This window comes from Rhodococcus sp. ARC_M5 (genome assembly GCF_022810405.1).
Classification (GTDB): Bacteria; Actinomycetota; Actinomycetes; order Mycobacteriales; family Mycobacteriaceae; genus Rhodococcoides; species Rhodococcoides navarretei.
Genome location: NZ_JALGQE010000003.1, coordinates 1 through 56,074 on the forward strand (window position 1 = coordinate 1; position 56,074 = coordinate 56,074).

Genomic DNA, 56,074 nt, shown 5'->3' on the forward strand with positions numbered 1-56,074 from the left:
ACCACAACGCACGCTCGGAAATGCTCCGCAAAGCCGTCACCGGGACCCGCCAACCGCTACAGTGATCACCGCTACCGGGTGAGCACTTTCACTGAGCGAGGTTGAGCATTTTCGCTGAGCGCCGTCAATAGTCGGACCACCGCGTTCAAGAGCCACGGTGTGATTGATTCAGTCGATCTCGCAGCCCTCGACCGGTTGGTGGTTGTGGGTGCATTGGGCAGCGTGCTCAGCAGGCGTGAGGTAGCCCAGTGATGAGTGCCGGTGTCGATGATTGTGGTCGTCTTTGAAGTCCTCGATCACCACCCTCGCTTCGAGCAGACTCGTCCAGTGATTGCGGTTCAGGCACTCCTTCCGTAGCCGGTTGTTGAACGATTCGATGTGTCCGTTGTTCCACGGCGTCCCCGGCGGAATGTAGGAAATACCGACACGATCTCGGCAGAACTGTTGCAGCACATGGGAAATGAATTTTGGACCGTTGTCCTTTCGCAGCACCAACGGCGGCCCACCCCACAGTGCAAACGTCTTGTCGAGCTCGTCGGTCAGCCGCTGTGCGGTGATCGAACGCTCCACAATGTTCAACAGGGACTGCCGGGTGTGTTCGTCGATCATCGACGCGATCTTGATCGCCTTCCCGTCGACGGTCGAATCGAACTGAAAGTCCATAGCCCACACCACTTTCGGTGCATCGGCTTCGATCTGCGGGCACGAGCTGATGCCGGTGCGTTTGCGTGGATGGTAGATCCGAACCTGCAGACCCTCCTCCTTCCAGAGCCGGTGCACCTTCTTCTTGTTCACCGACATACCCTCGTCGTGTCTCAGATGCGCCCAGGCGCGACGGAAGCCGTGCAGCGGATGTGAGCCTGCGTATGTCCGCAACGCGGCCCTCAGGGCCGCGTCGGGGTCCGCGGGTGTGTCGGCTATCGGTGTTCGTGCGTAGGTGGAGCGGGCAAGCCCAACAGCTTTGCACGCCAGTCGTTTCGACAGACTCATGGTGTTCACGAGCATGTCGACGGCGCGGCGCTTGGCGGCTGGGCTCAGAATTTTCCCTTCGCTACCTCCCGCAGCGCATCCTTCTCCAGCTCGGCCTCGGCGAGCAGGCGTTTGAGCTTGCCGTTCTGCTCGCGCAGCTCTCTGAGTTCCTTCGCGGCATCGGTGTCCATCCCGCCGTACTGACGCCGCCAGTTGTACAACGTCGCCGCCGACACCTCGAGCTCCGCCGCGATCTCCTCCTGCGTCTTGCCCGCCGCAGTGAGTTCGTCGGCACGGCGCAGTTTGCGCACGATGTCCTCGGCAGAGTTGCGTTTCCGTCCAGCCATGTTCTCCATCGTCCTATCCGCCCAGCTCATGGGTAACAAGACTCTAAAACGATATGGCCCCGTTCAATGGGGACACGCCAACTCCGCTCTGCATCAAGGTCAGATCACTCAGGCGAAGGAGCAGTTCGAGGAGTACTTGAAGGTAGCGTCTGTCTGGCATCCCGCATGGCGTCTGAGGCACGGAATCGCAAGCTTCTTACTTTCAAGTGGGATGGAGAACGGAGTTCGCGACGCAAAGAAAGCCGAACGTGTTCTGCGTGATCGCTCCGCCATCGAGAGCTTTTCCGGCTCAGTCAAGCGGTGTCTCGCTGCTGCGAAGTGCGATGTGCTACACGGCGGGCCTTGGGGCGAGATCGGCCAACATGAGGTAGACGCTGGTCGTCCAGACAAAGCCGCTGCGCCCCTGTTGATTGCAGCATTTGCAGACCAACGCTCCGCCTCCTGGGTCCTCGCTCTTGCAGCCGCCCTAGCGGCCAATCTGGAGGAGATGTCAGATGCAATTGCCACGCTAGCCCTCTTCGATTTTGGTGAGGAGTTTCACCGTGAGCTTCGCGCGCACTTTGCCGGCAGTGCTGATCGGCTGTCGGTGGCTGCCTTCGTCGAAGATATTGATGAAAAGACTGGCCGGCAGAGACGACGGTAGGGCAGAATCTGTGGACAGCAAGTCGCCACACGAAGTCACTGAAATTGCAAGGGGCCCAGCACCTGAAGAATGTCACCACTCAGCGGCCCCGGTTTCACTTGTGGCGACTCAAGGACGGAGTCTTCGCTGAGGTCCTGGTGGAACCACCGCGGGCGCAGAGAGAAGTCCGGACGGGACGAGGAAAGCTTTAAGTCTCGACCCTGTGGGAGGGTCTCAGGACGTGAGCTTGGCTTGGTAGCGATCGAGCAGCGACGGAACGCCGGCGGTCGGGGGTGCCCACGAGTTCGGAACCGGACAATCGACGGCGACACGGCGGGCCGCAGCCACGAAGTCGCGGGTCAGAGGCGAGTCGACGTCCGAACGCCACCCGATGGACAACGGTGTGGGGGGTATACCCGTAACCGGAACGAATGCCAAACCTGGCCTCGCATAGAACCTTTGAGTCGACGCTTGTGAGAACGCCACGCCCTTGCTGGAGAGGATGGCTTCGAAACACTCGTCGACAGTGGAGACTTCGGCACCGAGACGAACGGTCTCACCGTCTCTCGAGCTGACGGCGAGCCAGAAGTCCCTCCATGATTCCGGGCTGCGCCTCGCGACGAACGGTTGCCCCGCCACTTCTTCGACACTGGTCGAATCTTGCTGCGCCAGAGGCGAAGTGGATGCTACGACAAGCACTCTCGGCTCCACGAACAGTGTCTCGAGCGCAAGCCAGTCCTGCACGACGACCGGCGGCCTGACGAACGCGACATCGACCGACCCGTCGCCGAGCCCGACGTAGGGGTCGGTGAAGTCGAACGACTGCATCTCGACCGCGACGTCGGGGTGGAGAGCACGGAAAGCCGACAAGATGTCCGGCGTCAGTTCCGCGGCAGCGTTCGCCTGGAATCCGACGATCAGGTTGTTGCGCCCACTACGGCCCACCTGACGTGTCAACGACGCGACACGCTCGGCATCGGCGAGAAGCTGCCTGCTCCCGTCGAGGAGCTTGTCCCCGGCAGGGGTCAACGAGACATGACGGGAATCGCGGATGAACAGTGCGGTTCCCAAGGAGTGTTCGAGTTTGCGAATCTGCACGCTGAGCGAGGGCTGTGCGATATGCAGCCGCGCTGCTGCCTTGCCGAAATGAAGCTCTTCCGCGACGGCCACGAAATACGACAACGGCCTGAGCTCCAACGGAAGATTCACGTCCCCGATGCTATTCCCGCAGCTAGACCAGCACCAGTAGTTGTTTCCTATCGATCGGGCGACCGATTGGTATTGGACGAACCCGCAGGTCCAGCGTGTGATGGGTCACATGACAACAGCAACCGACACCACCACCCAGACCCCGGAACAGTGGGCCGACGCGTTCACCCAAGCATCCGACGCAGACGCCGAGATCTCCGCGCACGGCACGTACTTCACTTGCTCGTACCTCCTCGACATGGACACCCACTCCTTCGTCATCGAGATGTCGAACGGCAAAGTCCACGCAATCGCCGTCGACCCAGGCCCGCTCGACCGGCCCTATCAGTTCGCCATCCGCGCCGGCGTCGAGACGTGGCAGGGCTTTGGAGTTCCCGTTCCGGCACCGATGTTTCACGGCATCTGGGCGGCGTCGTTCCAGCGCGACATGAGGCTCGAGGGAGATGTCCTCGTCCTGATGCAGAACCTGCGCTGCGTTACCCGCCAGATCGAACTGCTGCGCGCCGTCGGCGTTCCGGTCTAGTCCCCGACTCACACACGACTCACCGAAGGAACAGAACATGAGCAAGATTTCACCTGTGACCGGCCATTACGTCGATGTCGACGTCGACGGTCTTCTGTACAAGGTCTTCTACCTAGAGAACGGCACCGGCCAACCGTTGGTATGCCAGCACACCGCCGGGTGCCACAACCACCAGTGGCGTGGACTGCTCGAAGACGAGGACATCACGCAGAATTACCGCGTGATCGCGTACGACCTGCCCCGCCACGGCAAGTCCGATCCGCCGGAGAACACAGAGTGGTGGAAAGAGGAGTACAAGCTCTCGGCCGACCATTACGCCAACTTCATCGTGGCCCTGGTCGATGCACTCGAACTGGAGAATCCGATCTTCATGGGTTCGTCGTTCGGTGGCAACATCGCCTTGCAGCTGGCGCTTCGCCATCCGGAACGCTTCGCCGGAGTCATCCCGGTCGAGGGAGCCGACTACTCACCGGGCTTCTACCTCGACTGGTGGCAGCACCCCCACGCGAACGCTGCGCAGGTGTGCGCAAGTGGCACATGGGATCTCATGGCACCACAGTCGCCGGAAGCCGACCGGTGGAAGACCTGGTTCTACTACACGCAGGGATCCGAGGCGTTCAAGGGCGACTTGCACTTCTACTCCGTGGACCACGACCTGCGCGACAAGCTCGACCAGATCGACGGCGACCGTTGCCCGGTCGTCATGCTGACCGGCGACTACGACTACCTCACCACCCCTGAGGACAGTGCCCGCACAGCTGCGCAGATCAAGAATGCGAAGTTCATCGAGATGAAGGACATCGGGCACTTCCCGATGAGCGAGAACCACCCGGTGTTCCGGACGTACCTCATCGAGGCGCTCGAGGTTCTGCAGAAATCCGCGTCCACCTCGGTCTCCGTCTGATCTGACCCTGCACGCCCTCGATGCTCGCCGGCCTCCGACACGGGGCCGGCGAGCATTCTTTTCGGCCCTCGAAAGGGAGATCCCGATGTCCGTCACACACTTTCCGTTCTGGGTTGCCGGCGAAGCGACTATCAGCGGTGTCGCTACCGAGATCCGCAATCCGTTCGACGGTCGCATCGTGGGGACGGTGTTCGAAGCGGCGTCGGAACACGTCGACGCCGCGATCGAGGCGTCCGCCGCGGTGGCGGACGAGTTCGCGGGAACGCCGGCCCACGTTCGGTCGGATGCGCTCGTACATGTCTCGACGCGTCTGCACGAGCGTCGGGAGGAAATCGCTCGGCTCATCTCTGCCGAATCCGGCAAACCGATCAAGTGGGCGCGAGTCGAAGTCGCTCGCGCGGTGTCGACATTTCGGTGGGCGGCCGAGGAAGCACGACGATGGAGCGGGCATCTTCAGCGACTCGACACCGACGCTGGATCGGACGGCCGCTTGGCGCTGATTCAGCGCGTCCCACGCGGTCCCATCCTCGGAATTGCACCGTTCAACTTTCCGCTCAATCTGGTGGCCCACAAGGTGGCACCGGCCCTGGCGGTCGGCGCGCCGATCATCGTCAAACCTGCGCCGGCCACCCCGCTGACAAGTTTGGTGCTCGGCGGAATGCTCGCCGAGACATCGCTTCCGGCGGGTGCGTGGTCAGTGCTGACCGTCTCCAACGACAAGGCATCGGACATGGTCGTGGACCCTCGGCTACCGGTTGTCTCGTTCACCGGATCGGTCCCGGTGGGTTGGTCGATCCGAGAACTCGTTCCGCGCAAGCACGTCACGCTCGAACTCGGAGGTAACGCCGCGGTGGTGGTCTGCGCAGACTGGGCCGACGAGGAAAAACAGGAGTACGCAGCCGAGAGGATCGCACGATTCTCGATGTACCAAGCGGGTCAGTCGTGCATCGCGGTGCAGCGGGTCTTCGTCCACGACAGTCTCTACGACGCCATGCGCCGCCGCATTCTGGCTCACGTCGCGTCGCTGTCGACCGGTTCACCCGACGACGACGAGACCGACGTCGGCCCCCTGATCGACGACCGCGCAGCCGTACGCGTGGAGGAGTGGATCGAGGAAGCCGTCGAGGGGGGAGCCACCGTTCTGGCCGGCGGCGGACGCACGGGCGCAGTCGTCGAACCGACGGTCATCGAGGATGCACCGCCAGGGGCCAAGGTTGTGGACCACGAGGTCTTCGGGCCCGTTGTCGTACTCTGCAAAGTCGCCTCGGATGCGGAGGCATTCGAACAGGTCAATGAATCCCGATTCGGATTGCAGGCGGGCATCTTCACGTCGAACCTGCAGACGGCGTTCACGGCGTCACGCGTCCTGGACGTCGGCGGGGTCATCGTCGGTGACGTGCCGAGCTTCCGCGCCGATCAGATGCCGTACGGCGGAGTCAAAGATTCTGGGATGGGCAAAGAAGGGGTGCATTCGGCGATGGAGGACCTGACGCAGGAGAAGGTGCTCGTTCTGACCGGTATCGAGATTCCCTGAGATTCGGCACGACCCACCCAACTCCGAATGCCTGTTCCGACGGCAAATTCACAGTGCGCCGGCTTTCCCGGCTCTTCCCAGATGACGGTGTAGGTCGGCCGGGCGCGTCGGTCCGCAGATAGACGTCGAGGTCTCCCGACGATGGAGGTTCCTACGCCATCCATCCGAAAGACCTCGACGTGTCCGACGCTACCCCGCCGGCCGGCTTCGGCCGCCCTGACCTGACCGCCTTCGCGGCTCATCCCAATCGACCCTGATCGGGTCTGCTGACCCCCTCGACGAGAACGCAGCGACATCACAGCCACCCAACCCCGACCGCCCGGGAAGCCGGGGCACGTCACATGGCCTGTGCTGCGGGCGTGTCGAGTGGGTCGTCCAGGGGCGACGCAGGAGAGTCGACGCGACGTGCTGAGAGGTGGTTCCAACCGAGCGCTAGGACACCGGCTACAGGCATGGCGATAGGTCAGGAACGGCGTCGCTCCCTGCGCAGGAGGGAGCGCAGAGTCTCGGCGTTCGCATAGCCGACCCGTAGCGCGATCTCGGCGGAGGTGAGGTCCGTGGTTGCTGAGAGGTGCCGCGCTCGTTCGATGCGAAGCCGTTGGACGAAGCCGAGCGGAGTGAGGTTGAGCGCCGCACGGACTCGTCGTTCGAGGGTGCGCCGGCTGGTGCCGAGCGACTGCGCGACGAAGGCGACGTTGAACGGTTCGTCCAGGCGGGCGCGCACGAAGCGTTCGAACTCGACGACGATCGGGTCCTCGTGCCGGAGATGTTCGTAGGCGACGAAGGCCGCCTGCGACGGACGCTCGTCGATGATGAGGAGCTTGGCGACATGTTGGGCCAGGTCGGGGCTGATCGATCGCACGAGTGAGAGCGCGAGGTCGATGTGGGCGAACGCGGCGCCGGCGGTGACGAGGTTCCCGTCGACCACGACCATGGTGTCGAGATCGAGGGCGACGGTCGGATAGCGCTTCAGGAACTCCGGCCCCAGGAACCAGCTGGTCGTCGCCCGCCGATGATGCATCCGTCCAGTCTCGGCGACGGCGAACACGCCGGTGCACGCCGCGGCGATCCGGGTGGTCGCGTCGTCGAGGCGCCCGAGTGAGGCGATGACCGAACGTGCATCTCGGCTCTGGAGGGCGTCGTTGGTAGCGGCGGCCGTGAGGGTTCCAAGCGCAGGGACGACGACCACGTCGAACTCTCCGGACTCCGACAGCGGGTGGTCTACCGACAGGGTCATCGATGCCGTCGTGGTCACTCGCCGTTTCGGTCCGAGGATGGCGAGTTCGATCGGGTCGATCCGCGGGTCGACATCGCCGCGGGCTCCGTCGGCCACCCGCACGATGTCGATGACCGACGCGACAGCCGAACCGAAGCAGCCGTCGATCGCGATCAGTCCGATACGCATGGCGCGAACAATAGCAATACTGTCGTATACGCCACTCCCCACCGGCCCTCGCTCGTCATAAGCTGAACTCGCCCCACGAAGAACCCCGACTTCAAGGAGAACCCCTCATGTCCACACCCGCATCACTTCCGTATGCCTTCGTCGCCAAGATCGTCGCGGCCGATGGACAGCACGACGCGCTCGCCGATCTGCTCGCCGGCGCTGTCGCACTCGCCAACGAAGAAGTAGGAACGATTGTCTGGTTCGCGGCTAGGACCCACGCCGACACCTTCTGGATCTTCGATGCATTCCCCGACGAGGCCGCTCGCGACGCCCACGCCAACGGCGCCATCGTCGCAGCCCTGATGGCCAACCAGCACCTCCTCGGCGCAGCACCCGAGATCCTGGCGGCCGACGTCCTCGCGTCCAAGCTCCCGTAGTCCGCCAACGCACGAGACGATCGCGCCCCGCCGAGCCGTCGGACCCGACCGCCTCGACACCCGCACCACGTTGACGATCCCCGACGGGCCGATCACGAGGAGGCCAGGCAACACCAGGCGCAAGCCTGGAGCGGCACTGTTTCACCGGTGGTCATCGAGAGAGCCAGCGCGGCTCCATGGCAGCGCAACTGTGTCAACTTGCCCTCCGTCCCGCGAGGCGCCGTGGGCGGGGTCGTGGTTGCGATCCGTTGCCGTGACGGGAGACGCGTTGCGCGTCGCAGCGATGACGGGTCGTTGGCGTTCCGGGGCGTTGCGTTCGTGCGCGCCGCGCGTGCGGCATGGAGCATCTCGCTGCGCACACAACGATCGTTGCGCCGACGCACCGTTGACACCTCGCACGTCCAGGTCGCGACACAACGCCACGCTGCGTTGCCGAGCGGAGCGAGGCCTTTCGGCACACGGACAGGATGCCGGCCGCGAGCGCTCAGCCGGCGAGGGGTCCGTCGCAGAGGAGAGCGACGTCGGTGTCGGGCAGAGCCGTGAGGCCAGCGCATCGCGCGACCACCAGAACCGAACCGACGACCTAATCACGTCGGCTCTGCGTCTATCGCTTGATGCGCCCACTGGGTGAACGAGCCGCTGACCTGCACAAACGCCGAGCGTGGGGGACGCTGCCATCCGGTGGTGACCGACGACGACCGACCAGTACCGACCGTTTTACCGGAGTTTCACCGGAGCTCGCGGCGGCGTCGAAGCCGAGCAAGCTCCATTCTTTAGCTCACCGCTTTCCCGTCGGGGCCGCGAGTCAACCGTTCGCCCTCACGCCAGGCAAGACCGAAACCAACCACAACGGGACTGCGCGAACGACCGGGTGTTTGTCGGTCCAAAGAATACTGATGTTCGTTCGAGCCAGTGGGCCGAGGTGTCGGATGTGTTGTACAACGTCGGTTTACAACTACCGTATTTGGGTGGAGTTGGGTCTCGGTGTCACGAGCGTGTCACATGTTGGTACCTACGAGAGTGGATTCGGATGGTCCCGCTTGGACGGTCGATGCAGGTCAGCAGCTCCATGGTGGTTCCATGCGGACGTATCTGGTTGTCTCGCAACATACTTGTAAGCGAGCGGTCAACGGTTCAATCCCGTTAGGAGGCTCCACCGCTCCGATTCCGTCCCTGGGATCGGAGTTCTTGTGTCTGTGCGGGCCGGTGTGGAGGGTTCGCGGGCGCATACGCCCCTCGTGGGAATTCACGGTGCCTGCAGGCGGTGCGGATTCCGACGAGGGGCGTGGATGGCCGGCTACGCCTGCCGGTTCGGTCAGGGCGTACGCGTGGTTGCCAGTCGTCGCTGAGCAATGGCGACCACCGCCACGACCGCCACTCCGACGGCGAACAACCCCAAGGCAGCGGGCCATTCGTTGCCGACGGCCAGCAGTTCTCTGTTCTCGCCCTGCCACGGCCACAGTGCACGCAACGACCCCAACAGCAGGCCGGCAGCGGCGACCATCGCCAGATCGTGGTAGTTCGCCAGCAACCACTCGAGCACTCGAACGAAGCTGACCAACCCCGCCAGAGCGCCCAGGGCGAACACGGCCAGGTACGTCAGGTTCCGCTCGTCGACGGCTGTCAGCGTCGGCGCATACAGGCCGATGACCAGCAGAAAGAACGACCCCGATACGCCTGGCAGCACGAGCGCACAGATTGCGATCATCGCGGCGAAGAACACCAGAATCAGCGACGGATTCGACGCCTCGGCCCCGGGTAACGATGTGAGAACGACGACCCCGACCGCAAGAACGACGAACAGAGCCACGGCAGACAGTCGGGACCGGGTGGTGGGGAAAGCGCCACGAGTGATCTCCATGAACGGGATCGCCACCGACATCGCGATCATGCCCATGAACAGTGCCTTGGAGTAGACGGGCTGATCCGTGACGAAATTCGCCATGATCCCCGCCACCGAGAACACCATCAGCAGCATGCCGACGCCGACCGTGACGAGCAGCCACCAATCGACCTGACGGACTTCGGCGCGCACGTCGGACCGCGTCACCACGGCCTTGGGGATGTCCGTCAGATGCTTCGCCGACGCGATGGCCCTGGTGTAGATGCCGGTGACCAGGGCAACCGTGCCGCCGGAGACCCCGGGAACCGTTTCCGCTAGGCCGATCAGACCGCCGCGTACGACGTTGGCTGCCAATTCCGTCGCCGGCGGCCGTCCCCTGGCAACGTCATCGAGTCCGGGTCGCTGATCCAGCCCGTGTCTACTCTGCTCGTTGTACCCATCGGCGGAGGGCGTCTGCCCGTTCGTCGTCATGCCCGAATCGTCCCAAACGCTCCTGTGCCGCCAGACACCGGCTCGGCAAGCTCGAACACGACCCCCATACGGCGGAGACCGTCCACCGTGCCCCTGCCCTCACCATCGCTGCGGATCAGCTCCTCACATTCGTAAATACGACGCCGATCGGAGTCAGGTATCCGAAACGGAGGAGCTGATTCGAGGCGGTGGACCGGATCGGGGCACCGTAGTATCAGCGAGTATCGACGCGATCACGTCCATGCCAGGCGAGAGCGGTTGTCCCAGTAGCTCTCTGGGTTTTCTGCCATGTCCGGATCGCTGGCTGCGATCAGCTCGCGGTCGATCGAAAGCGCGGCTACATTCTGCTTCAGTTGCCCCGCGGTGGCAGCGCCGGAGAGCACGACATCGGCCCATGGTTGCGCGAGTGCAATTGCCAGTGCGAGGGCATCACGGCCCACCCCGGCTGCGTCCGCGACCCGCGCAAGCTCCGAATCCTCCGCCACGAGTCGGCCATTGGCCATTGCTTCTTTGACGACGACGAACCAACCGGCCTCGTGGGCTCGCGCCAGGGACGGGCCGACGGACGGTTCGAGAGGGTTCCAGGTCGACTGCACGGAGCTGAACAGTCCGAGCTCGAGCGCTGCGTCCACCACGTCGGCTTGGTGCGGCCCGCTGGTGCTGACACCTATTCGGGTGCCACCCTCGGCTATGACCCGTAGTTCGTCGAGCAGTGCCGTGTCGGTGAGGGCAGGGCTGTCCGGGGTGACGCTGTGGATCAGGTAGTGATCTGGCGCGTCGCCGAGGTCGTGCAGGGTCTGCGGCCACTGTTCGGCCAAACGTGCCACCGAGTGTTCTTTGACCTCGTGAACTTCGGCTTTGCGCCGAAAATCGGCGACGTAGGCGTATCCCCATTTTGAGCCGACCGTGAGGTTCTCGCGCCGATTCGGGTGTCGAGACAGCCAGCTGCCGAGGAACCGCTCGGCCAACCCGTAGGAGCGCGCAACGTCGAAGTGTCGAACTCCGCTGTCCCACGCGGTGTCCAGCACTGCGTGGCACAGCTGCTCCAAGGCTGCCGGATCGAATCGCCCGTCCACAGCATCCGAGTGCCCGATCGTCAGGTACTCGGGTCGCCCGAGTGCGGCAAGGCCGAGGCCGAGTTGTGTCATGTCGTCATTACCTTCGTTGCGTCAGGGTCGGAATGCGCGCACGCTCCTCGAGTATGCCTGTCGTCGAGTGCTGGTTCGGAAGCTCACTGTTGTAGGGCATCATGAGTTGATGAGCGATCTCGAGTACCTTGCCACTTTGCTTGCCGGACTGGATGCTGAGATCGCGCGACTCTCAGCTGCCGAATCGGGCTCGGACGAGCATTCGTCTGCCGTCGATGACGCGGCCGCTGCCGTCCTGCGGCTGCGCTCGAAGGTCAAGGCCGGTTACTCGGGCAAGAAGGCCTACTACATCGCGGTGTCGACCGATCCGAACGGAATCAGGGTCGAAGGGATTGCAGCGTTGCAGGGCAAGCGGGCCCACGAATTGGTGCGAGACGGTGGTTGGATGCATGCGGATTCCAGCACGGTGCTCGATCTTCTCGACGACGATCAGATCAGTCGGTACCGGGCCATCGCGGGACGCGGCGTGGCGCAGACGTTTCGGGACTCCCGTGAATATCTCTCAGCGGCAACAGGTCTGGCCGAACAGTAGCTCACAACTGGAGTCGTGGATCGGATTCACCGACCAGTGCACGCCGCATCCACCCATAGACTCTCTCGTCGTTGAGCAGGGTGAAGTGGTGCGCGCTGTTGATTGCCAGACCGTCGTCCGGGCGAAGTCCTATGTTGCGCAGTGTGTTCCGTCCGCCGGCGCTATCAGTTCGTACCAACCCGTCGCCCACGAAGATCCCGACCGGGTGTCGCGGGTTTCCGGTGACGATCGCGGAGGCGTGATGATGCCGCACCCCCTCCGGAACCGAGATATCCGCGGCAACTCCGACGTCGAATCCGTCGGCGTAGCTGGCGTGTCCCTCGTCTTCGGTGATCGATCCGTGGATCAGATCGCGGACTCCGGCGCTTCGACGCGCCAATAGGTGTGCGAACGGCCGGGTCTCGGGTGTGAGTGCCAGCGCTGCTGTGGCGACGTGAACGCCGTGCGCGAGTGGCGCACCCAGATGTGGTGTCCCCAGGGTGAATACGTCCGTCAACAGGTCCACCCATCGATGGCCGCTCTCGGCGGCGTGATGAGCGGCGCTGCGTGAGACCAGTCCTCCCATGGAGTGCCCGACCAGGGTGATGCGGTGAACCCGGACGGGCCACGCCGGCACGAGTTGTTCCAGCAGTTCCGACAGGTCGGCGCCGTTCGTGGCGATACGACGTCCGGTGTTGTAGCGCAGGAAGATCGAGGTGGTGTCGGCTTCGGAATCCAGCCGCTCCCCGTAGGTGGGCCGCCCGCCGAGCCGCCATGCCGATTCGGTCTCCACGAGCCCGTGCAGGAACACCACGAGGTGTGCTCCCGCGTCGGGAAAAGCAGTGGCCAGAGCGCGGTACTTCGGAATTACCGGGCGTCCGTCGACGCGGATCGACATCGGGTAGGCGAGGACCCGGGAGGTTCGCTCCATGTCGTCGCCGATGAGGCCGTGCAAGATCGCGATGGTCTGTGCGCCGAGGGTGGTGTGCGACGGCGACGGGCGGGGGTCGTCCTCGGACGCGTCGTCGCCGCCCGTGATGGCACCGACTGCCTTGGCTGCGCCGGTGCAGGCGGCCTCGATGCTCGCGTAGGTGCCTGCGGAAATGGCGTCGTGCATCAGCTGTGTCGGTCGTGCGGCGGGACCGACGCCGAGACGTACGGCAGCGAACGTCCGACGTGCAATTGCCGAGTGGACGGCGCGAACACCACCTGCGGCCGACGCCAGCTCGCGAAGGGTGAGCTCGCCGAGTTCACCCAGTTCCTGCGTGCGCTGAGATTTCTTCCCCACCGAATCCAGTGTACGTGTGTCCACTGAAACGGTCGAGCTGCGAATCAGCGGCGGCCGACCACCGGGTTCAGCTCGGAAGCCGCAAGGCCCCCAGGCTCGACGCCGGGGAGGAATTCGCGCCACGTGCCGCTGATCAGCGTCGGCGACTCCACGACTCGAGCCCCGTCGGCGAAGTAGGTGTTGGCCAGGGCTCGACGCGGCTGCGTCGTCAGGTTCGGCCCCGCCGTGTGGAAGCACAGCGCGGAGTGGAAGGACACGTCGCCCACGGCGAACGGCGTCGACTCGACTGCGACGTCGCGCTCGACGAAGCGCTTCGTGACGGCCTCGTCGTACGACGTGCCGACCTTGTCGAACTCCAAATCCGCAACCTCGTCCAGCACCTTGCGGCCGCGAGCGAACGACAGCGGACCCATTCGTCCGGGGATCGCCGACATCGGCATCCACGCAGTGACCGCCTGGGTGGTCTGTAGCGGGAAATGTTCGGCGTCGTGGTGCCAGGGAGTGCGTCCGCAACCGGGCTCCTTGGACAGCGCGTTGTCGTGATAGAGCCGAACGGCCGGTTCGTCGAGCAACGCCGCGGCCACGCCGCCAATTCGCGGTGACAGCGCCACGGCGCGCATTAAGTCGTCATGGAGCCACATCTGTTCCAGCGCGGTGAATCTGCCGGCCACGTTCTCGCCGTGCTCGGCTCGCAGCAGCTCCTCGAGGCGCTCGGCGAGCCGACGCACAACGGCCGGGGAGAACACGGCGGGCAGCCGCACGAAGGCGTGACGAGCGAATGCGTCGACGGCAGCAGGGTCGAGGTCGTACGGCTCGGCAAGCTCACGCTCGACCTGCGCGTCCGTCGCCGCCTCGACGTCGGGTAGGCCGGGACCGTCGACCAGCTCGGTCGGCATCGTGTCATTGGCGGCCAGCGTGACGTACCAATCCCACCAGTCCTGATCGTCACCTGCCCAATCCTGATCGATACCGCCGTCGCGATTCTGTTCGGGGAGCCGTTCGTTCGTCAGAGCCACAGCAGCGCCGCCTCATGAGAGAAGGTGTAGGAACCGGATGCGTCCCGGCAGGAGGCAAGGTAGTCGCCCAGCACCGGTGCCGCTTCCATCTCTTCCAGCGACACCGAGTCGTCGAAGGCGCAGCGTTGCAGAAAGCCCTCTGCGACAACGCGATCGGAAGTGCCGGTCGTGTACGTGACGCGTTGGTCGCGCACGTCTGCACCGGCTCGGATCAGCGCGTCACGCACCTGTTCGGCCGTCGTGTACGGCGTGGCCTCGCGTACGCCGGCGCGAAAAGCGTCGTAGAACGCGATGTAATGCGAGGCCGCCGTGGCCTGCGCGATCAGTCCGAGACCGCCGGGAGCCAGTGCGGACACGAACCTTTCGGCTGCGGCGTCCAGCTCGGCAGGCGGCAAGGCGTACAGCGCGTGCGTGGCCCAGACGACGTCGTAGCCGGTGTGATCGTCGGGTAGGTCCTGCAGAGTCATCACCAAGTCGTGGCGGGCCACAAACGGTGCCCCGAGCGCCCCGCGTGCCTCTGCCACCGAGAACTCGGACGGGTCGAGCAGGTCGTAGGCCAGCTCCGGTACGGCGGACAGGTCCGTGTAGCGACGCAGCGCGGTGGGAAACTTGCCGCTGCCGCAGGCCACGTCGAGCAATGACCAGTTCTCGTGCGCCCGTCCGGCGAGCAGTGCGGGCCAGTCGGCGGCCAGGGCCAGCTGGTGGTAGTCCTCGGTGGCCAGGGCGTAGAACGCCTCCATACCCGTGCGGCCGGCCTCGCTCCAATGCTCGAGACTGCGTTCGGCTGTGTCTCCGTTGCTCACGGCACTCCTCTCGGGAAGCCAACCGCAACGCACTCGTGGGCGCGTCGTGGTTCACTCGGTGTGGTGTCCAACATAGCTCCGACTTCGTCGACCGACACTGCGGCAGTGCTCCTCGACGGCGTACGCGCGGTGCGGCGTGGCGCTGCGGCCCTCGCCGGCCTCGAGCCCGATGCCTACGCCCGAGGGCACGCCGCTTTCGAGTGTCTCTCCGACCAGCGCCGCCTGATCGCCGAACACCTCGCGGGCCGGCTGACCGGAATGGGGGATGGCCCGATCTCGGTGCTGTCGGTGGGCTGCGGTGACGGTTCGCTGGACGCGCGGCTGGCGGCGGGGCTGGTGCAGGGGGTACCCGGCCGACCGGTTCGGTACGTCGGCGTCGACCCCTGGGTGGGAAGTGCGGAGCGCTTCGCCGCCACCATGTCCGCGCTGGGAGCGGACGAGCTCAGCTCCGACGCGTATGTCGCCCCGTTCGACGACTCCTCGCTGGACGAAACCTTCGATGTCGTGATGTTCGTGCACTCGATGTATTACGTCCCGGACCTGGGCACGACGCTGCGTGTCGCGCTCGGCCTGTTGCGACCAGGCGGCCAGCTGTGGGTGGCCATAGCGCCGACGGCCGCACTCAACGCGTTGGTGGTCGCCCTCGCCCCGCCGCTGGAGGGCCACCGGCAGTGGTTCAGCGCCGATGTCGAGAAGGCCTTCGTCGACGCCGGGATTTTCCTCGACGACGTGATTGCACTCGACGCGCAGATCGACCTCGCCTCCGCGAGTGACGAGGTGTTGGACTTTGCGGTGCAGGCCAGGCTGACCCCGGATTTGCGCGGGCCGGTGCGGGCCTACCTGGATGCGGTCTCGGTGCCGGGCACCGACGGCAGACCTCGGGTGCCGCATCCGGTCGACGTGTTCGTCGCGACCCGTCGCTGATCTGTCCCTCGAAGGATCGACGCCGCCGAGTTGTGGCCCGCCGCGGATCCGGTGAACGGTGCCGGCGTGCGCTCACCCGCTCGGAAAAGCCCCGGCCCGTCCGAGTAGTGCGGGCACCTCTTTGCCCAGTGCATTCCCGAGCCACGAGGCGGCCTCGACCAGAACCTGTTGACGCACACCGGTGTCGACCCCGGATCGATCGAGTGCGTAGATCAGGTCCTCGGACGCTATGTTGCCCGTCGCTGCGGGGGCGAACGGGCATCCCCCGAAGCCGCCGATGCTGGCGTCCAACGCCTGCGCGCCCGTATCCAGTGCCGTCAATGCGTTGGCGTACCCCGTGTTTCGAGTGTTGTGGAAATGCCAGCGCTGCGGGATTCCCGGTGCTCGTGTACGTGCGGTGTCGGCCAACACGCGCACCTGTGCCGGCACACCGACGCCGATAGTGTCCGCCAGAGCGATCTCCGACGGTCGGTCGTCGGCCAACTGCGCAAGGATCTCGCCCACGAACCGAGGATCCACTTCGCCACTGAACGGGCAACCGAACGCTGCCGCGATGGTGACGGTGGTGGCCAGGCCTGCGGACCCTGCATCTCGAATGACATCGCGTGCAGTCGACACTGCCTCTGCGACAGAGCAATTCTGATTTCGCCGGCTGAACTCCTCGGATGCGACGACCACGACGTTGACCTCGTCGACGCGTGCTTCTATCGCTCTGTCGAGACCGCGGCGATTGAGCACGAGGCCGATGTAGGACACGTCGTCGCGTCGCTCGATCCCGGCCATCACGTCCTCGGCACCTGCCATCTGTGGCACCCGTTTCGGGTTGACGAAGCTGACCGCTTCGATTCGCTTGGCTCCCGCTGCAACGCTGCGGGCGATCAACTCGATCTTCTGATCCACCGACAGCGCAGTCTTCTCGTTCTGCAATCCATCACGCGGGCCCACTTCGACAAGGTGCACGGAAGTCATGGACCGATCTTCCACCTGAACGGTATTGCATGCAATACCTCGATTTTGCCGGTTTCAATTTTCTGGAAGCGCTGACAACTCAGCGCCACAGCCCTAAGTTGTGAACAATCACCCATCATCGAATGGAGGCCTGCATGGTCAGGGCCGTGGATCGCGTGTATTCCCACATCCGCGACGGCATCATCGCGGGAACCTATGCGCCCGGCGCACGGCTGGGTGAGGTCGATATCGCCGAACTGGCCGAGACCAGTCGGACACCCGTCCGGGAGGCTCTGAGGCAACTCGAGATGGAAGGGCTCGTGGAGGTCGTTCCCCACCGGGGCGCACGTGTCTACACCTGGACGGCAGACGATCTCGAGGAGATCTACGACCTGCGCATGACGCTGGAAGCGATGGCCGCGGCTCGGGCGGCGCGCCGCATCGGCGACAAGGACATCGACAGGTTGAGCGAATTGTGCGACCTGATGGAGTCGGCCGCGGCCAACGGGCAGCAACTCGACCTGATGGCGCAGCTGAACGACGAGTTCCACGCCATCGTGCGTACTGCCGCCGCCAGTACTCGCTTGCTGACGATGCTCGGCGCAGTCATCCAGTTCCCCCTCGTGATGCGTACCTTCCACCGCTATGCACCGGCCGACGTCGCTCGTAGTCACGCGCACCATCGCGATCTGGTGGCAGCACTGACCAGCGGTGACGAAATCTGGGCCGATTCGGTGATGCGTGCTCACGTCCGTGCCGCGAAACACGTTCTGCTCCAATCCCTCACACCCGACGAAGTCAAGGAGTCCGAATGAGCGAAGCCACCCCGGGGCCGTTGTCAGACCTGCGAGTAGTCGAGATGGGTCAATTGTTGGCCGGGCCGTTCTGCGGACAGCTTCTCGCCGATTTCGGAGCCGAGGTGATCAAGCTGGAGCCGCCGGGCAAGGGAGACCCGATGCGGCAATGGGGCCGGGAAAAACCCCACGGCAAGTCGCTGTGGTGGCCGGTGGTGGCGCGAAACAAGAAGTCGGTGACGTGCAATCTTCGCACCGAAGAAGGACAAGCGCTGGCGCGCAACATCATCGGCAAGTCCGATATCGTCGTCGAGAATTTCCGCCCCGGCACCCTCGAGCGATGGGGGCTCGGGTACGAGGATCTGCGCACGCTGGACCCACGCCTGATCATGGCCAGGGTCACCGGATACGGCCAGGACGGGCCCTACTCTCCCCGAGCCGGGTTCGGTTCGATCGGTGAGGCAATGGGCGGAATCCGTTACGTGACCGGCAATCCCGATCTGCCACCGTCTCGGGCCGGAATCTCGCTCGGTGACTCCCTGGCTGCGGTGTTCGCGACGATCGGCGTCCTCACTGCCGTTCACCATCGGGAGCGAACGGGGCGTGGGCAACTGGTGGATTCGGCGATCTACGAGGCCGTGCTCGCGATGATGGAATCACTGCTCCCCGAATACGAGATCGGTGGTTACCAGCGCGAGCGCACCGGGTCGGTGCTGCCGAACATTGCGCCGAGCAACGTCTATCCCACGAAGGGCGGGGAGATGATTCTGGTTGCCGCGAACCAGGATTCGGTATATGCCCGCCTGGTCACCGCTATGGGCCGGGCCGATCTCGTATCCGATCCTCGTTATGTCGACCACGCGTCACGTGGGGTCAACATGGAAGAACTCGACGCCATCATCGGAGCGTGGACCGCAGAGCTCGGAACCGACGAGGTCCTCGACATTCTTCACGCTGCAGGCGTCCCCGCCGGCCGCATCTACACCGCTCGCGACATGTTCGACGATCCGCATTTCGCGGCTCGTGAGGCCATCGTGCGGCTGGCCCACCCCGATTTCGGCGAGATCCCGATGGCGGGGGTCGTGCCCAAGCTCAGCGACAGTCCCGGTGCCGTCCGGCATGCAGGACCCGAACTCGGCGAACACAACTCGGACATCTACGGGTCGCTTCTCGGTCTCACCGAGGCCGAACGGGCTGCGCTCGTCGACCGCGGCATCATCTGAGCTCGGCCGCATCGCCCTCACTCATCGCACCGCACACCACGGGAGATCATCATGCGCTATCGACTCGGCGTCGACGTCGGCGGAACATTCACCGATGTCCTACTTCTCGAAGAAACGACCGGCACCACCTTCAGAGCCAAGACTCCGTCGACACCCGCCGATCAGTCCGTCGGGGTGCTGAACGGCATCGACAAAGTATGTTCGGAGGCCGGGATCGAACCGTCGGAGATCGATCAGGTCCTGCACGGAACCACGGTCGCGACCAACGCCATCCTTCAGGGCCGCGGTGCGCGCGTCGGACTCGTGACCACGGACGGGTTCCGGCAGGTCCTACAGATCGCCAGATCGTACGTTCCGGGCGGTCTGGCGGGGTGGATCATCTGGCCAAAGCCCGAACCGCTTGCAGCGCTGGAGAACACCGTCGAGGTCGTGGGTCGACTGTCGGCGGACGGCAGCGAGGTGACGGCGCTCGACGAGAACCAGGCGCGGACTCAATTGCGTCGACTGGCCGGTGCCGGCATCGAAGCTCTCACGATCTCACTCATCAACTCGTATGCGAACGACACCCACGAGAAGCAGATTGCCGAGTGGGCTGCCGACGAGCTACCGGGCATTCCTATCTCCATCTCCAGCCAGGTACTGCCCGAGATGCGCGAATACGAGCGAACTCTGACCACGGTCGCCAACAGCTACGTGCAACCGGAGGTATCGCGATACGTCCGTAACCTGGACAACTCGTTGCAGGACAGGGGGATCAAGGCTCCACTGTCCATCCTCCGGAGTGACGGGGGACTGGTGCAGTCGGCAAAGGCATCGGAGGCACCGGTGTCGTTGCTGTTGTCCGGCCCGGCCGGTGGTGTCACCGGTGCCGTCTGGTTTGCCGAACAAGCCGGATTCTCCGACTTCCTCACCTTCGACATGGGCGGGACGTCGACCGACGTCGCCCTCGTACTCGGTGGTCAACCACGTATCGGCCGTGAGACCAAGGTCGGCGACCTTGCCGTCCGCGCCACGAGCGTGGACGTGCGCACGGTCGGAGCCGGTGGCGGCTCCATCGCGCACGTGCCCGAGTTGACGCGCGCACTGCGGGTCGGGCCGCAATCGGCCGGTGCCGACCCCGGACCGGCCGCGTACGGGAAGGGCGGAACCGACCCGACGGTGACCGACGCGAACGTCGTACTCGGTTATCTCCCTGCCTCGTTGGCGGGTGGGGAGGTCGATCTCGACGCCGAGGCGAGCCGTACCGCCGTGGCGACGATCGCCGACGCCATCGGCCTGGGAAGTCCAGAGGAAGCCGCATCAGGGATCGTCGACATCGTCAACGAGAACATGTTCGGCGCCCTGCGGTTGGTCAGCGTGCAACAGGGCTACGACCCTCGCGATTTCGCGCTCGTCTCGTTCGGCGGTGCCGGGCCCCTGCATGCCAACGCTCTGGGTCGACTCACCGGTTCGTGGCCGGTGATCGTGCCACCGTCGCCCGGGGTTCTCTGCGCGTACGGCGACGCCACGACGTGTCTTCGGGACGAGGCCGCGCGCACCATGGTTCGCGCCTTCTCCGACATCGACGACGGCGAGTTGCGTAGCGCCCTTGCCGAATTGGCCGAGTCGGCGTCGGAAAGGCTCTCTGCCGAGGGGGTGCAGGCAGACCAGCAGACCGCCAAATATCAAGTGGACCTGCGCTATCAGGGCCAGGGCTTCGAGATTCCCGTCGATATCGACGCGGCCGCCCTCGATTCGGGTGAGCTGTTGTCCACCCTCGGCTCTGCTTTCGATGCCGAACACCAGCGACTGTTCTCGTTCCTGCTGAAGAACGAACGGGAGGTCATCAATCTTCGGGTCACGGTCAGTGGTCCACGTCCCGAGGTGGCGTTCCAGCCGTTGGCGGAGGGCACCGACGATCCGTCCGCGGCGCTGATCACCACGAACGACGTGTGGATGGACGGGCAGCACACGAAGGCCGGCATCTACGACCGCTCGAAACTGTTGGCCGGCAACGTCGTCACGGGCCCCGCGGTGATCACCGAGATGGACTCCACCACGCTGGTGCTGTCCGGTCACGCAGCGACGGTCCACCGGAGTGCTTGCCTTCTCATCGCGCCTGTCGACACCGACGATACCCACCGCACCACGCGACTCCAGGAGAACTGATGGCCACCATCATCGAGACCTCGAAGACTCCGTTCACCACCGTTCCGGTCGACCCGATCACGCTCGACATCATCGAGAACGCCCTGCGAAACGCACGGGCGGAGATGGATGAGGTGCTGTTCAGAACGGCGTTGTCACCGGGTATTCGTGAACAGCACGACGAATTTCCGCTCATCGCGGATCCGAGCGGCAAGATGGTGGTCGGGCAGTTCGGTCTGTCCGTCCCCGATTTCCTCGACAACTTCTCTGGCACCGTCGGCGAGGGCGACATCCTGCTCACCTCCGATCCGTACGCCTGTGGTGCCGCGATCAGCCACGCCAACGACTGGCTCATCGTCCTCCCGATCTTCCACAGTGGACGCGTCGTCGGCTGGTCGTCGATGTTCGGGCACATGGCCGACGTCGGGGGTAAGACGCCGTCGTCCATGCCGACCGACGCGCACACCATCTTCGAGGAGGGCGTCATCATTCCGCCCTTCAAGCTCTACAGCGCAGGCGAATTGAACGAGACCGCCCTGGACATCATTCTCAACCAGGTGCGCAAACCGGACTGGAATCGGGCAGACCTCAACGGACTCGTCGCGGCGTGCACCACCGCATCGCGTCGCATCGTGGAGCTCTGCGACCGGTTCGGTGTGGACGTGTACCTGTCGGCGCTCGACGCGTTGCTCGACCGGAACTATCAGGCCATGAAGGTGCTGCTCGCGATGCTGTTCGTCGACGGCGAGACCATCGAGTTCAGCGACTTCATCTGCGATGACGGATGTGGCTACGGCCCTTACGAACTGACGATCGAGCTGACTCGACACGGCGAGAAGATCCACCTCGACTTCAGCAAGGCCGCGCCCCAGGCCGTCGGGCCGATCAACTACTTCATCAACGAGAACCTCGTGCGCATGTTCTTCGGTATCTACGTCATCACCGTGGCCGATCCGCAAATTCTCTGGAACGACGGCTTCTATCCGTTGATCGACGTGACCATTCCCGAGGACTCGTTCTGGAAGCCGCGCTATCCGGCCGCACTCAACGGCCGCAATCACGGAATCGGCCGCGTCTTCGACCTTTTCGGTGGGCTGCTGGGCAAGAACAATCCCGAAATTCTCAACGCCGCGGGTTTCTCGTCCTCGCCGCACTTCATGTACTCCGGTCACTACGACGGGGGTGCGCGAGACGGGGAATGGTTCCAGCTGTACTCCATCGGATTCGGCGGCATCCCCGGTCGTCCGATGGGAGACGGACCCGACGGGCACTCGCTGTGGCCGTCGTTCGTCAACATCCCCTGCGAGTACCTCGAGTCCTACTACCCGCTGCGCATCGAGCGGTGGGAGACCGTCACCGATACAGGTGGTGCCGGACTGCACCGCGGCGGCAACGGCGTCGACGTGGCCTACTACTTCGAGGAACCGGGCACCATTGCCATCCACGACGACCGGTGGCTCACATATCCGTGGGGAGTCAACGGCGGCAAACCCGGTGCGAGAGGGAAGAAGTGGATCGTTCGGGCATCGGGTGAGGTCGAGGTACTGGCCAGCAAGATCCACGAGGTGCCGGTGGGACGAGGCGATGTACTGCACTTCGTCACGTGGGGCGGCGGCGGTTGGGGTGACCCGCTGACCCGAGATCCCGAACTGGTCGGTCTCGAAGTTCGGCGGGGTCTGGTCAGTACCGAGGGTGCTCGGATCGGGTACGGGATCGTCTGCGATGACGGCGGTGTCGTCGATTCGTCCGCCTCCGCGACTGTTCGCAGCGAGATGTCGGCCGCGCGCGGGGAGATCGAGGTGTTCGACAAGGGACCGTCGATCGACGTGATTCTCGAGCGGTGCGAGGCCGAAACCGGCCTTCCCGCGCCCCGTCCGCCGGTGAACGTCAGAAAGGCCGTGCGAGCGTGAGTGACACCCTCGGGTCGTACCGGGAATCGGGATTCGCGGGTGAGCTGGGCCCGGGCCGTAGCCCCGCGGTTCTGGTGGTCGACATCGTCGCGGCCTACCTGGTGGACGGCTCGCCCCTGCGTGCTCCGGTGGATGCGGCGGTAGCAGCTGCGGCACAACTGGTTTCGACCGCCAGGTCCGCCGGTGTTCCGGTCGTGTTCACCCGGGTCAGCTATCAGCCCGGTGGACGTGACGGCGGCCTGTTCATGTCCAAGATCCCGGCGTTGAAGATCTTCGAGGAAGGCTCGGAGCTCGGCGATTTTCCGGCGGAACCCCGTCCGCTCGCGGGCGAAACCGTGGTGACCAAGCAGTACGCGAGTGCATTCTTCGGCACCTCACTTGCTGCCACACTCACAGCGAGCGGTATCGACACGCTGTACATCTGTGGGCTGACCACCAGCGGCTGCATCCGTGCGAGTGCCACCGACGCACTGCAGCACGGCTTCCGGCCACTCGTGGTCGCCGATGCGTGCGGCGACCGCGAACCCGGAATGCACGAGTCGAACTTGCTGGATCTGCAGGCCAAATATGCGGACGTCCTCGACCTGGAGCGGGCCCTCGATGATTTCGGCGCATCGTCTGGTCGACGGGCGAGTCAGCGATGAAAGTCGATCAGCTCGTCGGACTCGTCGACCGCCGTCGATCCGCTCGTTGGCAGGAAAGGCCAGTCGGTCAGTAGACGAAGTGCATCGCCTTAGCTGATAGTTGTCCCATGGACACGCTGAACCCCGATGTACCCGACGACGTCTTCGCGGACGTGCTGAAGCAGATCTCGCAATTCGTTCGGTCACGGGTGGTTCCGCGTGAACTCGAGATCATGAACACCGATTCGATCCCCGAGGATCTGCGGACGCAGGCTGCGGAGATGGGGCTGTTCGGCTACGCGCTTCCGCAGGAGTGGGGCGGTCTGGGCCTGAACCTGATCCAGGACGTCGAGTTCGCGATGGAGCTCGGCTACACCTCGCTGGCGTTGCGATCGATGTTCGGCACCAACAACGGGATCGCCGGGCAGGTGCTGGTCGGATTCGGAACCGAGGAGCAGAAGGCGACGTGGCTGCCAGGCATGGCAGCCGGCGATATCGTCGCCTCCTTCGCGCTGACCGAGGACGGGGCCGGATCCAATCCGGCGGGCTTGAAGACCACTGCGAAGGTCGAGGGCACCGGGTGGATCATCAACGGCAGCAAGCGATACATCACCAATGCGCCGATCGCGAACATGTTCGTCGTCTTCGCCAAGCTGGATCCGAAACCGGAGAGCGGCAACGGTATCGCGGTGTTCCTGGTTCCCGCTGACACGGCGGGAATCGAGGTCGGTGCCAAGGACGCGAAGATGGGGCAGCAGGGCTCCGGCACAGCCGATGTGAACTTCACCGACGTGCGTGTCGAGGCCGACGCGTTGGTGGGCGGTACCGGCGATATCGGGTACAAGGCGGCGATGACGTCACTGGCACGCGGGCGAGTACACATCGCCGCGCTTGCCGTCGGCCAGGCGCAGCGCGCATTGGACGAATCGGTGTCGTACGCAGCAGCGTCGACTCAAGGCGGCGAGCCGATCGGAAACTTCCAGCTGGTGCAGGCCATGATCGCCGATCAGCAGGTCGGTGTGATGGCGGGCCGGGCGATGGTTCGTGAGGCGGCTCGGGCATGGGTGCAGAACACCGATCGGCGCATCGCTCCGTCTGCCGTGAAGCTGTTCTGCACCGAGATGGTCGGAAAAGTCGCCGATCTGGCCGTCCAGATCCACGGCGGTGCGGGATACATGCGGGAGGTGCCGGTCGAACGCATCTACCGTGATGTGCGGCTGCTCCGGCTGTACGAGGGCACCAGCGAGATCCAGCGATTGATTGTGGGTGGCGGCCTCGTACGGGCCGAACAGAAGCGCACCTCGTGAACGCACCGGGTGAAGACTTCCAGGGCCGGTCCTTTCGACTCCGTCGCTCCGACCACGTCGGATTCTCCGTCGGTTCCCTCGATGACGCCCTCAGGTTCTGGATCGACGGTCTCGGAGCGTCCCTCGAACGCACGGGTGATGAGTGGAGAGTTTCTCGGAGAGGTCACCGGAGCACACGGGGCCGCAGTCCGGATGGCGGTGGTCTCCGTTGCGGATCAGACGGTCGAGCTGCTGGAATACCGCAACGTGCAGGGAGAACGAGGGTCGTCTCGACCCTACGATCCGGGTTTCGCCCATCTCGCTTTCGAGGTCGACAACATCGATGGGGTCATCACGCGTATCGCGGAGTTCGGATGGACGGCGCAGGGAACTCCACAACCGATTGCCGGCGGCACCAAGGTGGGCACCCGAGTCATGTACGCAGTGGGCCCGGACGGTGAGACCATCGAATTCATGGAGCCGCCGCAGGGATGAGGTACCAGGGATGGTTGGGCCGAACCCCGCCGAATGGGCAGTATTCCCCTGATCGTCGGTAGCACGCAGACGTTGGTGCCTAACGTGGACGGTGACGACGAAAGGACCAGCGCATGCCGCAATTCCCCGGTCTCTCCCACGTGGCCGTGACCGTATCCGATCTTGCCGCCAGCACCGAGTGGTACGCACGACTGTTCGACGCGCCGCCCGTTCTCGACGAGGACGAAGAATCCGGCAACTATCACCACACCGTGTTTGCGCTCGACGGCGGCATGCTCTTCGGATTGCACACCCACGGCGAGGCTCAGGTCTCAGGTGCCTTCGACGAGAAGAGACCGGGTGTGGACCACATCGCGTTCGGTTGCACACAGGACGATCTGGCGTCATGGGTGTCGACGCTCGACCGACTCGGCATCGTTCACAGCGGAATCAAGCACGCGCACTACGGGTCTGGAATCTCGTTCCGTGATCCCGACGACATCGCCCTCGAATTCTTCGCTGCGCCTGCCTGATCGCGCTGCCCTTCACATCGTCAGGTACCGCAGAAGGTCTGAAACCCAGCGCTGAAGCGCTCGGGCGCAGGAGTGGCATACGTCGACCATTCGTCGCGTCGCCCGAACGGTGACGTGACGACCTCGAGCAAGCGCTCGAAGGGCCCGAGATCGCCGTTCGTCGCGGCCTGGAGAGCGGCCTCGACCAGGTGGTTGCGCGGGATGTATGCCGGGTTGACGCGGTCCATGGCGTCGGCGACCGAGGAGAACTCCTCTCCGCGAACAGCGACCGCAGCACGCCAACGCGCGAGCCAACTGCCGGATGCATCGGGTGGGACGAGTGAATCGAACGGTGCCGAGTTCCCTCGTAGGTTCTCGGCGAGAGCGCGGAAGGTGAGGGTCCAGTCGGCGCGGTGGTCCGTGAGCAACCGGTGCAGGTCGTCGACGAGCTCCGCGTCCACGCCGTCGTCTCCCAGGCCGAGTTTGGCCGCCATCGCGGCGGAGTAGTGCTGTCGGTAGCGATCCCCGTACGTGTCCAGGACCGCGGTCAGGGCGGAGATGGCGTCGTTCGGCTCCGAATTGACCAGTGGCAGTAGTGTTTCGCCGAACCGCGCCAAGTTCCAGCCGAGAACGGCGGGTTGGTTGCCGTAGGCGTAACGTCCGCCGTGGTCGATGGAGCTGAACACCGTTGCCGGGTCGTATGCGTCCAGAAAGGCGCACGGCCCGTAGTCGATGGTCTCGCCGGAGATGGTCGTGTTGTCGGTGTTCATGACACCGTGCACGAATCCGACCGACATCCACCTGGCCACCAGGGACGCCTGAGCCTCCACGACGGCCTCGAAGAAGGCGAGGTAGCGATCCTCGGGTTCGAGCTCGGCCAACGTGGGGTAGTGGCGGGCGATCGCGTAGTCCGCGAGGGGCTGCGCGAGTCCTTCCCGCCGAGCAGCGAACTCGAAGGTTCCCACCCGGAGATGGCTGGACGCGACCCTGGCGAGCACCGCGCCGGGTTGCGGACCTCCTTCTCGCACCACCTGCTCCCCGGTCGTGACGACAGCGAGTGATCGGGTGGTGGGGATGTGCAGGGCATGCATCGCCTCGCTGATCAGGTACTCGCGCAGCATGGCAGCCACCACTGCACGCCCGTCACCACCGCGCGAAAACGGTGTTGCGCCGGACCCTTTGAGATGCAGATCGACCAGGCGGCCCCGATCATCGCGGAGCTCTCCGAGCAGCAGCGCTCGGCCGTCGCCCAGCAGAGGTTGGTAACCGCCGAACTGATGACCGGCATAGGCCATCGCTACGGTGACGGTCTCGGCCGGTGGAATGGACCCGGACAGTACGCCTGCCCCCTCGGCGGTGGCCAAGGATTCCGGACCGAGCGCGAGTGACCGGGCCAAGCCGTCGTTGAGGATCAGCACGCGAGGATCCGGTGCGTGGGTGCCCTGCCACGGCACGGTGACACCGGGAACCTGGTCGGCCAGGGTCGATTCGAACCCGAATGCGGGCAGGCTCGTGGTCGACACGCCCGGGCTGGTGGATTCGCTCATGGTTCAGGGGTACCACGAATCGTGGCACCCAATCCCCTGGGGCTCTGCAGTCCGATGCCGATCAGTGGCGAGATGCTGCCGCCACGCTGGCGTCCTTCTTCCCCGCGGAGGTCTCGTACCCGGCCGCCGCATCGAAACGGATGTGCACCCGTCCGTCGTCGCCGTCCACGGACACTCGCGCCCGCACTCGGTACACCTCGGCGATGAGTTCTTCGGTCAGCACCTCCGCAGGGGCACCGCCTGCGACGACCTTTCCGTCCTGGAGCACCAACACCTCGTCGCAGAACATCGCGGCCAGGTTCAGGTCGTGCAGCGCGACGATGCTGGTGATCGGGAGACGAGCGACGAGGGCCAACAATTCGAGCTGGTGATGGATGTCGAGGTGATTGGTCGGCTCGTCCAGCAACATCTCGCGGGGTTGCTGGGCGAGTGCGCGTGCGATGTGCGCCCGCTGCTGCTCACCACCGGACAGCGTGCGCCACAATCGATCTGCTTTGTCGGTGAGTCCGGTCTGCGCGAGCGCATCGTCCACTGCGTCGTCGTCCAAGTCGCTTCCACCGAACGCCCCGCGATGCGGGATACGTCCCAGACGCACGACATCGCCAACTGTCACGTCGACGTCGGTGTGCGCGTGCTGTCCGACGACCGCGACGGCGCGGGCGATGTGTTTGCGTTTGAGCGAACCGAGTTCTGCGCCGTCCAGTTCGACGACACCGGCGGTGGGCGACGCCGCTCCGGCCAGCAGATGCAGCAACGAGGACTTGCCGGAACCGTTGGGCCCCAACAATCCCACCGTGCTGCCGGGCGTGGGGTGCAGCGTCACTCCGTCGACCACCAGAGCCCCGCCGCGTTTCCACGAGACGTTCGACGCGTGCAGAGTCATCGAATTCCCCTCTTGCGAGCCATGATTGCGATGAAGGCGGGAACGCCGACCAGTGCGGTGCCGACACCGACCGGCAGTGGGGTAGGGGCGAACGCGACGCGGGAGACGGCGTCGACCCACACCATGAAGATCGCGCCGATGATGGCAGTGGTGGGCACGAGGCGGCTGTGGTTCGGTCCCACCAACAGTCGCGCTGCGTGCGGAAGAATGAGGCCGACGAATCCGATGGCACCGGCCACACTGACCAATGTCGCGGTGATCAGGGCGGTTCCGACCAGAAGTGCCAGGCGTACCTTCTTGACGTCGAAGCCCAGCGAGGACGCCACCGAGTTGCCGAACGCGAACGCGTCGAGCACATACGCGTAGTAGCAACACACCACCGCACCGATGCCCGCCACCGTCACGCACAGCACGACGTCGTTCCAGCGCACACCCTCGAACGATCCGAGGAGCCAGAACATCACGCCGCGGGTCTCGTCGGAGTCCGCGAACGCGAAGATCACGAACGAGGTGAGCGCAGAGAACAATTGGGTGGTCGCGACACCGGCGAGGATGACGCGGTCGTTTCCGCTGCCGGACATGCGGGCGAGGAAGAGCACCAGAGCAAACGCGACGAGCGCGCCGATGAAGGCACCGCCGGACAGTCCGAGTGCGGCACCGCCGACACCGAGAACACCGACCACGACGGCACCGGTCGACGCACCCGAGGACACCCCGAGCACGAACGGATCGGCCAGCGGATTGCGCAGAAGCGATTGCATGATGACGCCGCAGATACCGAGCCCGACGCCGCTGGCTGCGGCGACCAGCGCGCGGGGAAGCCGTTCCTCCCAGACGATCGCATTCTTGGACACCTTCACCGGGACGTCGGTGATGCCGAGATGATTGAGCACCACATCGCGGACGTTGACCAGTGAGATGTTCGCCGGCCCGAGGGTGATGGCGACCAAGATCGACACCACACACAGCACGACACCGCCCAGCAGAGCCAACACCCAACGCCACAGGTGAAGGGAGGTCTGCGAGCGTTGGACGGTGGGTCGCGGGGCGACGGTCGTGGTCAGGACGACAGTCCCAGGTCGCGCAGTCCGGCGGACACCTTTTCGACGCCGTCGACGGCCCGGATCGACGGGTTCATCTCCGCACCGTGCAGCGAGATGTAGCGCTTGTCACGAACGGCGGCCATCGTGCTGGTGACGGGGTCGGACTCGAGAAATGCGATCTTGTCGGCGAGCAGGTCACCGGGAAAACGGTTGCGCGCCAGGTCGCCCAGTACGAGAACGGTCGGATCCCGATCCACCATGGTCTCCCAACCGACGGCGGGCCAATCGTCGTCGGTATCGGCGAAGACGTTCGTCATACCGGCCGTTCTGGCGAGCAGATCGGCCGAGCCGAGTCCGCCTGCGATGTACGGGCTCTTGGTGTCCGCAAACCAGAATGCCACGGAGACATCCGAATTCGCTGTGGTCGCGGTGGCGTCGTCCATGCGGGTCTTCAGTTCGTCGATGAACTCGGCACCGCGCTCGTTGACGTCGAAGATCGCCGCGAGTTCGGTGATCTCCTGGTACAGCGACTCCATGGTGAGCGGCGTCGTTCGGGTGTTGCCCCCGTTGACGCTGCGGCCGGCGTCGCAGTCGGTCGGTGAAAGATACGTGGCGGCACCGGTTTCGGTGAAGCGCGAACGCTGGGCGACGCCACCCTGTTCGAAGTGTCGTCCGAACGACGCGGTGACGAGGTCGGGCTCGGTGTCTACGACGACCTCGTAGGTCGGGGCGTTGTCTGCCAGCCGGGGAACCGAGGCGTTCGCGTCGGCGAGGTTCTCGCGGACCGGATCGGTCCACGACGCGGTGCCCACCATTCGGTCCTGCACGCCGAGAGAGAGAAGAATTTCGGTGGAGTTCTGATCGAGCGAGACCACTCGCTGCGGGGCAGAGGTGAAGGTGACCGACTCGCCGCAGTTCTCGATCGTCAGCGGATACGAGGTTCCGCCATCGGTGGCCGCCGCGGCCACGTCGGGTACCTCCTCGGACGCTCCGCACGCGACGAGCGATCCGACCAGTGCGGCCGCGACGGAGAGGGTGCCTGCGCGGCGACGAACGTTGAGCACGTGGAATGTCCTTCGGGTTCACACAGCAACGAGCCGCCGGGGTTCACCCGACGGCGCAGCGCGCCCGAGGCGCGCATGAGCACAGGCTAACCTTTGGCTTTCGTGGAGGGAAATCGTCCAGAGGGTTCGACTCCGAACCGGCGTGATGCGCGGCATACTCGACGCATGACCGACTTCAACCAGGCGATCATCGACGAATTTCGGAAGAACGGCGGCCACGTGGCCACGGCGGGCTTCGGTGATGCGCTCGTCGTCCTGCACTCCATCGGTGCCAAGAGCGGCGAGATTCGGTTGAACCCATTGATGGCGATCTCGGAGGACGGCAGCTGGTTGATCGTCGGATCAGCGGCCGGCTCGCCGAAACATCCCGCCTGGGTGCACAACCTCCGTGCACACCCTGGCATCGACATCGAGGTTCCCGGCGACGGGGACGTTCGAACCATCTCGGTGACCGTGTCGGAAATCCCCGACGAGGAGTGGGACGCGAACTGGCAAAAATTCTTGGACGCGTCCGAGGGGTTCGCGAAGTACGTCGAGACAGCCGAAGGGCGACGATTCCCGATCTTCCGTCTCACTCCCGCCTGACTCGGCGAAGGCATTACATCGTTCCGGTTTCCGCGAGCATCGCGTCCCCTGGCAGACTGATCCCGTCGCCACGGGACTCGGGGTCGGCTCGGTGCTCGAGTGTCGAGTCGTGGTGACGTCACCCTCGTACCCGAAGGCCACATCCACATGCATCTGCTTCGACGATGGTGGTCGTTTCCCGCCGATTTCGCCTGGTCGGCCGCCTACCATCGGATGAGCCCGCTGCTGAGCCACGTCCACGTCGCGGTGGGCATCTGGTGCTGGTTCTTCGCGGTACTCTGCGTCGCCGCTGCTCATACACCTGCTGGCTTCGACTCCGGTTCTGCCGAGAAAGCCGGCTATGCGATCGCAGCGGCGAACACACTGGTCGGACTGGCGTGGGTCCGCGGACCGATTCCTACCGAGACGATGTCCAGGTTGTTCGTCGTCTACATCGAGGTCACGATCGCGGCCCTGCTGTTCCTGCTGGCCGACCCGTTCGTCGCGCTCCCTGGGGCAGCGGCTCTCGGGATCATCGGCAGCTACATCGCGGTTTTTCACAATCCGAAGATGTTCGTGGCTCATCAGACCTGGTCCGTTGCGGTGACCGGAGCACTGTTGTTCAGGGCTGTCATGGAGCCTTCGGCCGATGTGGTGCTGGCGTACGCCTATCTGATTCTTCTGACCCTGATCTTGTTCTCTGCGCCGATACTGACCCAGTCACTTCTGTTGTTGTTGCGCAGCGATGCGGCCACTGCCTTCTACGATCCGCTGACCGGGCTGAGGAACAGACGAGGATTGGACGCGGCGATCACTCAGCGAGGCAACGACCCGGACGAGCACGGCAGCACAGCGGCTGTGCTCGTTGTCGATCTGGATGGGTTCAAGCTCGTGAACGACCGGCTCGGGCACGCACACGGTGACGTCGTACTTCGAGTGACGGCCGAGGCGATCGACGCGGCATTCCCGCCGCCCGCCATCACCGCGCGTACCGGCGGCGAAGAATTTGCGATCCTCACCTACGTCGACACAGTCGCGGCGATCGAACAGGTCACCGATCTACAGACACGGCTGGCAGCAGACTCGGAGGTAGGCGTCACCGTCAGCGTCGGCGGTGCTCACCTCGAGGGCACCTCCGTTGCTCGTGACTTCCGCGGAGCCTGGAGCCGAGCGGACGTTGCGATGTACGCCGCGAAGCGGGCGGGCGGAAACTCGGTGTCGTTCGACGTGTGAGCGTTCGAGGAGTCAGTTCTTCGAAAGTCCATGACATGCTCGATGGATGCCCATGCCCGAATGGCAGGACCAAGCGGCACGCCGCGTGTACGAGCGAAATTCCAGCAGAGCAGTCATTTTCGACCCCACCGATCACGAACTGTTCGTCGTTCAGGCCCAGGGCTTCGATTGGCAACTGCTACAGAACGGTTCCGTCCATCGGTATCGAGACCGTTTCGGACTCGACACCGCGAGCGCGCACCTGGCAGATCTCGACTATGTGGTGCACCGCCTCGATGCCGGCTCCTGGCTCGATGTTGCCGCTATGCATACGGCCCTCGCTACCGCACTGTTCTTTCCCGGCTACTACGGGCGAAATCTCGATGCACTGAACGAATGTCTCGGTGACGTGGGGCGGTACAGCTACGGAAGCGACTCGAGCAGTGCCGGAACGGTGTTGGCCATCGCCGGCTTCGATTCTCTTCTCGATATCGATCGACCGACGGCGCTGGGGGTCCTCGACATATTCGCCCGCCACGCGCGTCTGTCCGCGCTGTACGGACACGCCATGCTGTGTCTGATCGAAACCGTCCGCGACGACCTCGGAAAAGTCGGCGGCACGGACGTCTTTCAGGCCTCTGTGGCCGAGTTTCCCCCCGACCCGCCCGAGCCTTTCGACGAGTCGACCATCATCGAGTTCGGGTTTCAGTTCTACGCAACGGCGGACGAAGCCGACGATCTCGCCCTTCGGGTGGAGTCGGCGACGGCTCCGATTCTCGACGAGATCGGCCGATACTGCACTCGTGTCGACTTGGCGTCGGAACGCGCGGGGCAATCCGACGAGCGGCACTCGAGCTCGTCCAGGCGTCGTGCACCCGGACAGGACCTGTACGAGATAAGCATTGCCACGCGGGGAGTCGGAGATCGCAACGTGCTCGGTGAACGGATTTTCGAGGCCGTCACCGGGTTCAGGCTGCCTTTCGAGCAGATGAGCGAGACTCCGTTCGGTGGTCCATTACTGGCCGATGCGCTCGAGAAGTACCCGTCGCTCGACCAGGCCTGATCGGCGAAAGCTCACGGCGTCGGAACACCGACCGACTCGAAGACCTTCTGGCTCTCGGCCGCTCGAGCGGCCAGGGCAGAACCCAGATCGGCGACCTCGGCAGCGAAATCCTCGCGACTCCTGGTATCGGTTTCGTGCAGGAAGGTCGTCGATCCGACTGTTGCACCGCAGTATTCGACGATTCCGCGTTCGATCTGCGTCCGGAAGGCCACGTCGATCCCGTGGCGCTCGAAGCTGTCGGCGTCATCGCCTGCCATGACGACCAGATGAACGGTGAGTCGATCCAGCTTCTTGACGATGCCGTATTCGGCGGTGATGTCGTAGGCCCATCCGCTGACGAAGACCCGATCGATCCACCCCTTCAACAGGGCGGGCATGGACCACCAGTACATGGGAAAGACCAGTACCAACTGATCGGCGCGGTCGATTCTTTCTTGCTCGGCAAGCACGTCCGAGGGTGTCGTTCCTGTGCCCCGGAACAGATTCAGATCGCCGTCGGAATATCGTGGATCGAAGCCCTCGGCGGCGAGATCGGCCGTCTCGACGGTGCCGCCTGCGGTGCGGATCGCGTCCGATACGGATCGGGCGACGTGGTGGGTCAGGGAGCCGGGGTCGGAATGGGAGACTACGACGAGTGCGGTCATGGCTGGTTCCTTCGGTGAGGTGAAACGGCTATGTACCAAGAGTAGGTTACTATTCGTATATAGCGCAAGGAGGTCTCCGATGGCTCGGACGCGACTGTCTCGCTCGGACCGATACGACCAGTTGGTCGAGGTCTCGTGGGCTCTCGTGCGAGCAGAGGGGGCGGATGCCCTCACGCTGGGACGACTCGCCGAACATGCCGGTGTGGCAAAACCGGTGGTGTACAGCCATTTCGCCTCGCGCGCCGAACTCCTGGCCGCGCTGTTCACGGAATTCGACGACCGGCAGACGGTGATGCTGGAGGAGTCCCTCGATTCCTCGGCCGCGTCGTTGGACGGGCGTGCCCGCGCCATCGCCGACTCGTACGTGGGCTGCGCGTTGGCTCAGGGGCGTGAGCTGACGGGTGTGCTTGCGGCACTGGAGGGTTCGCCCGAACTCGAACAGGTCAAACGCTCGGCGGAACGCGCGTACTCCGAGCGCTGCCGGTCGATTCTCGAGCCGTACTGCCCCTCCGGTGAGATTCCGGCACCGTCGATCACCGCGATCTTCGGAGCAGCGGAAGCGCTGTCACAGGCGGCAGTATCCGGATCGCTGAAGCCCGAGGAGGCGACAGGGGAACTGGCCGAGCTGATCAGCGCGGTCGTAGGGAAGGCCTGACCCGCAGATCACTCCGCGACGAACATCGGTCTCCCGGGGGATCGGGCGTTCAGATGGATGCTCCCGAGCCGGCATCCACGGTGGGGAACCGATTTCTCAGGGCATCCAGTTGGCGGTGCAACTCGTACAGTGACTGCTTTTGCGTCTGCGCTTCGTCACTGTGCCATACGTGACTGCGCGAATCGCCGACTCGCAGTGCCTTGCGGGCGAGTTGCTCGGACTCCTCGATTCGAGTGGACGTGGCGGCGATCTCGGTGGTCAGCATGTCGGCGAACACCCGCGCTTGAGCCGCGTCCGAATTCTCTGCCATGTACGTCCACTCTCGATCCCGAGGCTCGACCGTTGATCGTTCGAGTACCGAAGATCAGGATAACCGTCCGGAAAAAAACCGTCGGATCGGCTTCCTGCGACCACGTGCCTCGAGCTACTACTCGGTGTAGTTGGTAGTAAGCTTCCGTCCATGTCTGCGCCAACGGATGGATTCGCGCCTCTGCGCGGTGCCTCCGTGGGCGGACTCTCGGCGTTGATCACCGCCTCTGCCCACACCATGGGTGGCGGGATGCCCCCGTCCGACGCCGCGATCGTGCTGTTGGCACTCGCGTGCGCTGCCGTCGGATACGCGACCGCAGTGGCACCGCGGCTCGGTGCACCTCGCGTCCAACTGCTGGTGATTCTGGCGGTAGCGCAGTCGATCGGCCACCTGCTGCTCACCGTCGTCGACGGTCACCATCACGGTCCGATGATCACCCAGCAGATGTTCGCGGCCCATGTGGTCGCCATCCTGGTCGGCGCACTCGCCATTCGCGGAGCCGAGCACGGAATTCGGCGTGCAGTCACCTCACTCCGCAGGGCTTTGCCTCTGCTGACGGCGCTCGTCGTCGACGACAATCGCATCGCTCCGCCGCTCCCGGTGTATCGGATCCCGGGATCGACGCTCCTGCTCGACCTCTCGGGTTGTGGGAACCGAGGACCACCGGCTCGTACTGCCTGAGCACAGCCCACCGTCTCACTCGCCCTGCTCGTCAGGCGTCGGGTAGTGGGTTGTTGCCGCATTCGATCCTGTACCTCGCACTGTCGTGAATTCGCGCCGTCTACGCACGGCTCGATCCGTCGTGCGATGCCACCTCGCGCATACCTGCGCGCCCACTCATGCCTTCACGAAACGAGTCCTCGTGTCCACACCGGAAATGGAACGCGTCGCCGATCCTTCCCCGCCCACCCGCCCGCCCACCCGCCCGACCAGTCCCCGTAGCTGGCGTCCGCTGATCCTGCGGTTGCACTTCTATGCAGGCATCCTCGTTGCGCCGTTCATCCTGATCGCCACTATCAGCGGCGGCCTCTACGCCGTTGCGCCGACCCTCGAACAACTCGTCTACCGCGATTACGTCCAGGTGGACTCGACCGGCCCAGCCGTGCCGGTCGCACAACAGATCCAGGCGGCCCAGGCCGAGCGGCCGGACCTCACCGTCGCCGCCGTCCGCCCCGCAGCCGAGGCAGGCGACACCACTCGGGTGCTGTTCACCGACCCGAGCCTCGGCGAATCCCAGCGGCTGGCCGTTTTCGTCGACCCTGCCACCGCGACGTCCGTCGGCGAACTGGCGGTCTACGGCTCGTCCAGCGCATTGCCGTTGCGTACCTGGATATCCGAGTTGCACCGGCACCTGCATCTGGGGGAGCCAGGTCGCCTCTACAGCGAACTGGCGGCCTCGTGGTTGTGGGTGATCGCGCTCGGTGGCCTCTACCTGTGGTTCGAGCGCTATCGACGCAATCGCGACAAGGCTCGATTGCTCACCTTCGATCGACAGTCGAAGGGGCGCAACCGGTCGTTGAACTGGCATGGCGTGGCTGGCATCTGGATTGCTGTCGGTCTGATCTTTCTGTCCGCCACCGGTCTGACCTGGTCCACCTACGCGGGTGAGAACGTCACCGAGCTGCGGTCGGCACTGAGCTGGACCACCCCCGCCGTCACGAAGACGATCGGTTCGTCCGACGCGGCGACGAGCGATCATTCCGGTCACGGCGGGCATTCGATGGAGATGCCGGCCGATGCGTCGACAATCGAAAACAACGTCGGGCGTATCGATTCGGTCCTCGACATTGCACAAGCCAACGCCGTCGACGGAGCAGTGGAGGCGTCGATCCCGGCGTCGGACGACACGGCGTTCGTCGTCGCCGAAACGCGTCAGCCCTGGGTGATGTCGAACAACTCCATCTCGATCGACGGCAGTACCGGCACGGTGATCGACACTCAGTACTTCTCGGACTGGGCACTGGCGGCCAAGCTCTCGGCCTGGGGTATTCAGCTGCACATGGGCACGCTTTTCGGTGTGGCCAATCAGCTTGCCCTGCTTGCTCTCGCAGTCGCCCTTGCATCGGTCATCGTGCGCGGCTACATGATGTGGTGGAAACGCCGCCCCACCAAGGCGACCGGTCTCACCGCGGGGCGGCCGCCGCTACGTGGCGGTACTCGCCGCATCTCGCCGATCGCGGCGGTCGTACTGTCGGTGGTCGCGGTCGCTGTCGGCTGGTTCGTCCCACTCCTCGGGCTCAGCCTGGTTGCGTTCCTCGCCGTCGACATGATCCTCGGATCGGTCCGTCGAGCACGAACCAGAACAGCCAATTCCACTGCTTCCCAACATGAAAGCGAACTCGTATGAACCTGTCCCGACGTACCTCGACGCTGATGGCTGCACTGTCGGTCACCGGCCTGATTCTCACCGGATGCTCGAGCAACGAGCCGGCCGCCGCGGCGAAGGAATCCGATTCCGTCGTCGTCCGCGAGCAATGGGTCAAAGCGGCCGACTCCGGTATGACGGCGGCATTCGCCGAACTGCAGAACACCGGCGACTCCGATGTGCACGTGGTCGGTGCATCGTCACCGGCATCGAGCCGAATGGAACTGCACGAGATGGCAACCGGGGCCGACGGTGCCATGGTGATGCGGCCCAAGGAGGGCGGGTTCGTCATTCCGGCGGGCGGCACGCATGTGCTCGCCGCCGGCGGTGATCACTTGATGCTGATGGACGTGACATCGCCGCTGACCCCCGGAGCCGACGCAGAGTTCACCCTCGAGTTCGAGGATGCGTCGTCGACGACGTTCACCGCTCAGGTCCGCGACTTCGCCGGTGCTCAGGAGAACTACGAGCCCGGCACCATGAACATGAACATGGACGGGTCGGCGACCCCTGCGCCGGCGCACGGTGGGTGAGAACGAGAACCGGTCACCACGTTCGCTGAGCCGGCGACGCCTCCTCGGTGGAGGCGTCGCCGCGCTCGGCGTCGCGGGCGTGGGAGCCGCGACCGGTTACGGAATGACCGACCGAGCTGAGGAGACGGTCAGCGGAAGCAACACGGTGCCGTGGCGCGGACTGCATCAGGCGGGAATCGATACCGTTCCGCCGCAAGCACACTCGTCGTTCGTCGGGTTGAATCTGCAGGATCGTGTCGGGCGCGACGAGCTGATCGGGATCCTGAAAGTGTGGACCGAAGATATCGGGCGGCTGACTGCCGGTGCGCCCGCGCTGGCCGATACCGAAGCCGAACTGGCGCTTCGGCCCGCCCGCTTGACGGTGACCGTGGGTCTCGGTCCCGGTGTGTTCGATGCGATCGGTCTGCCGGACCGGCGGCCGTCGTGGCTGGCACCGCTGCCTGCCTTCGGAATCGACCGTCTGGAACCGGGATTCACCGGCGGCGATCTGCTGCTGCAGGTGTGCTCGGACGATCCCGTCACCGTGGCACACGCAGTGCGGGTACTCACCAAGAACGTTCGCTCGTTGGTGACGATCGCCTGGACACAGCGCGGATTCCGGCGGTCGCGGGGTACCGAGGAATCGGGCACCACGATGCGCAATCTGATGGGACAGGTCGACGGCACCGTCAATCCCGCAGCAGGAAGCACGGACTTCGACGGTCTGGTCTGGGATGACGGTAGCGATCAGCCCTGGATGAAACATGGAACGTCGATGGTGTTGCGGCGCATCCGAATCGAGATGGACACCTGGGACGAGCTGGACCGACCCGGCCGGGAACTGTCGGTGGGGCGAACTCTCGACACCGGTGCGCCGTTGACCGGAACCGCCGAGTTCGACGAGGCCGATTTCGACGCGACCGATCGATTCGGTATTCCGGTCATCCCGCCGTCGTCCCACATTGCTCGGGCGCGGCACGCTCACGACGGCGAGCGAATCTTCAGGCGCGCGTACAACTACGACGATCCACCGGATCCAGGGTCGGTCTCGAACTCCGGTCTGCTGTTCGCGAGCTATCAGCGCGATGTGCTCACCCAGTTCCTGCCGATTCAACAGCGCCTCGACGAATTCGATGCGCTGAACGAATGGACGACGCCGATCGGGTCTGCCGTGTTCGCGATACTGCCGGGAGTGGTCGATGACGGGTATCTGGGGCAGAGCTTGTTCGGGTGATCAGGCCCGCATCAGAGCGTTGTCCACTCCGGCCAGGGCCAGGCCCATGCTGGTGGTCATACCGATCCCGGTGGTGACGGTGACGATGTGCACGCCATGAACGGGTTCTTCGAGCAGGAACTCCGAACCCGGTGCCGAGCAATAGGTGCCCTGCCAGCGCTCGGTGACGTCGACGCGGTCGACTCCGAACAGCGACTGGGCTTCGGCGATCAGCACCCGGAATCCCTCCTCGCTCTGGAACGGTGATGTGGTGATCTCGCGAACGTGGGTGTCGCCCAGAAGAATCGACCCGTCCGGTTGTGGGGTGTACATCTGGTGCAGATCGAGTTCGACGTAGCCGGGATACTCGGCCTGCAGGCGAGCGGCGACGTCTGCGACGGCGGGCAGGTTCTCGAAGCCCGAGTACCGGAGCAGTGACCAGCCGGTGAACAGGGGAGAGGGGAGCGGAGCACGCAGCGGCAGGGTGGCGCGCAGCATGTGCAGTCGACACCGCACCAGTCCGCTGCGTTCGGCGCTTTCGGGAAACAGGCGATCGATGTCGTGGTTGACGGTGACGAACGTGGTGCCGGCATGCAGGTTGCCGCGCGAGGTGTGGACGACACCCGGGGCGAACGACGTTGCCGCAGTGCGCCAGTGGAAATCCACGCCGGAGCTCTCGAGCCAACGTCCGATGGCGGGGGCGGCTGCACGTGGGTCCACCTGGATGTCGAGCGGCAGATACATGCCGCCGACCACATCGGTGTCGGCAATGGGAAGTCGGTCCAGTATCGCGGTGCGGTCCAGCAGTTGTGCCTGCTCCGCACCCCGCAGTTCGGCGAACTGCTCGAGCACCGCGAACTCGTCCTCGTGCCGGGCTACGCAGTGTGTCCCCGATTCCGCAGCCCAGAAGCCTGCTGTGCGGGCGAGGTCGAGCCAGTGGCTGCGGCCGGCTCGGGCGTAGGCCAGTGCAGTATCGGATTGCGCTGTGATGCAGGCGTGTCCGAAATTCTGCACCGAGGCACCTGCGACGCGATCGGCATGATCGACGACCGCCACGGTGAGTCCCCGCCGGTGAGCGTGATAGGCGTGTGCGAGGCCGACGATGCCGGCCCCGACGACGACGACGTCGTAAGTGGATGTCATGAGCAGCGTCTTTCTCGAGAGGTCATGTCAGGCGTTCATGACGGCGGTGAAGGTCATCCGGTCTCCGCGATAGAGCGACCGTCGGTGTTCGATAGGAACCCCGTCCGTGTCGTAGGAGACCCGGCCGAGCAGAAACATCGGTGTCCGGGTGTCGACGGTGAGCAGTGCTGCTTCTCGGGCATCGGGGAGGACGGTTTCGATGGTATCGACGACGCGTCCGAAAGTGACTCCCCGTGCTGCCAATTCGGCATACAGCGACGAACGGTGATCGAAACTGCTCTGCAACCCCGGGATTCGATACGCGGGTATGCGAGTCGTTTCCAGTCCCACTCGAACGTCGCCGGTGGTGAAGACGCGTTCGAGTTGCACCACCTCCGAACCTGTCTCGACTCCGAGTAGATCCGCCAGAACGTCGTCGGCTCGGAACACGTCCCAGCCGACCAGAATTCGAGTAGCGCTCATACCCTTCTCGCGCGCGGCCTCGGTGTACGAGCCGATCGCCAACGGCAGCACCACTTTGGGTTCGGCAACCACCGTCGCACGGCCCCGTCGTTCGATTCGACCGGCTACCAACAGCTCTCGGATTGCTTGACGCAGTGTCTCGCGGGACACGTCGTATCGTTCGGCGAGATCACGCTCGGAAGGAAACGCGTCGCCAGCCGACATGCCGTCGAGCATGGCGTCCAGACTTCTCCGCACGATCTGGTGCTTGAGAACGCGAGGTTCGGAGTCCACAACCATGGACCAACCATAGCATCAATTGGTCTAGACCTAATTGTCGCTCGGCGTTCACGATCCGTTCACCGGGGTTCCACGCGATGGTCTATACCAAACGGCAGTCTCGTGCCCATGCCGAACTCCACCAGCCCGAACGCCAGCACCGCCATCGAACTCGTCGTCCTCGACATGGCCGGAACCACTGTCACCGACGACGGTCTGGTACTCGAATCGTTCGATGCCGCTGCCACCGCAGTCGGACTTGCCGACGCCGGTCCGGAACGCGATGACGCCCGTCGCTACGTCCTGGACACGATGGGTCAGTCCAAGATCGAGGTGTTCCGTGCCCTGTTCGGAACGGAGGACCGCGCCCAGGCCGCCAACCGCGCCTTCGAGACGGCCTACGACGCCCGCATCGACGACGGGGTGTCACCCGTACCCGGTGCCGCCCAGGCGATCACGAAGCTTCGCGAGTCCGGAATCACCGTCGTCCTGACGACCGGATTCTCGGTACCCACCCAGAATCGCATCATCGACGCGCTCGGCTGGCGGGATCTGCCCGACGCCTTCCTCGCACCCGGGAGCGCCGGTCGTGGCCGTCCGCACCCCGATCTCGTGCTCTCGGCCGCACTGCTCGCCGAGGTGACCGACATTTCCTCGGTCGCCGTCGTCGGTGACACGTCGAGCGACATTCTGTCCGGTCGCCGAGCCGGCGCGTCTCTGCTGGTCGGTGTGCTCACCGGAGCTCACTCCGAGGACCAGCTGAGCGAGGCCGGTGCGACTCACGTTCTGGACAGCGTCGCCGACCTTCCCCCCATCGTTCTGCCCTGATCATCCACCACACCCCGAACGGACACCACGCCATGATCATCACCTCTCGCCGTCGTGCCGGTACCGCCGCGGCCATGCTCTCTGCTGCGGCTCTGGTCGCAGCCGGTTGCTCCAGCTCCTCCGACGGAGCCACCACCGAGCAGGGATTCCCCGAAACCCTCACCCTCGCCGCAATTCCCGCCGAGAACTCGACCGACCTGAAGGCCAGCTACGATCCCGTCATCGAGCGGCTGGAGGACGAGACCGGAGCGAGCGTCGAGTTCATCCAGGCCTCGGACTACGCCGGTGTGGTCGAGGGCTTGATCGCGGGGAACGTCGACATCGCGTTCTTCGGACCCTTCGCCTACGTCGTCGCCGGAATCAACGGTGCGGACATGACACCGCTGGGGGCCGTCGTCCAGGACGAAGGGACTCCTCCCGGTTACCAGTCGTACGGAATCACTCGCTCGGACAACGCCTCGGTGAACGGTCTCGCCGACTATGCGGGAAAGAAAGTCTGCTTCGTCGATCCGAGCTCCACCTCCGGATTCCTCTACCCCACAGCGGGACTGATCGAGAACAACGTGATCTCCTCCGGTTCCGAGGCCGATATCTCCGCGGCGATGACCCCGATCTACGCCGGCGGTCACGATGCATCGGCACTTGCCGTTAAGGCCGGAGACTGCGACGCCGGATTCGCCTTCGACACCATGGTCGACCGGACGATGATCGACAACGGTGAACTGGCGCCCGGTGAGCTCGAGACCGTGTGGAAGTCCGAGATGATCGCCGGCTCGCTCTTCGCCGCCAACAACGATCTGGGTACCGAGGCCATCGCCAAGCTCGAAGACGTCTTCAGCGAGGGCATGAACTCGGATGCCTTCATCGCCGACGGCATCTGCGCCGAGGAATGCCGGATCACCGATGAGGACGCTTGGGGGGTCGTGCCGGCCGAGGACAGCGACTACGACGGCGTGCGCCACGTATGCGAGGTCACCGGTTCCGAGAAGTGCGCGGGCTGATGAAGTCCGCACCGATGGACCCCCGTGACGTGGTGGTCAGCATCCGCAACGTGACGAAGACGTTCGGGTCGACCACCGCGTTGCAGGATGTGAACCTCGACGTGCACCGCAGTGAAATGCTGGTGTTGCTCGGGCTTTCGGGCTCCGGGAAGTCGACACTGTTACGGTGCATCAACGGCCTGCATCCCGTCACCTCGGGGAGCGTCTCCGCCCTCGACATTCGCGTCGATCTTGCGAACCGCCGCCGTGTACGTGAACTGCGCCGAGATGTCGGGTTCATCTTTCAGCACTTCAACCTCGTCGGTCGGTTGAGTTGCCTCGAGAACGTACTCGTGGGGGGCATCGGCCGCCTGTCGATTCCGCGATACGGCGCGCTGGCCTATCCGAAAGCAATGCGGGAGGAAGCCCGGGCGTGCCTCGACCGAGTCGGGTTGGCGGACTTCGCCGAACGGCGTGCCGACACGCTGTCGGGCGGGCAGCAGCAACGGGTGGCGATCGCCCGCACCCTGATGCAGCGTCCGCGGATCGTGCTCGCGGACGAGCCGGTTGCCTCGCTCGACCCAGAGAATGCGGGCGTGGTGATGGATCTGTTGCAGCGGGTGTGCAGCGAGGAGAAGCTGACCGTGGTGTGCACCCTGCATCAGGTCGATCTCGCGCTCGGCTGGGCGCATCGACTCGTGGGTCTCCGAGACGGTCGGGTGGTGCTCGATCGCCCGGCCGACGGACTCCAGCGTGAGGACATCATGCCGATCTATCAGCGGATCGCGCCCGACCCCGGAAACATGACCACGGTGGCACCGACATGACCGTCACCGTCGATCCGAAGCCGACGAACACTGCAGCACAGGATGATCCGCGGCGACCTCGATGGCTGTTCCCGGCGCTGGGCGTCGCCGCCCTCGTTCTCACCGTACTCTCGGCGGGCTACATCGACTTCGCGCCGACGACGTTGATCGACGGTCTGGAGGATGTCGGCAACCTGCTCGAGCGGATGCTGCCGCCCCGGGTCGACGACACCGGCAGGATCGTCTCTCTCGCACTCGATACATTGCTGATGGCAGTCCTGGGCACCGTGCTCGCAGCGATCGTCTCGGTACCGTTGGCGTTTCTCGCGGCACGGAACACCTCGCCGCACCCGGTTCTGTACAGCATCGCTCGCGCTGTCATCACCTTCTGCCGGGCGATGCCGGATCTGCTGTTCGCGGTGCTGTTCGTCAGGGCGTTGGGAATCGGGGTGCTACCCGGCATCCTCGCTCTCGCACTGCATTCCATCGGTATGCTCGGCAAGCTGTTCGCCGACGCCATCGAAGAGACCGACGTGGGACCGCGAGAGGCGCTCCGGGCCGCCGGGGCCGGCTACTACCGAGAGATGATCAACGCCGTTGTACCGCAGGTTGTTCCGGCGTGGATCGGAGCCTTCGTCTATCGAATAGACATCAACCTGCGCATGTCGGTGGTCCTCGGCTTCGTCGGGGCGGGCGGTATCGGATTCGCCCTGCAGGACGCTCTGCGTGGACTGATCTACCCGCGCGCTCTCGGAATCGTGCTGGTGATCCTGGTGATCATCGCCGCGATGGAATTGGCAGCGATGGCCCTTCGCCGGATGCTGCTCGTGCCGTCCGCGGCCGGTCCGCAGCGCGATCGACTGATGCGGATCGGGGCGTCGGCTGTGCTCGTCTTCGCGGTCGTGGCGTCGTTCGTTGTTCTCGAATTGGATCCGCGCTCGCTTCTGACGTGGATCGGGCCCTCGATCGAGGTGTTCGGGCGAATGGTCCCACCGGACTTCTCCGCGCTGGGAGCGGACCTGTTCGACGCCGCCGTACAGACCGTCGCCATCGGAGTCGTGGCCACCGCAATCGGTATCGTACTGTCGATACCCGTCGGAGTTCTGGCTGCGCGCAACGCAACTCCGCACCCCGCGGTGTACTGGATCGCGAGATCGTGGATCCTGCTCGTTCGCGCTGTCCCCGAGCTCATCCTTGCCGTCGTGTTCGTCGCGGCGCTCGGACTCGGCCCGGTGGCGGGAACCTGCGCACTGGCCATCGGATCCGTCGGATTCCTCGGCAAACTTGTCGCCGACGCGATCGAGGAGATCGATCCCGGTCCCCTCGAAGCAGTGGCGTCGGTCGGCGGTGGTTGGTGGAATCGGACACTGAGTGCCGTGGTTCCGCAGGCGATTCCGGGGATGGTCGGTTCGAGCTTGTATTTGCTCGACGTGAACATTCGTACCTCCACCATCCTGGGGATAGTCGGTGCAGGCGGTATCGGCTTCCTGCTCTTCGAGTCGATTCGTACCCTCAACTTCGACGTCGCCGGTGCGATCGTTCTCGTCATCTTCGTCGTCGTGTACATCGTGGAAAGGATCTCCGGATGGATCAGATCACTGTTGGTCTGACACAGGCCGCCGTATGGACGGGGAGCGGGATCGACATGTGGGACATCGAGATTCCCGCGCTCGAGTCGGGTGACCTGCTGGTGCGCGTCGACCTCGCGACGGTGTGCGGGAGCGATCTTCACACGGTGTCGGGACGACGCACCGGTGCGTGCCCGTCGGTACTCGGGCACGAGGCCGTCGGTCGCGTGGTTGGCGTCGGTGATGCGACGTCGTCTGCAGAGGTGGGTGATCGGATCGTCTGGTCGGTGACCGTGCCCTGCGGTCGGTGCGCCCGGTGCACGTCCGGCTTCACGGCCAAATGCTCGGCTGTGCGCAAGGTGGGGCACGAGTCCGCCGAGAGCCCTTGGGTTCTCAGCGGCTCCTATGCCCGACATATCGTGGTCCCGCGTGGAACCACGGTGGCTCGGGTTCCCGACACCATGCCCGATGCCGTCGCCGCGCCCGCTGCCTGTGCAACGGCGACGGTGATGGCGGCTCTCGAGGCGGCGGGTGATCTCGACGGCCGACGAGTACTGATCGTCGGGGCCGGAATGCTGGGGGTCACCGCCGCCGCGGCGGCGAGCGAGCGAGGAGCATCGGTGTCGGTTCTCGATCGAGATCCGGAGCGGCAAAGTAACTCTCGTGCGTTCGGGGCCGCGGCGGACGACGGTGCACGGACGGATGTGGCGATCGACTTCTCCGGATCGTCCTCGGCTGTGCAGGCGGCGTCGGAGCGGCTCGATGTCGGTGGGCGGCTCGTGCTCGCCGGATCGGTCGCTCCGGGCCTGCCGATCACCGTCGACCCCGAAGCAGTGGTCCGAAACTGGCTGACCATCACCGGCATCCACAACTACGAGCCGCGGCACCTCCACCAGGCCGTTGCCTTCCTGCACGACACCGGTGCGACGTACCCGTGGGAAGCCCTCGTCGAGGCGCCGGTTCCCCTGGCCGAACTCGCATCGGTGTTGCGGCCGACGCCGTCGGGAATTCTTCGGTCGTCGGTGGCACCGTAGGCTCACGGTCTGTCGATGAGCTCTTTCGGGGCCCACGCCGGCCAGTGCGTGTCGCCGACAGCGTCGCCCTCGACGTAGCGAGCGACGATTGCGGTCACATCCGGCCGCGAGTTGTCGTACACGGTCGACTGATCTGCCAGATCGATCGCCCGTGAAACCAAGGGCCACAATCGTGTGTATCTCTCGCGAATCTTGTCCTCCGGCACGTGGTGGCCCCCTTCTTCGACCCGCACAGCAACTCGCGCAATAGACAACTCGACAGGGACCATGATCACGTGAAGCACAACGACATAACCTGCTTGCTTCGCCGCGGCGACGAAATCGAGCTTGGACGGATGCGAGAACACGGTCTCGGCGATGAACGACTCACCTCGCTCGACGAGCGAATCACGAATGTGTGCAGCGATTTTGGCTGCTTCGTAAGATTGGTGTTCCGGAGAATCCGGCCAGTTCTGCTTCGCAATGATGTCGGCGTTGACGAAGGTGCTCATCGGCAAGATCGGAAACAATCTCTGCTCGACGAACGTCGTCTTGCCTGATCCGTTCGGTCCGACAATCAGATCGAGACGTCTCACAACACGATCTGGGTACCGTCGGGAAGGTGCTTCACAACCCGACCGTGATCATCGAGGAACACGGTCGTTCGACCCTGCGCGGTGCGCTCGGCGAGGTGGTTGCCGCTGGTGAGAGATTCTTCGAGTGCTGCCGCCGTCTCGGCGTTGAACACAACTCCCTCTTCCGGCGATAAGTCGGAAAGAGGAGTTCGGCCGGCGAGCGCGGCTTCGACTCGTCGGCGAGGGATTCCCCTCTGAGTCGACACTTCACGGCCGATGCGGGCCCAGTGTTCCAATTGTTGTCTTGCCGAGCGGTTCTCTCGCGCACCTTCGGCAGCAGCATCGTCCACGAGGTCCGATGGGAAACGAGTCACCCGGTCTGCGACGTTGGTCACGGCTACTCCCTTTTCGGCGGCAATTTCCAGTGTAGCAATCTGCTACAGAAGGGGCGACGAATGCAGAATTGCCGCCCGCGGGGGCGATTGCGTTCCGTTCGAGCGGGATACCCAGAGATCATGCCCGAAGGTGACACCGTGTTCGTGTTGGCCGCGAGGTTGCGTCGAGCATTGGATGGCGCACTGTTGCGGGCCGGAAGGCTGCAGGTGCCCGCGCACGCGGTGGAGAATCTGGCCGGGCGACGCGTCGTCGCGCATCGGACGCACGGGAAGCATCTCCTCACCGATTTCGACGACGACACAACGCTGCACACGCATCTACGAATGAGCGGATCGTGGACGGTGGTGCGGGCCGGCCGATCGATTCCGCAGCGCGTACGGCCCGACGTGCGCGTTCGGCTCGCCGTGGTCGACGGGCCGACGGCCTACGGAATTTTGCTGCCGGTGGTCGACTACGGATGGACCGGGGACATGAATGCGTTGATCGCAGATCTCGGACCGGACCCGTTGCATCCGGTGTTCAACGCCGAACTCGGAGCAGCCAACATCACCGCTCAGGGAAGGCGGCCGATCGTTTCGACGCTGCTGGACCAGCGGGTGATCGCCGGTCCGGGAAACTTGTGGGCCAACGAGCTGTGCTTTCTCCGCGGGCTGTGGCCGTGGACGCCCTCGGGTGATGTCGACGCGCAGCGTTTGGTAGCGCTGCTCGAACGAGCGATGCGTCATTCGGCGACAGTGCCGGGCGCGATGCAGGTGACCACCGGAGACACTCGAAAGGGTCGCTCGCACTGGGTTGCCGGTCGAGCCGGACAGCCGTGCCTGCGGTGTGGGACGCCGATTCGAGTGGTTGCCGAGATACCGGGTGACCCGGACAGGCGTCGAACATGGTGGTGTCCGAGATGTCAACCAGAGCGGTAGCGACGGGCGGTCGATCGCTGTTGTCTCAACGACATAACCGCCCGCGGGTATCGCTTGTTGCCTGCCGATACCACTGACAGCCATTCCTCGCGAGCAGCGAATCGAAACCCCGTCGGGTCGTCAGAAGGTCGAGTTCGTCGGGTGGTCGGTCTCCACCAGATCACGAGCCACCCGGTGCAGCGGGAGATTCTGTTGCTGGGACAGCTTGGCCAGAAGGTCGAACGCTTGAACCGCGTCGAGGTCGTAACGCTCCATGATCATGCCCTTGGCCTGGCCGATGATGTCTCGACTGGCCAGACCGGTCCGGAACTGCTCGTTGTCGCGGGCGCTGAGCATCGCGATGGCCGCGTGGGCCGCCAGAGCTTCACCGATGACCACCGCATCGGCGTTGAATGCGCGTGTCTCGTCGCTGTAGAGGACCAGCGCACCGATGTCGTCGGCATTGCTGAAGAGCTGGAACGCAGCAAGCGATTTGAATCCCTCTTCGACGGCGGAGGCAGCGAACTGTGGCCAGCGATTCTCGTCGGTCAGATCGTCGGCGACGACGACGTCGAGGTGATGAACCTCGGTGGGAATGGGGCCTTCCCCCAGCTCGTATTGCAGGCGACAGAGCTTCTCTGCGACCGGATCGGTGGAGGCGACCACCGTCCGCTCGCCCTTGTTCACCGTGGTGATGCACCCGGTGACCGCACCCGGGATCATCGTGATGGCCGTGCGCAGAATCTCGTCCAGTGTCTGCGGCATCGAGCGCCGGGTTTCGCGCAGCGAGCGGGCGAACTGGGCCAGAGTGGAGGCGTCAGCCGATGCGGCGGTGTTGTCTTCGATTGAAGAGTGCGGCATGCACACGGTCCTCTCGCATGGGACCCCTGCCGCCCTCTCGTCGGAGAGATCCACGATCATGCGCCTTCTGCTGGACGCCCGTATCGGCCGACACTGTCGGCTTCGTGCATTTTATACGTTGTCGTCGGGAAGGTTGTACGTAGAACCGATGAGCGTCGGCCGCGGCACCCGAGAACACAGCGAGGGCCGTCGATCAAGAGATCGACGGCCCTCGCGAGTACGAACTACTTGAAGGTGTCCTTGATGTTCTCGCCGACCTTCTTCACGCCTGCGGAACCCTGGTCCTTCTTGCCCTCGGCCTCGAGGTCGTTGTTGTTCGTGGCGTCGCCCACAACTTCCTTCGCCTTGCCGATGGCGTCTTCTGCTGCATTCTTGGCCTTGTCGATGAAGCTCATGTGAGTTCCTTTCCTCGTGCCCTGTTGGTACTGAAGAGTTGGTCGGAGCCCGTCGGCGAAAGCGCACGTTCGCATGCTGAGATCTGGGTCACACATGCCACCTACGTTTCCTGACGGTCCGCTGTGGATACATTCGACCGATGATGGTCGCGAGAGTGGACAGTTATCAGCGCAAACACCCGTCGGCGGGTTTCCCGGTGGCAGTGCTGTACAAGTTTCTCGACGACCGAGGCGGCTATCTTGCAGCGCTGATCGCGTACTACTCGTTCCTCTCGCTGTTTCCGCTACTGCTGCTGTTCACGACGGTGTTGGGGATCGTGCTGGCCGGCGACCCGGAACTGCAGACCCGCATCATCGACTCGGCGATGAGTCAGATCCCCGTCATCGGTGATCAACTCGCTCAGCCGGACCGGCTCAGCGGAGGGACGACAGCCATCGTCATTGGCGTCGTGGGGTCGCTGTACGGCGGACTCGGCGTGTCTCTGGCCGCGCAGTACGCAATGAACACCGCATGGTCCGTCCCGCGAAACGAACAACCGGACCCGATCAAGGGCCGGCTGCGCGGGCTGGTGCTGCTCAGTACCGTCGGCACCGCCATCATCGGCCTGACCGTCCTCAACGGCGTCGCGTCCTCGGGCGTGTTCGGCTTTGCCGGCGGTGCACTGGCACTCGTCGGAGCGGTCGTGGTCAACGCAGTGGTCTTCACTGCTGCGTTCCGAATCGGGACTGCGCGCGCCCTGACCGTGCGCGAGGTCCTGCCCGGTGCTGCGATCGCCGCGGTGATCTGGCAGGCACTGCAATCGTTCGGCGGCATCTACATTCGCTATGTCGTCGGCAATGCCAGCGTCAGCAACGGGATCTTCGCGATCGTCCTCGGCCTTTTGGGCTTCCTGTACGTCGCATCGGTGCTGATCGTGCTGTGCATCGAAATCAACGCCGTGCGAGTCGATCACCTGCATCCCCGGGCGCTGCTGACGCCGTTCACCGACAACGTCGAACTCACCGAGGGTGACAAGAACTCCTATACCGGCCAGGCAGAAGCGCAGCGCAACAAGGGATTCCAGGACATCACGGTCACCTACGAGGAGCCGGATTCGGTGACGGGGGATGACTCGCCGCGCAAGGGAGCCGAGTGATCGGGTAGGCGCAAACGCGCGCGCATTCGTCAGGTGCGCGCGGATTTGCCAGTCCGGCGGGCACTGTTTTGCGCGCGTATGGCAAACGCGCGCGCGTTTGCGGGGGACGGGGGTGTTCTGGCTTCGCTGCGAGTAGTTGACGGTCATAGGGGACGAGTTGGGTGCCGGCCGGTTCTCGGGTGGATCGGGTAGGGGCGCAAACGCGCGCGCATTCGTCAGGTGCGCGCGGATTCGCCAGCCCCGCGGGCACTATTTTGCGTGCGGATGGCAAACGCGCGCGCGTTTGCGAAAACTGGGGCGGCGGAGAACTGAGGCGGCGGAGGACCGGGGGCGGCGAGGACCGGACCGGATTTCCGTGACCACCGTCACGAACCGGCTGACCGGTCGGGTGAAAAAATCTTCGAGTTCGTTTCGCGAAAGCGCATGCGCAAGCGCTTGTATTGGTCATAGGCTCCTGCAATCGAGCGACGCGACCGCGTGGCCGGGGACAAGGGAGTCCACATGTTCAATCACCGTCGGAAGTCCGCGCTGACGATCGGGACCGCGCTCATGGCCGGCTCGCTCGTATTCGGCCTGACCGCCTGCAGCGGTTCGGATTCGGGCAGCGTGAAGGTCGGGCTCATCACCAAGACGGATTCCAACCCGTACTTCGTGAAGCTGCGCGAGGCAGCGCAAGCGCAGGCGGATTCCAGCGGAGCCGAGCTGGTGGCTCTGGCCGGCGCATTCGACGGTGACAACGAAGGCCAGGTCGCGGCGATCGAGAACCTCGTCGGCCAGGGTGTGAAGGGAATTCTGATCACCCCGAACTCCTCGACCGGAGTCCTCGACGCGATCAAGAAGGCACGGGACGCCGGCGTCGTCGTCATTGCCCTCGACACCGCCACCGATCCCGAGGACGCGGTCGACGCCACGTTCGCCACCGACAACAAGGCTGCCGGAGTGAGCCAGGGCGAGTGGGTCAAGGCCACGCTCGGAACCACTGCGCCGCAGGTCATCATGCTCGACGGCACCGCGGGTGGAACGGTCGACACCTTCCGGCACGACGGCTTCCTCGAAGGCATGGGGCTGACGGACAGTTCGCCGGAAATCGTCGGTCAGGAGAACACCAACGGCGATCAGACCAAGGCGCAGACCGCCATGGAGAACCTGCTGCAGCGTGCCCAGGGCGTCAATGCGCTCTACACGATCAACGAGCCGGCAGCGGCCGGCGCTTACCAGGCGATTCAGTCGGCCGGGCGCGCAGATCAGATCACCATCGGCTCGATCGACGGCAGCTGCACCGGTGTCGAGAACGTCAAGTCCGGCATCATCGGCGCGACGGTGATGCAGTTCCCGGCGAAGATGGCCGAGGAGGGCGTCGACGCGGTGGTGAAGTTCGCCGAGGACGGCACCAAGCCCAGTGGCTTCAACGACACCGGCTCACAGCTCATCACCGACAAGCCGGTCGACGGGCTCGAGTCGCAGGACACCGCTTGGGGCGAAGAGAATTGCTGGGGCTGATCGCGAAGTACCGGCGAACACCGGGATGTGATTCGTGAGTACCGATACCGCCGCAAAGCCCGAGGCTCCGAGCCGGTTCAACGTGGGCACCATCCTGCGTGAACCCCTGCTCGGGCCGATGGCCGCGCTCCTCATCGCCGTCATCGTCTTCAGCTCGATCTCGAGCTCGTTTCTCAACCCGCAGAACGTTTCTCTGATCCTGCAGCAATCGGTGGTCGTCGGCATCCTGGCCGTCGGCCAGACGCTGATCATCCTCACCTCCGGTATCGATCTGTCGATCGGCGCGGTGGCGGTGATGGGGTCCATCGTGATGGCGCAGTCGGCCGGCGCGAACGGTCCGGTGGTCGCACTGGGGTCCACACTTGCCGTGTGCGTGGCGTTCGGCGCGATCAACGGCGGATTGGTGACGGTTCTGCGACTGCCACCGTTCATCGTCACACTCGGTACGTTCACCGCTATTCAGGCCGCCACCAGATTGCTGGCCGGCTCCGAGACCTACCAGGTGCCGAGCGGACCTCTGACGTTGTTGGGTACCTCGTTCAAGATCGGCAGCTTCTCCACCACCTACGGCGTGGTGGTGATGCTGCTGGTGTACGCCGTGATGTGGTACGCATTGTCCCAAACCTCCTGGGGCAGGCATATTTACGCGGTCGGCGGTAGCCCGCAGGCCTCGGATCGCTCCGGCATCAAGTCCGGTCGCGTGCTGTTCTCGGTGTACATCGTCACGGGAGTCATCGCGGCGATCGCGGCGTGGGCAGCGCTCGGACGGATCCCCAATGCCGATCCGAATGCCTATCAGAATGCCAACCTCGAATCGATCACCGCGGTGGTCATCGGTGGAACCAGCCTGTTCGGTGGCCGCGGCACCGTCATCGGCACTCTGGTCGGGACACTGATCGTCGGTGTGCTGCGCAACGGACTCACTCAGGCAGGCGTCGACAGTCTCTACCAGAACATCGCGACCGGAATTTTGGTCATCGTCGCGGTGGCCGTCGATCAATTCGCCCGTAGGAGGTCACAGTGAACGCTCCCCTCGCTCTGGAAGCGCGTGGTCTGGTCAAGACCTACGGCAGCGTGACGGCCATCAACGGTGCAGATTTCGAGTTGCGGGCCGGTGAGGTACTGGCGGTGATCGGCGACAACGGCGCCGGAAAGTCCAGTCTCATCAAAGCGTTGGCCGGTGCCGTGATTCCCGACTCGGGCGAGATCCTGATGAACGGATCGCCGGTGTCGTTCAAGAACACCCGTGACGCACGCGCGGCCGGCATCGAGACGGTCTATCAGGACCTGGCCGTCATACCGGCGCTCGACATCGCCTCGAACGTCTATCTGGGACGCGAGATCAAGCGTAAAGGGATCAGCGGCAGTATCTTTCGGCGTCTGGACATGCCGAGGATGCGGGAGGAGTCGTCGAAGCATCTGCAGGACCTGAAGATCGGCATCAAGTCGGTCAATCAGGCAGTGGAGACGCTTTCGGGTGGTCAGCGTCAGGGCGTGGCAGTTGCACGCGCGGCGGCGTTCGGGCGCGGAGTGATCATCATGGACGAGCCGACGGCCGCACTGGGTGTGCGGGAGTCGGGCATGGTGATCGATCTGATTCGCACGATCCGCGACCGGGGCATACCCGTGGTGCTCATCAGCCACGACATGCCGCACGTGTTCGAGGTCGCCGATCGAATTCACATCCACCGCCTCGGCAAGCGCGCAGGCGTCGTGAATCCGAAGAACCGCACCATGTCCGAGGTCGTCGCGCTCATGACCGGCGCGGAGGAGCCGACCGACGATGAACGCGCCGGCCGCTGAATCGACCCGTCCGGTCGGAGTTTTCGTCGGCCTGGCGACACTCGACGTCATCCATCGAGTGTCGGCAGCGCCGGCACCCAACCAGAAGATCACCTCGAGCGCCCAGTTCGTCGCGGCGGGAGGTCCGGCCGCCAACGCGGCCGTCACCTTCGCCGCGTTGGGCGGCACAGCCGTGCTCGTCACCGCCCTCGGCGACGACCCGGTGGCTGCGCTGGTCAAGGCCGACCTGACGGCCTTCGGTGTAAGGGTGATCGACGCGGCCGAGGGTTCCACCAGGTCGGTGCCGGTCTCGGCGGTGACGGTGATCGAATCGACCGGTGACCGGTCGGTCGTCTCGGCCGACGCCGTGAACTCCGACGCCTCGCCCCCGGCGGATCTCGAGGCCGTCGTCGCCGGTGCCGACGTCGTTCTCGTCGACGGGCACCACCCCCTGATCGCCTGCGCCGCCGCGGAACATGCGGCGGCGCGGGTTACCACGTTGGTCGTGGACGCCGGTCGCTGGAAACCGGTGATGAGCGAGCTGGTCCCACACGCCACGGACATGGTGTGCTCGGCCGACTTTCGCGCTCCCGGTACCTCGGACACGACGACGACTGCCGCGGCACTCGTTGCATCCGGTGTTCGGACCGTCGTCACCACCCACGGCGGCGAGCCCGTCGAATGGTGGTCCGACGGCTCATCGGGATCGGTCGACGTCGAGCCCGTTGCAGTAGTCGATACTCTGGGAGCCGGGGATGCGTTCCACGGCGCGTATGCCTACTACTCCACGCAGCCGGGTTCCCTTGCCGAGCGCATCGACAGGTCGGCTCACGTTGCCGCACTGCGTTGCTCGGTGATCGGGCCCCGAGTGTGGCTACGCCAACTTTCCGCTGACACCCTGACTACCCACGGACTCGAAAGCGACAACGGTGAGCATTGACCAGGACGTACAGGAAGCCACCCTCGAAGAACTCGTGGAGTTGGCGCGCACGCTGGCCGTACCTGGTGAGCGGCGCATACTCGGCCTGACCGGTGCACCCGGTGCCGGGAAGTCCACTGTGGCTCAGCAACTCGTCGACGCGCTCGGGCCGGAACTCGCGGTACTCGTTCCGATGGACGGATTCCACCTCGCCAACGAAGTGTTGATCGAGCTGGGCCGGCTCGACCGCAAGGGTGCCCACGACACCTTCGACGACGACGGCTACGCGCGGTTGATCGCCGCCGTTCACGATCAGCGGCCGGGCGGCCCCCTGGTGTACGCGCCGAGGTTTCGGCGCGAGATCGAGGAGTCGATCGGGTCCGCCATCCCGGTGCCGTCGACCGTCCCGCTCGTCATCACCGAGGGCAACTATCTGTTGATGGAGTCCGACGCGTGGCCCGCGGCACGGGCGATGATCGACGAAGTCTGGTTTTTGGCTCCGCACACGAGGGTTCGGCACGAGCGTCTGGTGGCCCGGCACGAGGCGTACGGAAAATCGCACGAGGACGCGGAGTTCTGGGCACTCGGCTCGGACGAACGCAACGCGGAACTGATCGGGTCGACTGCGCGCCGCGCCGACCGAATCCTGCGGCTGACATGACGATTCCGCAGAGCCTCGAGACACGACAGCGCTGGGCCGACTGATATGCCCACGATGGATGACGTCGCTCGCCTGGCAGGGGTGTCGGTTTCGACCGTCTCGCACGTGCTCAACGGAACACGCAACGTCAATCCCGCCACCCGGCAACGCGTCGACGCGGCGATTCTCGAGATCGGATACCGTCGCAACGTCGTTGCTCGATCGCTCGCGGCGGGCCGAACTCACACCGTGGGACTGTCCATCGCCGCGTTGACGAACCCGTACTTCGGCAGCCTCGTCCATGCCGTCGAGCGTCGGTTGTCCGAGGCCGGATACGTGTTGATTCTCGGCGATTCGCACGACGAGCCGCAGTCCGAGCGGAGGGTGACGGACTCGCTGTTGGACCGCCAGGTCGACGGTATGATTCTCGCGCCCGCGGCTGGATCGGAAGTCTCCACGATCCCGGAGATCGTCCGCAGCGGAACGCCTCTGGTGTTGATCGACCGAATGCTCGACGTGCCGTGCGATCAGGTCGGCCCGGAGAACGACGCGTCGGCGTACGAGCTCACCGCCCATCTCCTCGATTCCGGCCATCGACGCATCGCGATCGTCCGCGGCATCGAGGGAATCTCCTCGACGACAGAACGATTCGACGGCTATGCCCGTGCACTGGCCGATCGAGGTATCGAGCTGGACCTCCGGTTGGTCGTCGACGGGCGGTCCAACGTCGAGGTGGCCGAGTCCCGGGTGCGCGAGCTGATGTCCGGTCCGCATCGGCCGTCGGCTCTGGTGTCGATGAACAACTCGATGACGATCGGATCGCTGAAAGCCGTTCGTGGCCTTGGCTTGTCGATCCCCGCAGATCTCGCCTTCGTGTGCTACGACGACTTCGAGTGGTCGGACCTGTTCGAGCCCCGGCTCACAGCGGCCGCTCAGGACGTGCAGACGATCGGCCGAACCGCAGCCGACCTCGTGCTACGGCGTATCGAGGGACACGAGGACGCGCCT

Annotated in this window: 57 protein-coding genes (1 of these 57 cut by a window edge); 36 read left to right on the forward strand and 21 right to left on the reverse strand. The window is 64.6% G+C overall.

The window, feature by feature from the left end; all coding sequences use genetic code 11:
- Window positions 1-168: 168 nt before the first annotated feature.
- A protein-coding gene (locus tag MTX34_RS05460; protein ID WP_374638904.1) for an IS3 family transposase occupies window positions 169-1,316 on the reverse strand; the annotation gives its coding sequence in 2 pieces (ribosomal slippage) (window positions 169-1,049 and window positions 1,049-1,316; 1,149 coding nt in all).
- Between MTX34_RS05460 and MTX34_RS05465 the strand changes: the two genes are divergently transcribed.
- Window positions 1,315-1,959: a hypothetical protein gene (locus tag MTX34_RS05465; protein ID WP_243597457.1), complete on the forward strand. Its 645-nt coding sequence runs from the start codon at window positions 1,315-1,317 to the stop codon at window positions 1,957-1,959. The two genes, MTX34_RS05460 and MTX34_RS05465, sit on opposite strands and share 2 nt — an antisense overlap.
- Window positions 1,960-2,172: 213 nt before the next feature.
- Here MTX34_RS05465 and MTX34_RS05470 read toward each other — a convergent pair whose 3' ends face one another.
- Window positions 2,173-3,147 carry a LysR family transcriptional regulator gene (locus tag MTX34_RS05470; RefSeq protein WP_243597456.1) on the reverse strand — a complete coding sequence of 325 codons (975 nt, stop codon included), beginning with the start codon at window positions 3,145-3,147 and terminating at the stop codon, window positions 2,173-2,175.
- 109 nt (window positions 3,148-3,256) lie between these two features.
- Between MTX34_RS05470 and MTX34_RS05475 the strand changes: the two genes are divergently transcribed.
- From MTX34_RS05475 to MTX34_RS05485, 3 genes are all read left to right on the forward strand, one after another.
- Complete coding sequence (locus tag MTX34_RS05475) at window positions 3,257-3,670, forward strand: hypothetical protein (protein WP_042940221.1); 414 nt, start codon at window positions 3,257-3,259, stop codon at window positions 3,668-3,670.
- Between the two features lie 37 nt (window positions 3,671-3,707).
- The gene (locus tag MTX34_RS05480; protein WP_008719926.1) at window positions 3,708-4,574 is read left to right on the forward strand and encodes an alpha/beta fold hydrolase; all 867 of its coding nucleotides are present in this window, start codon (window positions 3,708-3,710) and stop codon (window positions 4,572-4,574) included.
- 85 nt (window positions 4,575-4,659) lie between these two features.
- The gene (locus MTX34_RS05485; protein ID WP_243608729.1) at window positions 4,660-6,108 is read left to right on the forward strand and encodes an aldehyde dehydrogenase family protein; all 1,449 of its coding nucleotides are present in this window, start codon (window positions 4,660-4,662) and stop codon (window positions 6,106-6,108) included.
- A gap of 463 nt (window positions 6,109-6,571) precedes the next feature.
- On the opposite strand, the gene MTX34_RS05490 is transcribed toward MTX34_RS05485, so the two are convergent.
- Window positions 6,572-7,513 carry a GlxA family transcriptional regulator gene (locus MTX34_RS05490; protein ID WP_027504856.1) on the reverse strand — a complete coding sequence of 314 codons (942 nt, stop codon included), beginning with the start codon at window positions 7,511-7,513 and terminating at the stop codon, window positions 6,572-6,574.
- A gap of 107 nt (window positions 7,514-7,620) precedes the next feature.
- Here MTX34_RS05490 and MTX34_RS05495 point away from each other — a divergent pair, with 107 nt between their 5' ends.
- A complete protein-coding gene (locus MTX34_RS05495) occupies window positions 7,621-7,932 on the forward strand; it encodes a putative quinol monooxygenase (protein ID WP_006247389.1) in 312 nt (103 codons plus the stop codon).
- A 1,315-nt stretch (window positions 7,933-9,247) separates the two neighbouring features.
- Here the strand turns inward: MTX34_RS05495 and MTX34_RS05500 are convergent.
- On the reverse strand, window positions 9,248-10,246 hold the full coding sequence (locus MTX34_RS05500; RefSeq protein ID WP_243597411.1) for a DUF368 domain-containing protein: 999 nt from the start codon (window positions 10,244-10,246) through the stop codon (window positions 9,248-9,250).
- A gap of 233 nt (window positions 10,247-10,479) precedes the next feature.
- Window positions 10,480-11,394 (reverse strand): aldo/keto reductase, encoded by a 915-nt coding sequence (locus MTX34_RS05505; protein ID WP_243608730.1) that lies wholly within the window; start codon window positions 11,392-11,394, stop codon window positions 10,480-10,482.
- Window positions 11,395-11,503: 109 nt separating this feature from the next.
- Here MTX34_RS05505 and MTX34_RS05510 point away from each other — a divergent pair, with 109 nt between their 5' ends.
- Window positions 11,504-11,926, forward strand: coding sequence for a phosphate acetyltransferase (locus tag MTX34_RS05510; RefSeq protein ID WP_243597409.1), 423 nt, complete (start codon window positions 11,504-11,506; stop codon window positions 11,924-11,926).
- A gap of 1 nt (window position 11,927) precedes the next feature.
- On the opposite strand, the gene MTX34_RS05515 is transcribed toward MTX34_RS05510, so the two are convergent.
- From MTX34_RS05515 to MTX34_RS05525, 3 genes are read right to left on the reverse strand one after another with little or no spacing between them, the layout of a single operon-like run.
- The gene (locus tag MTX34_RS05515) at window positions 11,928-13,193 is read right to left on the reverse strand and encodes a triacylglycerol lipase (RefSeq protein WP_243597408.1); all 1,266 of its coding nucleotides are present in this window, start codon (window positions 13,191-13,193) and stop codon (window positions 11,928-11,930) included.
- 44 nt (window positions 13,194-13,237) lie between these two features.
- Entirely contained in the window at window positions 13,238-14,209 is a 972-nt protein-coding gene (locus MTX34_RS05520; RefSeq protein ID WP_243597407.1) for a phytanoyl-CoA dioxygenase family protein, read from the reverse strand.
- Window positions 14,200-15,012 (reverse strand): class I SAM-dependent methyltransferase, encoded by an 813-nt coding sequence (locus tag MTX34_RS05525; protein ID WP_243597406.1) that lies wholly within the window; start codon window positions 15,010-15,012, stop codon window positions 14,200-14,202. The genes MTX34_RS05520 and MTX34_RS05525 overlap by 10 nt, the downstream gene beginning before the upstream one ends.
- Window positions 15,013-15,075: 63 nt before the next feature.
- Here MTX34_RS05525 and MTX34_RS05530 point away from each other — a divergent pair, with 63 nt between their 5' ends.
- Window positions 15,076-15,936, forward strand: coding sequence for a methyltransferase (locus MTX34_RS05530; RefSeq protein WP_243597405.1), 861 nt, complete (start codon window positions 15,076-15,078; stop codon window positions 15,934-15,936).
- Between the two features lie 72 nt (window positions 15,937-16,008).
- On the opposite strand, the gene MTX34_RS05535 is transcribed toward MTX34_RS05530, so the two are convergent.
- Window positions 16,009-16,905 (reverse strand): hydroxymethylglutaryl-CoA lyase, encoded by an 897-nt coding sequence (locus MTX34_RS05535; RefSeq protein ID WP_243597404.1) that lies wholly within the window; start codon window positions 16,903-16,905, stop codon window positions 16,009-16,011.
- Window positions 16,906-17,039: 134 nt separating this feature from the next.
- Between MTX34_RS05535 and MTX34_RS05540 the strand changes: the two genes are divergently transcribed.
- The 8 genes from MTX34_RS05540 (at window position 17,040) to MTX34_RS05575 (ending at window position 25,854) form a co-directional block, all read left to right on the forward strand.
- On the forward strand, window positions 17,040-17,699 hold the full coding sequence (locus tag MTX34_RS05540; RefSeq protein ID WP_243608731.1) for a GntR family transcriptional regulator: 660 nt from the start codon (window positions 17,040-17,042) through the stop codon (window positions 17,697-17,699).
- Window positions 17,696-18,901 (forward strand): CaiB/BaiF CoA-transferase family protein, encoded by a 1,206-nt coding sequence (locus tag MTX34_RS05545; RefSeq protein WP_243608732.1) that lies wholly within the window; start codon window positions 17,696-17,698, stop codon window positions 18,899-18,901. Before MTX34_RS05540 ends, MTX34_RS05545 begins: the two co-directional genes overlap by 4 nt.
- Window positions 18,902-18,952: 51 nt before the next feature.
- Window positions 18,953-21,049, forward strand: coding sequence for a hydantoinase/oxoprolinase family protein (locus MTX34_RS05550; protein ID WP_243608733.1), 2,097 nt, complete (start codon window positions 18,953-18,955; stop codon window positions 21,047-21,049).
- The gene (locus MTX34_RS05555) at window positions 21,049-22,938 is read left to right on the forward strand and encodes a hydantoinase B/oxoprolinase family protein (protein WP_243597400.1); all 1,890 of its coding nucleotides are present in this window, start codon (window positions 21,049-21,051) and stop codon (window positions 22,936-22,938) included. Before MTX34_RS05550 ends, MTX34_RS05555 begins: the two co-directional genes overlap by 1 nt.
- Window positions 22,935-23,582: an isochorismatase family protein gene (locus MTX34_RS05560; RefSeq protein WP_243597399.1), complete on the forward strand. Its 648-nt coding sequence runs from the start codon at window positions 22,935-22,937 to the stop codon at window positions 23,580-23,582. The genes MTX34_RS05555 and MTX34_RS05560 overlap by 4 nt, the downstream gene beginning before the upstream one ends.
- 107 nt (window positions 23,583-23,689) lie before the next feature.
- On the forward strand, window positions 23,690-24,868 hold the full coding sequence (locus tag MTX34_RS05565; protein ID WP_243608734.1) for an acyl-CoA dehydrogenase family protein: 1,179 nt from the start codon (window positions 23,690-23,692) through the stop codon (window positions 24,866-24,868).
- Window positions 24,869-25,006: 138 nt separating this feature from the next.
- Window positions 25,007-25,342, forward strand: a complete 336-nt coding sequence (locus MTX34_RS05570) for a VOC family protein (RefSeq protein WP_243608735.1) — start codon at window positions 25,007-25,009, stop codon at window positions 25,340-25,342.
- A 113-nt stretch (window positions 25,343-25,455) separates the two neighbouring features.
- Window positions 25,456-25,854: a VOC family protein gene (locus MTX34_RS05575; protein ID WP_243597396.1), complete on the forward strand. Its 399-nt coding sequence runs from the start codon at window positions 25,456-25,458 to the stop codon at window positions 25,852-25,854.
- 20 nt (window positions 25,855-25,874) lie between these two features.
- Here the strand turns inward: MTX34_RS05575 and MTX34_RS05580 are convergent, their stop codons facing one another.
- From MTX34_RS05580 to MTX34_RS05595, 4 genes are all read right to left on the reverse strand, one after another.
- Window positions 25,875-27,380: a YdiU family protein gene (locus tag MTX34_RS05580; RefSeq protein ID WP_243608736.1), complete on the reverse strand. Its 1,506-nt coding sequence runs from the start codon at window positions 27,378-27,380 to the stop codon at window positions 25,875-25,877.
- 61 nt (window positions 27,381-27,441) lie between these two features.
- Window positions 27,442-28,263: an ABC transporter ATP-binding protein gene (locus MTX34_RS05585; protein ID WP_243608737.1), complete on the reverse strand. Its 822-nt coding sequence runs from the start codon at window positions 28,261-28,263 to the stop codon at window positions 27,442-27,444.
- Window positions 28,260-29,225, reverse strand: coding sequence for an iron chelate uptake ABC transporter family permease subunit (locus MTX34_RS05590; protein WP_335742728.1), 966 nt, complete (start codon window positions 29,223-29,225; stop codon window positions 28,260-28,262). Before MTX34_RS05590 ends, MTX34_RS05585 begins: the two co-directional genes overlap by 4 nt.
- Before the next feature lie 98 nt (window positions 29,226-29,323).
- Window positions 29,324-30,370 (reverse strand): ABC transporter substrate-binding protein, encoded by a 1,047-nt coding sequence (locus tag MTX34_RS05595; protein ID WP_243597392.1) that lies wholly within the window; start codon window positions 30,368-30,370, stop codon window positions 29,324-29,326.
- A gap of 165 nt (window positions 30,371-30,535) precedes the next feature.
- On the opposite strand from MTX34_RS05595, the gene MTX34_RS05600 reads away from it, so the two are divergent.
- The 3 genes from MTX34_RS05600 (at window position 30,536) to MTX34_RS05610 (ending at window position 33,209) form a co-directional block, all read left to right on the forward strand.
- Window positions 30,536-30,955 (forward strand): nitroreductase/quinone reductase family protein, encoded by a 420-nt coding sequence (locus MTX34_RS05600; protein ID WP_243597391.1) that lies wholly within the window; start codon window positions 30,536-30,538, stop codon window positions 30,953-30,955.
- A gap of 99 nt (window positions 30,956-31,054) precedes the next feature.
- Entirely contained in the window at window positions 31,055-32,167 is a 1,113-nt protein-coding gene (locus tag MTX34_RS05605) for a diguanylate cyclase (protein WP_243608739.1), read from the forward strand.
- Between the two features lie 46 nt (window positions 32,168-32,213).
- Entirely contained in the window at window positions 32,214-33,209 is a 996-nt protein-coding gene (locus MTX34_RS05610; RefSeq protein WP_243608740.1) for a barstar family protein, read from the forward strand.
- Between the two features lie 11 nt (window positions 33,210-33,220).
- Here the strand turns inward: MTX34_RS05610 and MTX34_RS05615 are convergent, their stop codons facing one another.
- The gene (locus tag MTX34_RS05615) at window positions 33,221-33,853 is read right to left on the reverse strand and encodes an NAD(P)H-dependent oxidoreductase (protein WP_243608741.1); all 633 of its coding nucleotides are present in this window, start codon (window positions 33,851-33,853) and stop codon (window positions 33,221-33,223) included.
- A gap of 79 nt (window positions 33,854-33,932) precedes the next feature.
- On the opposite strand from MTX34_RS05615, the gene MTX34_RS05620 reads away from it, so the two are divergent.
- A complete protein-coding gene (locus MTX34_RS05620; RefSeq protein WP_243608742.1) occupies window positions 33,933-34,508 on the forward strand; it encodes a TetR/AcrR family transcriptional regulator in 576 nt (191 codons plus the stop codon).
- 49 nt (window positions 34,509-34,557) lie between these two features.
- Here the strand turns inward: MTX34_RS05620 and MTX34_RS05625 are convergent, their stop codons facing one another.
- A complete protein-coding gene (locus MTX34_RS05625) occupies window positions 34,558-34,818 on the reverse strand; it encodes a hypothetical protein (RefSeq protein ID WP_243608743.1) in 261 nt (86 codons plus the stop codon).
- Between the two features lie 150 nt (window positions 34,819-34,968).
- Between MTX34_RS05625 and MTX34_RS05630 the strand changes: the two genes are divergently transcribed.
- The 4 genes from MTX34_RS05630 to MTX34_RS05645 all read left to right on the forward strand — a co-directional run bounded on the left by MTX34_RS05630 (window position 34,969) and on the right by MTX34_RS05645 (window position 38,929).
- Window positions 34,969-35,499, forward strand: coding sequence for a hypothetical protein (locus tag MTX34_RS05630; protein WP_243597385.1), 531 nt, complete (start codon window positions 34,969-34,971; stop codon window positions 35,497-35,499).
- 181 nt (window positions 35,500-35,680) lie between these two features.
- Window positions 35,681-37,165 carry a PepSY domain-containing protein gene (locus MTX34_RS05635; RefSeq protein WP_243608744.1) on the forward strand — a complete coding sequence of 495 codons (1,485 nt, stop codon included), beginning with the start codon at window positions 35,681-35,683 and terminating at the stop codon, window positions 37,163-37,165.
- Window positions 37,162-37,716 (forward strand): copper chaperone PCu(A)C, encoded by a 555-nt coding sequence (locus MTX34_RS05640; RefSeq protein ID WP_243597383.1) that lies wholly within the window; start codon window positions 37,162-37,164, stop codon window positions 37,714-37,716. The genes MTX34_RS05635 and MTX34_RS05640 overlap by 4 nt, the downstream gene beginning before the upstream one ends.
- On the forward strand, window positions 37,709-38,929 hold the full coding sequence (locus tag MTX34_RS05645; protein WP_374638921.1) for a Dyp-type peroxidase: 1,221 nt from the start codon (window positions 37,709-37,711) through the stop codon (window positions 38,927-38,929). Before MTX34_RS05640 ends, MTX34_RS05645 begins: the two co-directional genes overlap by 8 nt.
- Here MTX34_RS05645 and MTX34_RS05650 read toward each other — a convergent pair whose 3' ends face one another.
- Window positions 38,930-40,051, reverse strand: coding sequence for a TIGR03364 family FAD-dependent oxidoreductase (locus MTX34_RS05650; RefSeq protein ID WP_243608745.1), 1,122 nt, complete (start codon window positions 40,049-40,051; stop codon window positions 38,930-38,932).
- 27 nt (window positions 40,052-40,078) lie between these two features.
- Window positions 40,079-40,792, reverse strand: coding sequence for a GntR family transcriptional regulator (locus MTX34_RS05655; protein WP_243608746.1), 714 nt, complete (start codon window positions 40,790-40,792; stop codon window positions 40,079-40,081).
- A gap of 108 nt (window positions 40,793-40,900) precedes the next feature.
- Between MTX34_RS05655 and MTX34_RS05660 the strand changes: the two genes are divergently transcribed.
- From MTX34_RS05660 to MTX34_RS05680, 5 genes are read left to right on the forward strand one after another with little or no spacing between them, the layout of a single operon-like run.
- On the forward strand, window positions 40,901-41,599 hold the full coding sequence (locus MTX34_RS05660) for a phosphonatase-like hydrolase (RefSeq protein WP_243608747.1): 699 nt from the start codon (window positions 40,901-40,903) through the stop codon (window positions 41,597-41,599).
- 32 nt (window positions 41,600-41,631) lie between these two features.
- Complete coding sequence (locus MTX34_RS05665; protein WP_243608748.1) at window positions 41,632-42,600, forward strand: phosphate/phosphite/phosphonate ABC transporter substrate-binding protein; 969 nt, start codon at window positions 41,632-41,634, stop codon at window positions 42,598-42,600.
- A complete protein-coding gene (gene phnC / locus MTX34_RS05670; RefSeq protein ID WP_243608749.1) occupies window positions 42,600-43,406 on the forward strand; it encodes a phosphonate ABC transporter ATP-binding protein in 807 nt (268 codons plus the stop codon). Before MTX34_RS05665 ends, phnC begins: the two co-directional genes overlap by 1 nt.
- Complete coding sequence (gene phnE, locus MTX34_RS05675) at window positions 43,403-44,995, forward strand: phosphonate ABC transporter, permease protein PhnE (protein ID WP_243608750.1); 1,593 nt, start codon at window positions 43,403-43,405, stop codon at window positions 44,993-44,995. Before phnC ends, phnE begins: the two co-directional genes overlap by 4 nt.
- Window positions 44,971-45,987, forward strand: a complete 1,017-nt coding sequence (locus tag MTX34_RS05680) for a zinc-binding dehydrogenase (RefSeq protein ID WP_243597376.1) — start codon at window positions 44,971-44,973, stop codon at window positions 45,985-45,987. Before phnE ends, MTX34_RS05680 begins: the two co-directional genes overlap by 25 nt.
- A 2-nt stretch (window positions 45,988-45,989) precedes the next feature.
- On the opposite strand, the gene MTX34_RS05685 is transcribed toward MTX34_RS05680, so the two are convergent.
- Both MTX34_RS05685 and MTX34_RS05690 read right to left on the reverse strand, forming a co-directional pair.
- On the reverse strand, window positions 45,990-46,562 hold the full coding sequence (locus MTX34_RS05685; RefSeq protein ID WP_243597375.1) for a zeta toxin family protein: 573 nt from the start codon (window positions 46,560-46,562) through the stop codon (window positions 45,990-45,992).
- Entirely contained in the window at window positions 46,559-46,936 is a 378-nt protein-coding gene (locus MTX34_RS05690; protein ID WP_243597374.1) for a ParD-like family protein, read from the reverse strand. The genes MTX34_RS05685 and MTX34_RS05690 overlap by 4 nt, the downstream gene beginning before the upstream one ends.
- Window positions 46,937-47,056: 120 nt before the next feature.
- On the opposite strand from MTX34_RS05690, the gene MTX34_RS05695 reads away from it, so the two are divergent.
- Window positions 47,057-47,854 (forward strand): DNA-formamidopyrimidine glycosylase family protein, encoded by a 798-nt coding sequence (locus MTX34_RS05695; RefSeq protein WP_243597373.1) that lies wholly within the window; start codon window positions 47,057-47,059, stop codon window positions 47,852-47,854.
- A 120-nt stretch (window positions 47,855-47,974) separates the two neighbouring features.
- Here MTX34_RS05695 and MTX34_RS05700 read toward each other — a convergent pair whose 3' ends face one another.
- Both MTX34_RS05700 and MTX34_RS05705 read right to left on the reverse strand, forming a co-directional pair.
- Window positions 47,975-48,694 carry a GAF and ANTAR domain-containing protein gene (locus tag MTX34_RS05700; protein WP_243597372.1) on the reverse strand — a complete coding sequence of 240 codons (720 nt, stop codon included), beginning with the start codon at window positions 48,692-48,694 and terminating at the stop codon, window positions 47,975-47,977.
- Between the two features lie 224 nt (window positions 48,695-48,918).
- Entirely contained in the window at window positions 48,919-49,089 is a 171-nt protein-coding gene (locus MTX34_RS05705) for a CsbD family protein (protein ID WP_243596365.1), read from the reverse strand.
- 143 nt (window positions 49,090-49,232) lie between these two features.
- Between MTX34_RS05705 and MTX34_RS05710 the strand changes: the two genes are divergently transcribed.
- The 7 genes from MTX34_RS05710 to MTX34_RS05740 form a co-directional block, all read left to right on the forward strand.
- Window positions 49,233-50,225, forward strand: a complete 993-nt coding sequence (locus MTX34_RS05710) for a YihY/virulence factor BrkB family protein (RefSeq protein ID WP_243597412.1) — start codon at window positions 49,233-49,235, stop codon at window positions 50,223-50,225.
- 501 nt (window positions 50,226-50,726) lie between these two features.
- Window positions 50,727-51,725 (forward strand): substrate-binding domain-containing protein, encoded by a 999-nt coding sequence (locus MTX34_RS05715; RefSeq protein WP_243593953.1) that lies wholly within the window; start codon window positions 50,727-50,729, stop codon window positions 51,723-51,725.
- A gap of 34 nt (window positions 51,726-51,759) precedes the next feature.
- The gene (locus MTX34_RS05720) at window positions 51,760-52,749 is read left to right on the forward strand and encodes an ABC transporter permease (protein WP_243593952.1); all 990 of its coding nucleotides are present in this window, start codon (window positions 51,760-51,762) and stop codon (window positions 52,747-52,749) included.
- Window positions 52,746-53,528 carry an ATP-binding cassette domain-containing protein gene (locus MTX34_RS05725; RefSeq protein ID WP_243593951.1) on the forward strand — a complete coding sequence of 261 codons (783 nt, stop codon included), beginning with the start codon at window positions 52,746-52,748 and terminating at the stop codon, window positions 53,526-53,528. The genes MTX34_RS05720 and MTX34_RS05725 overlap by 4 nt, the downstream gene beginning before the upstream one ends.
- Window positions 53,509-54,447 (forward strand): PfkB family carbohydrate kinase, encoded by a 939-nt coding sequence (locus tag MTX34_RS05730; protein WP_243593950.1) that lies wholly within the window; start codon window positions 53,509-53,511, stop codon window positions 54,445-54,447. Before MTX34_RS05725 ends, MTX34_RS05730 begins: the two co-directional genes overlap by 20 nt.
- Window positions 54,437-55,087, forward strand: a complete 651-nt coding sequence (locus tag MTX34_RS05735; RefSeq protein ID WP_243593949.1) for a nucleoside/nucleotide kinase family protein — start codon at window positions 54,437-54,439, stop codon at window positions 55,085-55,087. Before MTX34_RS05730 ends, MTX34_RS05735 begins: the two co-directional genes overlap by 11 nt.
- 54 nt (window positions 55,088-55,141) lie before the next feature.
- On the forward strand, window positions 55,142-56,074 hold the 5' portion of the coding sequence (locus MTX34_RS05740) for a LacI family DNA-binding transcriptional regulator (protein ID WP_243608751.1). Its footprint extends 87 nt past the window's final position; the window shows 933 of its 1,020 coding nt (coding positions 1-933); the start codon lies at window positions 55,142-55,144; the stop codon falls past the right edge of the window.

What these genes read in the sequence shown, in the direction of transcription:
- MTX34_RS05465 (WP_243597457.1), top strand. Translation starts at nt 1,315, where the DNA reads ATGTTCTCCATCGTCCTATCCGCCCAGCTCATGGGTAACAAGACTCTA.
- MTX34_RS05475 (WP_042940221.1), top strand. Translation starts at nt 3,257, where the DNA reads ATGACAACAGCAACCGACACCACCACCCAGACCCCGGAACAGTGGGCC.
- MTX34_RS05480 (WP_008719926.1), top strand. Translation starts at nt 3,708, where the DNA reads ATGAGCAAGATTTCACCTGTGACCGGCCATTACGTCGATGTCGACGTC.
- MTX34_RS05485 (WP_243608729.1), top strand. Translation starts at nt 4,660, where the DNA reads ATGTCCGTCACACACTTTCCGTTCTGGGTTGCCGGCGAAGCGACTATC.
- MTX34_RS05490 (WP_027504856.1), bottom strand. Translation starts at nt 7,513, where the DNA reads ATGCGTATCGGACTGATCGCGATCGACGGCTGCTTCGGTTCGGCTGTC.
- MTX34_RS05495 (WP_006247389.1), top strand. Translation starts at nt 7,621, where the DNA reads ATGTCCACACCCGCATCACTTCCGTATGCCTTCGTCGCCAAGATCGTC.
- MTX34_RS05500 (WP_243597411.1), bottom strand. Translation starts at nt 10,246, where the DNA reads ATGACGACGAACGGGCAGACGCCCTCCGCCGATGGGTACAACGAGCAG.
- MTX34_RS05505 (WP_243608730.1), bottom strand. Translation starts at nt 11,394, where the DNA reads ATGACACAACTCGGCCTCGGCCTTGCCGCACTCGGGCGACCCGAGTAC.
- MTX34_RS05510 (WP_243597409.1), top strand. Translation starts at nt 11,504, where the DNA reads ATGAGCGATCTCGAGTACCTTGCCACTTTGCTTGCCGGACTGGATGCT.
- MTX34_RS05535 (WP_243597404.1), bottom strand. Translation starts at nt 16,905, where the DNA reads ATGACTTCCGTGCACCTTGTCGAAGTGGGCCCGCGTGATGGATTGCAG.
- MTX34_RS05540 (WP_243608731.1), top strand. Translation starts at nt 17,040, where the DNA reads ATGGTCAGGGCCGTGGATCGCGTGTATTCCCACATCCGCGACGGCATC.
- MTX34_RS05545 (WP_243608732.1), top strand. Translation starts at nt 17,696, where the DNA reads ATGAGCGAAGCCACCCCGGGGCCGTTGTCAGACCTGCGAGTAGTCGAG.
- MTX34_RS05550 (WP_243608733.1), top strand. Translation starts at nt 18,953, where the DNA reads ATGCGCTATCGACTCGGCGTCGACGTCGGCGGAACATTCACCGATGTC.
- MTX34_RS05555 (WP_243597400.1), top strand. Translation starts at nt 21,049, where the DNA reads ATGGCCACCATCATCGAGACCTCGAAGACTCCGTTCACCACCGTTCCG.
- MTX34_RS05565 (WP_243608734.1), top strand. Translation starts at nt 23,690, where the DNA reads ATGGACACGCTGAACCCCGATGTACCCGACGACGTCTTCGCGGACGTG.
- MTX34_RS05570 (WP_243608735.1), top strand. Translation starts at nt 25,007, where the DNA reads ATGAGTGGAGAGTTTCTCGGAGAGGTCACCGGAGCACACGGGGCCGCA.
- MTX34_RS05575 (WP_243597396.1), top strand. Translation starts at nt 25,456, where the DNA reads ATGCCGCAATTCCCCGGTCTCTCCCACGTGGCCGTGACCGTATCCGAT.
- MTX34_RS05580 (WP_243608736.1), bottom strand. Translation starts at nt 27,380, where the DNA reads ATGAGCGAATCCACCAGCCCGGGCGTGTCGACCACGAGCCTGCCCGCA.
- MTX34_RS05585 (WP_243608737.1), bottom strand. Translation starts at nt 28,263, where the DNA reads ATGACTCTGCACGCGTCGAACGTCTCGTGGAAACGCGGCGGGGCTCTG.
- MTX34_RS05600 (WP_243597391.1), top strand. Translation starts at nt 30,536, where the DNA reads ATGACCGACTTCAACCAGGCGATCATCGACGAATTTCGGAAGAACGGC.
- MTX34_RS05610 (WP_243608740.1), top strand. Translation starts at nt 32,214, where the DNA reads ATGCCCATGCCCGAATGGCAGGACCAAGCGGCACGCCGCGTGTACGAG.
- MTX34_RS05615 (WP_243608741.1), bottom strand. Translation starts at nt 33,853, where the DNA reads ATGACCGCACTCGTCGTAGTCTCCCATTCCGACCCCGGCTCCCTGACC.
- MTX34_RS05620 (WP_243608742.1), top strand. Translation starts at nt 33,933, where the DNA reads ATGGCTCGGACGCGACTGTCTCGCTCGGACCGATACGACCAGTTGGTC.
- MTX34_RS05625 (WP_243608743.1), bottom strand. Translation starts at nt 34,818, where the DNA reads ATGGCAGAGAATTCGGACGCGGCTCAAGCGCGGGTGTTCGCCGACATG.
- MTX34_RS05630 (WP_243597385.1), top strand. Translation starts at nt 34,969, where the DNA reads ATGTCTGCGCCAACGGATGGATTCGCGCCTCTGCGCGGTGCCTCCGTG.
- MTX34_RS05640 (WP_243597383.1), top strand. Translation starts at nt 37,162, where the DNA reads ATGAACCTGTCCCGACGTACCTCGACGCTGATGGCTGCACTGTCGGTC.
- MTX34_RS05650 (WP_243608745.1), bottom strand. Translation starts at nt 40,051, where the DNA reads ATGACATCCACTTACGACGTCGTCGTCGTCGGGGCCGGCATCGTCGGC.
- MTX34_RS05655 (WP_243608746.1), bottom strand. Translation starts at nt 40,792, where the DNA reads ATGGTTGTGGACTCCGAACCTCGCGTTCTCAAGCACCAGATCGTGCGG.
- MTX34_RS05660 (WP_243608747.1), top strand. Translation starts at nt 40,901, where the DNA reads ATGCCGAACTCCACCAGCCCGAACGCCAGCACCGCCATCGAACTCGTC.
- MTX34_RS05665 (WP_243608748.1), top strand. Translation starts at nt 41,632, where the DNA reads ATGATCATCACCTCTCGCCGTCGTGCCGGTACCGCCGCGGCCATGCTC.
- phnC (WP_243608749.1), top strand. Translation starts at nt 42,600, where the DNA reads ATGAAGTCCGCACCGATGGACCCCCGTGACGTGGTGGTCAGCATCCGC.
- phnE (WP_243608750.1), top strand. Translation starts at nt 43,403, where the DNA reads ATGACCGTCACCGTCGATCCGAAGCCGACGAACACTGCAGCACAGGAT.
- MTX34_RS05680 (WP_243597376.1), top strand. Translation starts at nt 44,971, where the DNA reads ATGGATCAGATCACTGTTGGTCTGACACAGGCCGCCGTATGGACGGGG.
- MTX34_RS05695 (WP_243597373.1), top strand. Translation starts at nt 47,057, where the DNA reads ATGCCCGAAGGTGACACCGTGTTCGTGTTGGCCGCGAGGTTGCGTCGA.
- MTX34_RS05700 (WP_243597372.1), bottom strand. Translation starts at nt 48,694, where the DNA reads ATGCCGCACTCTTCAATCGAAGACAACACCGCCGCATCGGCTGACGCC.
- MTX34_RS05705 (WP_243596365.1), bottom strand. Translation starts at nt 49,089, where the DNA reads ATGAGCTTCATCGACAAGGCCAAGAATGCAGCAGAAGACGCCATCGGC.
- MTX34_RS05710 (WP_243597412.1), top strand. Translation starts at nt 49,233, where the DNA reads ATGGTCGCGAGAGTGGACAGTTATCAGCGCAAACACCCGTCGGCGGGT.
- MTX34_RS05715 (WP_243593953.1), top strand. Translation starts at nt 50,727, where the DNA reads ATGTTCAATCACCGTCGGAAGTCCGCGCTGACGATCGGGACCGCGCTC.
- MTX34_RS05730 (WP_243593950.1), top strand. Translation starts at nt 53,509, where the DNA reads ATGAACGCGCCGGCCGCTGAATCGACCCGTCCGGTCGGAGTTTTCGTC.